General features: G+C 59.6%; 50 protein-coding genes and 2 pseudogenes (1 of these 52 running past the window's edge). 34 read left to right on the forward strand and 18 right to left on the reverse strand.

All coding sequences use genetic code 11. The features are described from left to right. The 4 genes from AB4P92_RS14035 to AB4P92_RS14050 form a co-directional block, all read left to right on the forward strand. Positions 1–737: the 3' portion of a LysR family transcriptional regulator gene (locus AB4P92_RS14035; RefSeq protein ID WP_042557153.1), read on the forward strand. It extends 151 nt beyond the left edge of the window; the window shows 737 of its 888 coding nt (coding positions 152–888); its start codon lies off the left edge, out of view; it ends in the stop codon at positions 735–737. 92 nt (positions 738–829) lie between these two features. Then, positions 830–1,669 (forward strand): formate dehydrogenase accessory sulfurtransferase FdhD, encoded by an 840-nt coding sequence (gene fdhD / locus AB4P92_RS14040; RefSeq protein ID WP_395599596.1) that lies wholly within the window; start codon positions 830–832, stop codon positions 1,667–1,669. Further along, on the forward strand, positions 1,666–4,014 hold the full coding sequence (locus tag AB4P92_RS14045; protein ID WP_395599597.1) for an FdhF/YdeP family oxidoreductase: 2,349 nt from the start codon (positions 1,666–1,668) through the stop codon (positions 4,012–4,014). The genes fdhD and AB4P92_RS14045 overlap by 4 nt, the downstream gene beginning before the upstream one ends. A gap of 351 nt (positions 4,015–4,365) precedes the next feature. After that, entirely contained in the window at positions 4,366–4,845 is a 480-nt protein-coding gene (locus AB4P92_RS14050; RefSeq protein ID WP_042557150.1) for a glycine zipper domain-containing protein, read from the forward strand. A gap of 72 nt (positions 4,846–4,917) precedes the next feature. On the opposite strand, the gene AB4P92_RS14055 is transcribed toward AB4P92_RS14050, so the two are convergent. The 4 genes from AB4P92_RS14055 to AB4P92_RS14070 form a co-directional block, all read right to left on the reverse strand. Further along, a complete protein-coding gene (locus AB4P92_RS14055) occupies positions 4,918–5,349 on the reverse strand; it encodes a thioesterase family protein (protein ID WP_042557149.1) in 432 nt (143 codons plus the stop codon). A gap of 152 nt (positions 5,350–5,501) precedes the next feature. Further along, positions 5,502–6,728: a 3-hydroxyacyl-CoA dehydrogenase NAD-binding domain-containing protein gene (locus AB4P92_RS14060; protein ID WP_395599598.1), complete on the reverse strand. Its 1,227-nt coding sequence runs from the start codon at positions 6,726–6,728 to the stop codon at positions 5,502–5,504. Positions 6,729–6,956: 228 nt separating this feature from the next. After that, the gene (locus AB4P92_RS14065; RefSeq protein WP_395599599.1) at positions 6,957–8,891 is read right to left on the reverse strand and encodes an ATP-dependent DNA helicase RecQ; all 1,935 of its coding nucleotides are present in this window, start codon (positions 8,889–8,891) and stop codon (positions 6,957–6,959) included. A 182-nt stretch (positions 8,892–9,073) separates the two neighbouring features. Further along, on the reverse strand, positions 9,074–9,577 hold the full coding sequence (locus AB4P92_RS14070; protein WP_042557146.1) for a hypothetical protein: 504 nt from the start codon (positions 9,575–9,577) through the stop codon (positions 9,074–9,076). A gap of 292 nt (positions 9,578–9,869) precedes the next feature. Between AB4P92_RS14070 and AB4P92_RS14075 the strand changes: the two genes are divergently transcribed. The 4 genes and pseudogenes from AB4P92_RS14075 (at position 9,870) to AB4P92_RS14090 (ending at position 11,396) form a co-directional block, all read left to right on the forward strand. Continuing rightward, positions 9,870–10,193 carry a hypothetical protein gene (locus tag AB4P92_RS14075; RefSeq protein ID WP_042557145.1) on the forward strand — a complete coding sequence of 108 codons (324 nt, stop codon included), beginning with the start codon at positions 9,870–9,872 and terminating at the stop codon, positions 10,191–10,193. 388 nt (positions 10,194–10,581) lie between these two features. Continuing rightward, positions 10,582–10,881 carry a hypothetical protein gene (locus AB4P92_RS14080; protein WP_395599600.1) on the forward strand — a complete coding sequence of 100 codons (300 nt, stop codon included), beginning with the start codon at positions 10,582–10,584 and terminating at the stop codon, positions 10,879–10,881. Between the two features lie 39 nt (positions 10,882–10,920). Beyond that, positions 10,921–11,112: pseudogene (locus tag AB4P92_RS14085) on the forward strand (type II toxin-antitoxin system RelE/ParE family toxin); the annotation flags it as partial. Further along, the gene (locus AB4P92_RS14090) at positions 11,109–11,396 is read left to right on the forward strand and encodes a transcriptional regulator (protein ID WP_395599601.1); all 288 of its coding nucleotides are present in this window, start codon (positions 11,109–11,111) and stop codon (positions 11,394–11,396) included. The pseudogene AB4P92_RS14085 and the gene AB4P92_RS14090, both read left to right, overlap by 4 nt. Before the next feature lie 251 nt (positions 11,397–11,647). Here AB4P92_RS14090 and AB4P92_RS14095 read toward each other — a convergent pair whose 3' ends face one another. Both AB4P92_RS14095 and hslO read right to left on the reverse strand, forming a co-directional pair. Then, entirely contained in the window at positions 11,648–13,189 is a 1,542-nt protein-coding gene (locus AB4P92_RS14095) for a phosphoenolpyruvate carboxykinase (protein WP_047299301.1), read from the reverse strand. A gap of 181 nt (positions 13,190–13,370) precedes the next feature. Further along, positions 13,371–14,273, reverse strand: a complete 903-nt coding sequence (hslO, locus tag AB4P92_RS14100) for an Hsp33 family molecular chaperone HslO (protein WP_042557140.1) — start codon at positions 14,271–14,273, stop codon at positions 13,371–13,373. A gap of 103 nt (positions 14,274–14,376) precedes the next feature. Here hslO and AB4P92_RS14105 point away from each other — a divergent pair, with 103 nt between their 5' ends. Next, a complete protein-coding gene (locus AB4P92_RS14105; protein ID WP_261736182.1) occupies positions 14,377–15,177 on the forward strand; it encodes a phosphatase PAP2 family protein in 801 nt (266 codons plus the stop codon). Positions 15,178–15,312: 135 nt separating this feature from the next. On the opposite strand, the gene AB4P92_RS14110 is transcribed toward AB4P92_RS14105, so the two are convergent. Then, positions 15,313–15,720, reverse strand: a complete 408-nt coding sequence (locus AB4P92_RS14110) for an RNA-binding S4 domain-containing protein (protein ID WP_047299299.1) — start codon at positions 15,718–15,720, stop codon at positions 15,313–15,315. A 116-nt stretch (positions 15,721–15,836) separates the two neighbouring features. Here AB4P92_RS14110 and AB4P92_RS14115 point away from each other — a divergent pair, with 116 nt between their 5' ends. From AB4P92_RS14115 to rimK, 3 genes are read left to right on the forward strand one after another with little or no spacing between them, the layout of a single operon-like run. Then, positions 15,837–16,616, forward strand: a complete 780-nt coding sequence (locus tag AB4P92_RS14115) for an EAL domain-containing protein (protein ID WP_395599602.1) — start codon at positions 15,837–15,839, stop codon at positions 16,614–16,616. A gap of 34 nt (positions 16,617–16,650) precedes the next feature. Beyond that, on the forward strand, positions 16,651–17,112 hold the full coding sequence (locus tag AB4P92_RS14120) for an ATP-dependent zinc protease (protein ID WP_172604528.1): 462 nt from the start codon (positions 16,651–16,653) through the stop codon (positions 17,110–17,112). Beyond that, entirely contained in the window at positions 17,109–18,014 is a 906-nt protein-coding gene (rimK, locus tag AB4P92_RS14125; RefSeq protein WP_007952690.1) for a 30S ribosomal protein S6--L-glutamate ligase, read from the forward strand. The genes AB4P92_RS14120 and rimK overlap by 4 nt, the downstream gene beginning before the upstream one ends. Positions 18,015–18,096: 82 nt before the next feature. Here rimK and AB4P92_RS14130 read toward each other — a convergent pair whose 3' ends face one another. Together AB4P92_RS14130 and ompR are read right to left on the reverse strand one after the other, a co-directional pair. Next, a complete protein-coding gene (locus AB4P92_RS14130; protein ID WP_042557135.1) occupies positions 18,097–19,410 on the reverse strand; it encodes an ATP-binding protein in 1,314 nt (437 codons plus the stop codon). 114 nt (positions 19,411–19,524) lie between these two features. Then, the gene (ompR, locus tag AB4P92_RS14135; protein ID WP_042557134.1) at positions 19,525–20,265 is read right to left on the reverse strand and encodes a two-component system response regulator OmpR; all 741 of its coding nucleotides are present in this window, start codon (positions 20,263–20,265) and stop codon (positions 19,525–19,527) included. A gap of 357 nt (positions 20,266–20,622) precedes the next feature. On the opposite strand from ompR, the gene AB4P92_RS14140 reads away from it, so the two are divergent. The 7 genes from AB4P92_RS14140 (at position 20,623) to tauD (ending at position 28,995) form a co-directional block, all read left to right on the forward strand. Beyond that, entirely contained in the window at positions 20,623–22,947 is a 2,325-nt protein-coding gene (locus tag AB4P92_RS14140; protein ID WP_042557133.1) for a Tex family protein, read from the forward strand. Continuing rightward, the gene (locus AB4P92_RS14145) at positions 22,947–23,330 is read left to right on the forward strand and encodes a PaaI family thioesterase (RefSeq protein WP_115146048.1); all 384 of its coding nucleotides are present in this window, start codon (positions 22,947–22,949) and stop codon (positions 23,328–23,330) included. Before AB4P92_RS14140 ends, AB4P92_RS14145 begins: the two co-directional genes overlap by 1 nt. Positions 23,331–23,599: 269 nt before the next feature. Beyond that, entirely contained in the window at positions 23,600–25,183 is a 1,584-nt protein-coding gene (gene gshA, locus AB4P92_RS14150; RefSeq protein WP_395599603.1) for a glutamate--cysteine ligase, read from the forward strand. A gap of 207 nt (positions 25,184–25,390) precedes the next feature. Next, positions 25,391–26,368 carry a taurine ABC transporter substrate-binding protein gene (tauA, locus tag AB4P92_RS14155; protein WP_395599604.1) on the forward strand — a complete coding sequence of 326 codons (978 nt, stop codon included), beginning with the start codon at positions 25,391–25,393 and terminating at the stop codon, positions 26,366–26,368. Between the two features lie 16 nt (positions 26,369–26,384). Further along, a complete protein-coding gene (gene tauB, locus AB4P92_RS14160; RefSeq protein WP_042557130.1) occupies positions 26,385–27,179 on the forward strand; it encodes a taurine ABC transporter ATP-binding subunit in 795 nt (264 codons plus the stop codon). Further along, complete coding sequence (gene tauC / locus AB4P92_RS14165; RefSeq protein WP_395599605.1) at positions 27,176–28,009, forward strand: taurine ABC transporter permease TauC; 834 nt, start codon at positions 27,176–27,178, stop codon at positions 28,007–28,009. The genes tauB and tauC overlap by 4 nt, the downstream gene beginning before the upstream one ends. Positions 28,010–28,152: 143 nt before the next feature. Beyond that, on the forward strand, positions 28,153–28,995 hold the full coding sequence (gene tauD / locus AB4P92_RS14170) for a taurine dioxygenase (RefSeq protein WP_395599606.1): 843 nt from the start codon (positions 28,153–28,155) through the stop codon (positions 28,993–28,995). Positions 28,996–29,155: 160 nt separating this feature from the next. Here tauD and mgrA read toward each other — a convergent pair whose 3' ends face one another. Next, positions 29,156–30,193 carry an L-glyceraldehyde 3-phosphate reductase gene (gene mgrA, locus AB4P92_RS14175; RefSeq protein WP_042557127.1) on the reverse strand — a complete coding sequence of 346 codons (1,038 nt, stop codon included), beginning with the start codon at positions 30,191–30,193 and terminating at the stop codon, positions 29,156–29,158. Positions 30,194–30,266: 73 nt separating this feature from the next. Then, positions 30,267–30,368, reverse strand: a pseudogene (locus AB4P92_RS14180) (type II toxin-antitoxin system HicB family antitoxin); the annotation flags it as partial. Positions 30,369–30,487: 119 nt separating this feature from the next. Here AB4P92_RS14180 and AB4P92_RS14185 point away from each other — a divergent pair. Further along, the gene (locus tag AB4P92_RS14185) at positions 30,488–30,748 is read left to right on the forward strand and encodes a hypothetical protein (RefSeq protein ID WP_395599607.1); all 261 of its coding nucleotides are present in this window, start codon (positions 30,488–30,490) and stop codon (positions 30,746–30,748) included. Positions 30,749–30,772: 24 nt separating this feature from the next. On the opposite strand, the gene betT is transcribed toward AB4P92_RS14185, so the two are convergent. Then, positions 30,773–32,734, reverse strand: coding sequence for a choline transporter BetT (gene betT, locus AB4P92_RS14190; protein WP_164488118.1), 1,962 nt, complete (start codon positions 32,732–32,734; stop codon positions 30,773–30,775). Between the two features lie 399 nt (positions 32,735–33,133). Continuing rightward, positions 33,134–34,060 (reverse strand): serine O-acetyltransferase EpsC, encoded by a 927-nt coding sequence (gene epsC, locus AB4P92_RS14195; protein ID WP_150687667.1) that lies wholly within the window; start codon positions 34,058–34,060, stop codon positions 33,134–33,136. A gap of 190 nt (positions 34,061–34,250) precedes the next feature. On the opposite strand from epsC, the gene AB4P92_RS14200 reads away from it, so the two are divergent. The 11 genes from AB4P92_RS14200 to AB4P92_RS14250 all read left to right on the forward strand — a co-directional run bounded on the left by AB4P92_RS14200 (position 34,251) and on the right by AB4P92_RS14250 (position 45,783). Further along, the gene (locus AB4P92_RS14200) at positions 34,251–35,243 is read left to right on the forward strand and encodes a D-cysteine desulfhydrase (RefSeq protein WP_395599608.1); all 993 of its coding nucleotides are present in this window, start codon (positions 34,251–34,253) and stop codon (positions 35,241–35,243) included. 266 nt (positions 35,244–35,509) lie between these two features. Beyond that, positions 35,510–36,310 (forward strand): cystine ABC transporter substrate-binding protein, encoded by an 801-nt coding sequence (gene tcyJ, locus AB4P92_RS14205; protein WP_395599609.1) that lies wholly within the window; start codon positions 35,510–35,512, stop codon positions 36,308–36,310. Continuing rightward, complete coding sequence (gene tcyL, locus AB4P92_RS14210; protein WP_042557122.1) at positions 36,310–36,975, forward strand: cystine ABC transporter permease; 666 nt, start codon at positions 36,310–36,312, stop codon at positions 36,973–36,975. The genes tcyJ and tcyL overlap by 1 nt, the downstream gene beginning before the upstream one ends. Before the next feature lie 4 nt (positions 36,976–36,979). Further along, the gene (gene tcyN, locus AB4P92_RS14215) at positions 36,980–37,729 is read left to right on the forward strand and encodes an L-cystine ABC transporter ATP-binding protein TcyN (protein WP_273876804.1); all 750 of its coding nucleotides are present in this window, start codon (positions 36,980–36,982) and stop codon (positions 37,727–37,729) included. 473 nt (positions 37,730–38,202) lie between these two features. Beyond that, positions 38,203–38,967 carry a hypothetical protein gene (locus AB4P92_RS14220; protein WP_395599610.1) on the forward strand — a complete coding sequence of 255 codons (765 nt, stop codon included), beginning with the start codon at positions 38,203–38,205 and terminating at the stop codon, positions 38,965–38,967. Positions 38,968–39,267: 300 nt separating this feature from the next. Next, on the forward strand, positions 39,268–40,509 hold the full coding sequence (locus AB4P92_RS14225; protein WP_261736174.1) for an SfnB family sulfur acquisition oxidoreductase: 1,242 nt from the start codon (positions 39,268–39,270) through the stop codon (positions 40,507–40,509). A gap of 35 nt (positions 40,510–40,544) precedes the next feature. Next, positions 40,545–41,738: an SfnB family sulfur acquisition oxidoreductase gene (locus AB4P92_RS14230; protein ID WP_042557118.1), complete on the forward strand. Its 1,194-nt coding sequence runs from the start codon at positions 40,545–40,547 to the stop codon at positions 41,736–41,738. Further along, entirely contained in the window at positions 41,738–43,090 is a 1,353-nt protein-coding gene (locus tag AB4P92_RS14235) for an LLM class flavin-dependent oxidoreductase (protein WP_395599611.1), read from the forward strand. The genes AB4P92_RS14230 and AB4P92_RS14235 overlap by 1 nt, the downstream gene beginning before the upstream one ends. 125 nt (positions 43,091–43,215) lie before the next feature. After that, complete coding sequence (locus AB4P92_RS14240; RefSeq protein WP_395599612.1) at positions 43,216–44,025, forward strand: MetQ/NlpA family ABC transporter substrate-binding protein; 810 nt, start codon at positions 43,216–43,218, stop codon at positions 44,023–44,025. A 2-nt stretch (positions 44,026–44,027) separates the two neighbouring features. Next, positions 44,028–45,149 carry a methionine ABC transporter ATP-binding protein gene (locus tag AB4P92_RS14245; RefSeq protein ID WP_395599613.1) on the forward strand — a complete coding sequence of 374 codons (1,122 nt, stop codon included), beginning with the start codon at positions 44,028–44,030 and terminating at the stop codon, positions 45,147–45,149. Further along, on the forward strand, positions 45,139–45,783 hold the full coding sequence (locus AB4P92_RS14250) for a methionine ABC transporter permease (protein WP_042557114.1): 645 nt from the start codon (positions 45,139–45,141) through the stop codon (positions 45,781–45,783). Before AB4P92_RS14245 ends, AB4P92_RS14250 begins: the two co-directional genes overlap by 11 nt. An 88-nt stretch (positions 45,784–45,871) precedes the next feature. Here AB4P92_RS14250 and AB4P92_RS14255 read toward each other — a convergent pair whose 3' ends face one another. Continuing rightward, a complete protein-coding gene (locus AB4P92_RS14255; RefSeq protein WP_395599614.1) occupies positions 45,872–47,332 on the reverse strand; it encodes a hypothetical protein in 1,461 nt (486 codons plus the stop codon). A 152-nt stretch (positions 47,333–47,484) separates the two neighbouring features. Here AB4P92_RS14255 and AB4P92_RS14260 point away from each other — a divergent pair, with 152 nt between their 5' ends. Then, positions 47,485–48,111, forward strand: coding sequence for a class I SAM-dependent methyltransferase (locus AB4P92_RS14260; RefSeq protein ID WP_395599615.1), 627 nt, complete (start codon positions 47,485–47,487; stop codon positions 48,109–48,111). Position 48,112: 1 nt separating this feature from the next. Here the strand turns inward: AB4P92_RS14260 and AB4P92_RS14265 are convergent, their stop codons facing one another. From AB4P92_RS14265 to AB4P92_RS14280, 4 genes are all read right to left on the reverse strand, one after another. Continuing rightward, the gene (locus AB4P92_RS14265; protein ID WP_395599616.1) at positions 48,113–50,365 is read right to left on the reverse strand and encodes a glycoside hydrolase; all 2,253 of its coding nucleotides are present in this window, start codon (positions 50,363–50,365) and stop codon (positions 48,113–48,115) included. Between the two features lie 89 nt (positions 50,366–50,454). Next, the gene (locus AB4P92_RS14270) at positions 50,455–53,520 is read right to left on the reverse strand and encodes an efflux RND transporter permease subunit (RefSeq protein WP_042557110.1); all 3,066 of its coding nucleotides are present in this window, start codon (positions 53,518–53,520) and stop codon (positions 50,455–50,457) included. Then, a complete protein-coding gene (locus AB4P92_RS14275) occupies positions 53,517–54,584 on the reverse strand; it encodes an efflux RND transporter periplasmic adaptor subunit (protein ID WP_261736166.1) in 1,068 nt (355 codons plus the stop codon). Before AB4P92_RS14275 ends, AB4P92_RS14270 begins: the two co-directional genes overlap by 4 nt. Then, entirely contained in the window at positions 54,581–55,684 is a 1,104-nt protein-coding gene (locus AB4P92_RS14280; RefSeq protein ID WP_042557108.1) for an efflux RND transporter periplasmic adaptor subunit, read from the reverse strand. Before AB4P92_RS14280 ends, AB4P92_RS14275 begins: the two co-directional genes overlap by 4 nt. A 44-nt stretch (positions 55,685–55,728) precedes the next feature. Between AB4P92_RS14280 and AB4P92_RS14285 the strand changes: the two genes are divergently transcribed. Together AB4P92_RS14285 and AB4P92_RS14290 are read left to right on the forward strand one after the other, a co-directional pair. Further along, positions 55,729–55,872 (forward strand): hypothetical protein, encoded by a 144-nt coding sequence (locus AB4P92_RS14285; protein ID WP_395599617.1) that lies wholly within the window; start codon positions 55,729–55,731, stop codon positions 55,870–55,872. Positions 55,873–55,909: 37 nt separating this feature from the next. Further along, positions 55,910–57,070, forward strand: a complete 1,161-nt coding sequence (locus AB4P92_RS14290; protein ID WP_395599618.1) for an AAA family ATPase — start codon at positions 55,910–55,912, stop codon at positions 57,068–57,070. Positions 57,071–57,535 lie beyond the last annotated feature (465 nt).

The following is a 57,535-nucleotide window of genomic DNA, read 5'->3' on the forward strand; positions in this document are numbered from 1 at the left end:
GTCAGCGGTTCGAAGGGTTCACCGCCCCGGGCGAACGGGTGCTGGCGTGGGCACGCACAGTGTTGGCGGCGTATGACGGCTTGCAGGCAGAAGCGGCAGCGTGCCGCGGCAATCTGGTCGGTACGTTGCGTCTGGGCGTGGTGCCGCTGTCGAGTTTCGATGCGTTGCCGCTGATGCAGCGTCTGCACGGGCAGCACCCGAACCTGCGCTTTGAATTGTCGGCGCTGAGTTCCGAACAGATCCTCGAACAACTGGCGAACAACCGCATCGATATCGGCGTGTCCTATCTTGATCGGCTGGACAGTGAGCGCTTCGAATCCTTGGCCTTCAGCGAAACCCGCATGGGATTGCTGTATGACCAGCGTTTCTTCTCCTTCGGCGAAGCACCGTTGACCTGGGAATCGCTGATCGAACTGCCACTGGGCATGCTCACCAGCGGCATGCACTTTCGCCAGTCGATCGACCACAATTTCCACAGCCGTGGCCTGACGCCACAGACACTGCTGCAAACCGATGCCGTGCATCAATTATTACAAGCTGTGCATGGCGGGTTCTGTTGCGCGGTGATGCCGTTGGACGGCGGACTGGAAAACCTCACCGATGATCTGCGTCTGCAGCCCATTGAAAGTGCCCAAACCCTCGCCCGGCTGGGGTTCATCATGCGCCGGGGTGCCCCGCGTTCAGCGCTGGCCGAAGCCTGTTTTGCGCTGTATCAAAAATCGCCAGGCGAGTCTTGATCGACGGCATCTATCGGTAGATCAACATTAGCGATTAGACGCGACATCTTGCCGCGCCTAGTCTTAACGTTGATCAAACCGTTGGTGATGCCATGAACGCCAAGCGCCCAGCCTGCGCGGCGCCTGCACGCGAAACGCCCGCGCCTGCTGCCAGCCAGACATACAGTTACAGCGATCTGCCTCTCGAAGAGTCGGCCAGCACCGCGCTGGCCGAGGAAGTTGCGTTGGCGATCGCCTACAACGGCATCAGCCAGGCCGTCATGCTGGTGACCCCGACCGACCTCGAAGACTTCATCGTCGGTTTCAGCCTCGGCAGCGGCATCATCGAAGACGCCAATGATATCTATGACCTGCAACTGACTGGCGCAGGTTCGGCGCAATACGCGCAAGTGACCATCGCCAACCGTGCGTTCTGGAATCTCAAGACCCAGCGTCGGCAACTGGCCGGCACTAGCGGGTGCGGACTGTGCGGCGTTGAAGCGGTGGAGCAGGCGCTACCCGATCTCAAGGTGTTGCCCGGTGCGCCGTTGCCACCCAGTGTATGGCTCGACGGTCTGCGCCAACGCATCGGCGCCTTCCAGCCACTGGGCCAGCATTGCGGTGCGGTACACGCGGCGATTTTCATGAATGCCAGCGGCGAATTGCTGCTCGGGCGCGAAGACATAGGCCGCCACAACGCTCTCGACAAACTGATCGGCGGGCTGATCCGCCAGAAAATATCCACGGATGGCGGCCTCGCGATTGTCACCAGCCGTTGCAGTCTCGAATTGATCCAGAAAGTTTTGCGCGCCGGCATCCAGACCCTGGTCAGCCTGTCCGCGCCTACGGGCCTTGCCGTGCAATGGGCCCGTCGGCACAACCTCAATCTCATCCACCTGCCGCAGAAAAATGCGCCGCGGGTGTATAGCCCCGCGATGGAGAATCAAGCGTGAGCCAACATCATCAAGCCGACCAGAAACCTGTCCCGCGCTACAAGCCCTACAAAGGCGCAGCCGGCGGTTGGGGTGCCCTGATCAGCGTGGCCCAGGCCTGGTTGACCAGTGACAACGCGCTGAAAAACCTGCGCATGATGCTCAAGACCAACCAGAACGGCGGCTTCGACTGCCCGGGTTGCGCGTGGGGCGATTCCCCGGAAAGCGGCATGGTCAAGTTCTGCGAGAACGGCGCCAAAGCGGTGAATTGGGAAGCGACCAAGCGTCGGGTGGATGCAAAATTCTTCGCCAAACACAGCGTTACCGCGTTGCTGGAGCAGAGCGACTACTGGCTTGAATATCAGGGTCGTCTGACCGAGCCAATGGCCTACGACGCCGAGACCGACCGCTACAAACCGATTGCCTGGGACGATGCCTACGCGCTGATCGCCAAACACCTGCAAGGCTTGTCGAGCCCGGATCAAGCCGAGTTCTACACCTCGGGTCGCGCCAGCAACGAAGCGGCGTATCTGTATCAGCTGTTCGTGCGCGCCTTCGGTACCAACAACTTTCCCGATTGCTCGAACATGTGCCACGAGGCCAGCGGCGTGGCGTTGGCGCAGAGTGTCGGTGTCGGCAAAGGCACCGTGACGTTCGATGACTTCGAACACGCCGACGCGATTTTCGTCTGGGGCCAGAACCCCGGCACCAACCATCCGCGGATGCTCGAACCCCTGCGTGAAGCCGTGAAACGTGGCGCTCAGGTGGTGTGCGTCAACCCGCTCAAAGAGCGTGGTCTGGAACGTTTCCAGCACCCGCAGCACCCGATCGAAATGCTCACCAACGGCGACAAACCGACCAACACCGCGTACTTCCGCCCGGCATTGGGTGGCGACATGGCGCTGCTGCGTGGCATGGCCAAGTTCCTTCTGCAATGGGAACGCGACGCGCAGAAGGCTGGTGAGCCAGCGGTGTTCGATCACGACTTCCTCAATGCACACAGTGCCAATGTGCTGGAGTATCTCGGTGTCGTCGACGACACGCCGTGGGAGCAGATCGTCGAGCAATCCGGCCTGCCCCTGGTCGAGATCGAACAAGCGGCGCGCATGTACGCCAAAGGCAAAAACGTGATCATGTGCTGGGCGATGGGCATCACCCAGCATCGCCATTCGGTGCCGACCATCCAGGAAATCGCCAACCTGATGCTGCTGCGCGGCAACATCGGCAAACCTGGCGCCGGTCTGTGCCCGGTGCGCGGTCACAGTAACGTGCAGGGCGACCGCACGATGGGTATCAACGAGCGTCCACCCGTGGCGTTCCTTGATTCGCTGGAGCGTCGCTTCCAGTTCAAGGTGCCACGCCACAACGGGCACAACGTGGTCGAGGCGATCCACGCCATGGCCGAGGGCCGCGCCAAGGTGTTTATCGGTCTGGGCGGCAACTTCGCCCAAGCCACACCGGACAGCCCGCGCACGTTCGAGGCTCTGAGCAATTGTGACCTGACCGTGCAGATCAGCACCAAACTCAACCGTAGCCACCTGGCTCACGGTAAAGACGCCTTGATCCTGCCGTGCTTCGGTCGCACCGACATCGACATCCAGACTGAAGGCCCGCAAGCGGTCACCGTGGAAGACTCGTTCAGCATGGTTCACGCCTCCAACGGTCAGTTGCAGCCGCTTTCTAACCAGATGCGTTCAGAGCCGTCGATCATCGCTGGCATCGCTGCCGCGACCCTTGGCAGCAAACCGGTGGACTGGAACTGGCTGGTGGCCGATTACGGGCGTATCCGCGAGCTGATCGCCGACACCATCCCGGGTTTCAAGGAATTCAACGAAAAGATCAAGAATCCGGGTGGTTTCTACCTCGGCAACAGCGCCGGTGCACGCAAGTGGAACACGCCGTCGGGCCGCGCCAATTTCCGCGCGAACCTGCTGCCCAAAGACCTGGTCCACGAACGTACCCGCGCCACCGGTCAGTTGCCGGATCTGATCCTGCAATCGATGCGTTCGCACGATCAGTACAACACCACGATTTATGGCCTCGACGACCGTTATCGCGGGGTGAAGGGCCAGCGCGATGTGCTGTTCGCCAACGAGGCCGACATTATTCGCCTGGGCTTCCGTCCGGGGCAGAAGGCTGACATCGTTTCGATCTGGGACGATGGGCGCGAGCGTCGGGTGAAGGGCTTCACACTGCTGGCGTTTGATATCCCTGCCGGCCAGGCCGCTGCGTATTACCCGGAAGTGAATCCACTGGTGCCGCTGGAAAGCACTGGCGACGGCAGCCATACGCCGACCTCGAAGTTCATCGCGATTCGGCTGGAAGCGGCGAGTGAGACCGGGTTGATCATGGCCAAGTCTGCTTAAACTTAAAGAGTGACTGGACTGGCCCCTTCGCGGGCAAGTTCGCTCCCACAGTTGAGCGCATTCCTGCATAAGAAACGCGGTCCAATGTGGGAGCGAGCCTGCTCGCGAAAGCGGTCGAACATTTAACGCACTTCTACGCCGCTACACATTTCCATCGCCCACAAAAAAGGCCGCTTTTTCACAAAAGCGGCCTGTCCGAAGTAGTTAAAGACCGGCGAAAATCGCTTAAGTTCCGTAGTTAAAACAGTAACTTGCGTAATTGTATACAAGTCGTGTTATTCGTCGGATTTCGATTGTCACGCGTGTTGCACAGCCTCAGGATCGGCGCCGTCATCCCTTTGAGGCTCCTCTATGAAGTTCTCCTCGATTCTCTTGTTGTCCCTTGGCCTGGTCAGTGGTTTTGCGTCCGCAGGCGGCACCACCGAAGCAGGTGTGGGCGGCGCATTGGGCGGGGTTCTTGGCTCGGTCGTCGGTCAGTCTTTAGGCGGCAATACAGGTTCCACCATCGGCGCAGCCTTGGGCGGCGCGGGTGGTAGCGCGGTCGGCGCAGACAAACGCAGCCGTGGCGAAGCCGCTATCGGCGGTGCGTTGGGCGCAGCCGGCGGTAACGTGGTTGGCCGCAGCATGGGCGGCACTACCGGCAGCCTGATCGGTTCCGCAGCAGGTGGCGGCGCCGGCGGCGCGCTGGGTAACTACATGGGCAACAAGAGCGATGACGATGATCGTCGCTATGATCGCCGTCACGACGACCGTCGCTACTATCGCGACCGTCACCCAGGACGCGGCCACGCCTACGGTCACCGCAAGCATCACAAGTATTACCGCGACTGAGGCGCCTGAAGCACCTCGTTAGCCGGTAAAGCAAAAATCGCAGCCCTCGGGCTGCGATTTTTTTTGCCTTTTTCACACCACCAATCTTTCCAGCGCAGCGCGCAACCCGGCAGGAATGGGCACTGGCTGATTACTCGCCCGATCGACGAAGACATGGACGAAACGCCCCGCCGCACACGCTTCGCTCTCGCCGACCTTGAACACCGCCAATTCGTACTGCACCGAACTGTTGCCCAACTTGCCGACCCGCAAGCCGATCTCGATCAAGTCCGGGAAAGCAATCGAGGCGAAGTAATCGCACGCCGAACTGACCACGAACCCCACCACCTCACCGTCATGGATATCCAGACCACCGACCTGGATCAGGTAGGTGTTCACCGCGGTGTCAAAGAAGCTGTAATAAGTGACGTTATTGACGTGGCCGTAGGCATCGTTGTCATGCCAGCGCGTGGTAATGGGCTGGAAATGCGGGTAGTCGGTGCGTTGAGGGGTCGGGTTGGACATCAATTTTCGATTCCTGAAGGTAAGTGGCCAGTCTGATTTAAAAGCGTCTCGCTCCCACAAGGTTCTTCAGTGAGGTCGGGATCTGCGAACCAAACAAACCCACTGTGGGAGCGAGCCTGCTCGCGAAGGCGCCAGCACAGGCGCCACGTCATTCAACGGTCAGCAAACCCCTTCCCTTGCGCCGCCAACTCACCAATCAGCCTTGCCGGTTTCCACTGATCACCCTGCCGCGTCTCCAGCGCCAGCAGCCGCTGATGAATATCTGCAAGCCCCTGCTGATCCGCCCAGGCCATCGGCCCGCCCTTGTCGGCGGGAAAGCCATAACCGTTCAGGTACACCAGATCGATGTCATGCGCCGACTCGGCAATGCCTTCCTGCAGAATCTTCGCGCCTTCGTTGACCAGTGCCAGCAGGCAGCGCTCCAGAATCTCCTCCGGACCGATTTCACGGCGCTGGAAACCCAAACCCTCACTGACACGCAACACCAGCGCATCGACTTCCGGGTCATGCTCTGCCTGACGACTGCCCGGCTCGTAGTGGTAATAACCATTACCAGACTTCTGACCGAACCGGCCCATTTCGCACAGGCGGTTATCAACCTGAATCTCCGGGGCATCCTGGCCCTTGCCGGCCAGCTCACGAGCGCGCCATTCCAGATCGATGCCGACCACGTCGTACATACGGAACGGCCCCATGGCGAAACCGAATGCCTGTAGCGCCGCATCGACCTGCTGTGGATAAGCGCCTTCAAGCAGTATCTTGCGGGCCTCCAGGACATACGGATGCAGCATGCGGTTACCGATGAAACCGTGGCAGTTGCCCGATACCACACTGACCTTGCCCATGCGCTTGCCCAGTATCAGCGCAGCATCCAGTGCTGCCTGCGAGGTCTGTGCACCGCGAACGATTTCCAGCAGTTTCATGATGTGCGCGGGGCTGAAGAAATGCAGACCCAACACTTGCTCAGGCCGCTTGGTCGCCGCAGCTATTGCATCGATATCCAGTGCCGACGTGTTACTCGCCAACAGCGCTTGCGGCTTGAGCAAGCCATCCAGTTCACGAAAGATCTTCTGCTTGAGTTCGAGGTTTTCGTACACCGCCTCGATCACCAGATCGGCATTGCGGATCTCTGCGTAATCCGCCGCAGCGCTGACCCGGGCCAAACGCGCATCAGCCTCGGCCCGATCAATCCGGCCCTGACGTACGTTATGTGCATAAGTCTCGGCCACGGTTGCGAGCGCCTGTTCGAGCATCTGTGGATTGGTGTCCACCCATTGCACCGACACACCGGCATTGGCCAGACACATGACAATGCCACGCCCCATGGTGCCCGCACCGATCACCGCTGCCTGCTGAATATCGAAAGATGTCTGGCTCATGTTGTTCTCTTGTTGGCGATCCAAAGACTGGTCTCACCATAGTCAGCCAACGACGCTTTTTGAAGTTTATTACCGTGATGATCGACATTCAGCGGATGGATGCAGCTCTCATAGATCACCGCAATCCCTGTGGGAGCGAACCTGCTCGCGAAAGCGGTGTGCCATGCAACGCGATTCCGAATGACCTGACCCTTTCGCGAGCAGGTTCGCTCCCACAGGATTCCCGGTTCAGTCGAGCAAATGGTTGTCAGCCCAATGGCGCACCTCGGCGTAGGGATAGTCTTCCAACGCCGCATACCCGGAAATCGTCCGCGCCTTGAGCTTGGTAAACAGCGGCACGCTGATCCCGCACAGAAACCGCGTCAGTCGTTCCGCCGTGGGTACGTTGCCGGTGTGCTGCTCGTGCTTGTGGATAAAGTCGCCGCACAGCGCTGCAAAGTTTTTATCCACAAGCGGCGGCAATTGCGGGGGTTCCGGCAACCGCGCGACATGCCCATGACACACCGAACAATGCCCACAGCGCTCTGGCGCATTGCGGTCGCCGAAATACTCGGCCAGGCGATAACCCAGGCAGCGCTCAGTGGCGAACACATCGAGCATGGCGTGAATCCGCGCGACTTCGGCCTGCTCGTGGCGGGTGAAGTATTCATGCAGTTCAGCGCTCAACACGCCGCTGTCAAAGTCGCTCTGCAGCACGCTGTAGACCTCGGTCATCTGCTTGCTCTCAAGCTCGACCCAGCCCTTCTCCTGGAAATAATCCAGCGCCTTCACCACCCGATTTCGCTCTGCCGAATATTGCGTGTACATCGCCTCGAAGCTCACGGTCGCCCAGGTTCGCGCACGGTTCGACGTCTGGATGATCGCCGCGACAAACTCCCTGCGTTCGCCCTCGAAACGTTCGAGCAGCGCGTCCGGCTCCAGCAAGTATTTGAAACGGTATTCGGCGTAGTACGCGTAGCGCGGCGCGATAAGGCCGCGCAACTCCAATTGCACCAGCAATGTCTTGAGCGGCAATGCGCGGATATTGCTTTGATCCGCGAGCGGACCGAGCAGAAATTCCCACTGCCCTTCCGGCACCGAGGCTTTCAACTCGTCGAGCACATAGCGAATACCCTCGCGCTCCGGTGTGTCGCCGTAAACGAAATTTTCCAGCACGTTGAGGCTGTCGCGATTGGCCAGCACCAGACAATCCGACGGCTGCCCGTCACGCCCCGCGCGGCCTATTTCCTGGCTGTAGTTTTCGATGGATTTGGGCAGGTCGAAGTGCACCACATTGCGGATGTCGCTCTTGTCGATGCCCATGCCGAAAGCGATGGTCGCGACGATGCAATTGGACTGCCCGGCCATGAAGCGTTTCTGAATCGCCTCGCGCTTATCGTGGGGTAAACCGGCGTGGTAAGCCTCAGCCTGGATGCCGTTACGCTCCAGGTGCTCGGCAATGTGTTCGGCGGTTTTCTGCAAGGTGACGTAGACAATGCTCGGCTGACCCGGACGCTCAGCCATCCACTCCACCAGGCGCCGACGCTTGTCCTGGCCGCGCACCGGTTCCACCAGCAGATTGAGGTTGGGCCGATAGAAACCGGTGGTCACCACGTCTTCGGCGGCGATGGCAAATTTAGCCTGCATGTCGGTGATGACTTTGGGCGTTGCCGTGGCAGTCAGCAGCAAGGTTTGCGGGATGTTGAACTGCCGTTGGTAGTCCGGCAGCTTGAGGTAGTCCGGACGGAAATTGTGTCCCCACTCGGAGATGCAATGCGCCTCATCCACGACCAGCAGCGAGATCGGCACCTGCTGCAAAAAGTTGCGGAAGCGTTCGTTTTTCAGCCGCTCTACGGAGATCATCAGGATCTTCAATTCACCTGATCGGGCGCGGGCCATCACGTCATTGGCATCATCGCGGCTTTGCGCCGAATCAATACTGCCCGCCACAATGCCATGGCGTTGCAGGAACGCCAATTGATCCTGCATCAACGCCAGCAGCGGCGAGACCACCAGCGTCAGATTCGGCAGCATCAGTGCCGACAATTGATAGCAAAGGGACTTGCCGGAACCTGTGGGAAAAATCGCCGCTGCCGAGCGTCCGGCCAACACCGCGCTGATCGCGGCCTCTTGTCCGGGTCGGAACTGTGGATAACCAAAAACCTGTTCCAGGGTGTTGTGCATTCGCTGTCACTCCTTTGACTGCTGCCATGCCAACAGCCTAGCGGGCGATCGCAGCGAGTCGAGAAAAGGTCGGGGGCCAAATCGATACGGAATGATACAGCGATTCACCTAAACGCCACGGTCCCTGTGGGAGCGGGCTTGCCCGCGAAGAGGCCGGCACTGACTACACAAAATCTAAACGTTCATGGCCGCAACACTGCCACCCGCAGTTGCTCATTCAACATCTGCTCGTGCACACCCAGGCTCTTGCTCGCCCACAACGCATGGGCCGGGCTGATGTCGCCGGTGAACGCTGCCGCCAATTGACGCAGATCGGCAACACTGCGTACCTGTGGACAAAACGGTTGTTCAGCACAGTCCTGACTGGCGTTGCGATAAGTGCTCAGCAAGTGATCCCACAAACCATCACGCAGTTGTCTGATCGACTTCAACTGCACTTTCGGCACACCCAGCTTCTGCTTCAAACCCGACTCGTCCAACGCTTCGCTGGCGAGCAAGGCTTTGCCGAACATCAACACCTCGGCGCGCGACGCCGTGTCGACATTCGCTTGGCTGGTGAGCGCGTCCGGCCATCCGGTGCGATTCAAATGATCGAGTACCAGCGGATTGCCAACGTCGGCGGACATTGCCAAACGACAACCACTGGTCCACAGCAATACGATCGAGGCCATTCGTAGCCACTGCATACCTAATTCCCTTTAAGCGCGTATCGGACGTTTGGAAACGTCCCACAGATTCTGGCGCGCACGATACAGCGGTTTACCGCGAAACGCCTGACAAACCTGTAGGAAAAATCCTATCTAAGGGTTTTGCCCTGAAAAGCCCTGGAAAACATGTAGGGCAAATACCCGAACCCCGGTAAACCCCCTACAAACGCTGTCCATCCTGGCTGTCTTGTCCCACGGAGCAGCGCCCTCTTATAGTGGCCGACGCGACTGAATCCCGCCGTAGCGATCTCTCAAAGGACAGGCTTGATCCATGAACCCACCTCAATCCCCCCTCAACCGCTACCGCCGTTTGAAAACCTGCTACAGCGACAAGCCGGTGCTGGTCATCGATACAGAAGCCTGTCATCAAGATTTGCTGAATGCCGCTCAACAAAGATTGGGCGCCGCCAACAATCTTTTGGAAACTCTGTACTGTCTGTGTTTCAAACAAGCAGACGTCAAAGACATCCCGAACATCATCAATGCGCTGTACTTATTGACTCAGGATGGCTGCGAACTGCTGGAAGTTGCCAAGTTTAAAATCGAACACCCACAAGCAACCAACAACCCTCTTGAAAACAACCCGGCACTCTGAATCCCGCTGTTCACATCCGCCGACAGATAAGCGCGCCCGTTTAAAACTGTTGATGGAACAGCAGCAATGACCTATCAAATCTCCGTCCCGTTCCTACAAGGGCAGACTCCTTGTCTTCTATCGCCGCCCTGTAGCTCGTCTTTATAGTCGTGACTGTCGCTGCCAAATCAGCGGCTCGGGCTTGGTCACCCGATTGGATCGTGTATACGCACGCGCTGTATGCTGCCGGCACTCACTTGCCTGCAGTTTATGGTGACTGTGTTTGGGACACCCTCGGGTGTGCCGGGTATGTGCACGATCCTCACCGGTTGACCAACCCGAACACAGTCGCCTCCTGTCGCTTGGTCACGATGCGGTGGCTTCTTTCGAAGCAATTGAGGATTAAAAAATGACAACTTGGAATCAATTCACTACCGATCGCTACCGCCCACTCGAATCCAACCTCACCGACACCAAGCCCCTGATCATCGACACAGAGGCCAACCCGCAAGACACTCTCGAATGCGCCGTCCAGCGCCTTCGCGCCTCCGCCGACCTGCTAAAAACCCTCTACTGCCTCAGCTTCAGACAAGCCGACGTCGAAGACATCCCCCACATCACCCACGCACTCTATCTGCTGACGCAGGATGGTTGTGACCTGCTGCAAGTCGCGCAGCAGCAGATGCTCAATTGGAAGGCTCCAGCCTAAGGCTGAGTGGGCAGATCGCTCTCACTTTTCGTGGGAGCGGGGGTTCGTAAAGCTCAAGTTGCCTCTAAGGGCCACGGTAAACGCGGTGGAGCCCGAGTGATCTACTACCACTTCGTTTCGGCGTCACAGATCGCTTTGTTGATGATTTACCCAAAAAATGAACAACACGACCTGATCCATGATGAACGGAAAGCATTGAAAGCCATGATCGGAAACTGGAGACAACCATGAGCAGGTTTTTTGATGAGCTGATGGAAAGCGTGCAGGAGATGGATGAAATTCTGCGGGGTGAACGGAAACCCTCCCGCGAATTTTATGTTGATGCATTACTGGTCAAAGAAATTCGTAAAGCCACCGGCATGACGCAAGCAAAATTTGCAGCGTTGATCGACGTCCAGCTTGGAACGCTGCGTAATTGGAAGCAAAGTCGTCGGGTACCAACTGGGCCGGCTAAAGCGCTACTCAAAGCTATACACAACGACCCTGTTCATCTGCTGAATGCTTTGGCTGATTGAGCAATTGCACAAAACGAAGTACTAGTGCCATGAAAGGTTGCTCTGCAACGTTTGCAGACGGACGCAAAACTCTCAATCAGCATCACAGCTGTGCTGAAGCGGGGTAAGCGAAGCTGATAAGTGGCAGTATTCTGCTAGTTAAAGCTCTTTCCTGCGGGAATAATGGCAGTTAAGTTTGTGGAATGCTTTCCAATCGCCCACAAAAAAGCCGCCCCTAAAGGGCGGCTTTTTCATTCACTACAAACCGATGCTTACAACTTCGGCCCAGCAGCCTTGATCGCGTCGCTCACTTCGAACTTCTTGAAGTTCTCGATGAACAGACCGGCCAGTGCTTTTGCGGCTTCGTCGTATGCAGCCTTGTCAGCCCAGGTGTTGCGTGGGTTCAACAGGCCGGTTTCAACGCCCGGTACGGCCAGTGGCACGTCGAGGTTGATGGTGTCCAGGTGTTCGGTTTCGGTGCCGATCAGGGCGCCGCTCTGGATCGCTGCGATCACTGCGCGGGTGGTCGGGATGTTGAAGCGTTTGCCGACGCCGTAGCCACCGCCGGTCCAGCCGGTGTTGACCAGGTAGACCTTGGAGCCGAAGCCGCGGATGCGCTTGATCAGCAGCTCTGCGTATTCGCCGGCCGGGCGCGGGAAGAACGGTGCGCCGAAGCAGGTGGAGAAGGTCGACTTGATGCCGCTGCCCGAACCCATTTCAGTCGAGCCCACCAGTGCGGTGTAACCAGACAGGAAGTGGTAGGCCGCTTGTTCTTCGTTGAGGATCGACACTGGCGGCAGGACGCCGGTCAGGTCGCAAGTCAGGAAGATCACAGCGTTCGGTTCGCCACCGAGGTTGTGCTCGGAACGCTTGGCAACGTGTTCCAGCGGGTACGCAGCACGGCTGTTCTGGGTCAGGCTGACATCGGCATAGTCAGCGTGCTTGGCATCGTCGATGACGACGTTTTCCAGCACAGCGCCGTGTTTGATGGCTTTCCAGATGACCGGCTCGTTCTTCTCGGACAAGTCGATGCACTTGGCGTAGCAGCCGCCTTCGATGTTGAAGACAACGCCTTCGCCCCAGCCGTGTTCGTCGTCACCGATCAGGTAACGGCTTTCGTCAGCCGACAGGGTGGTCTTGCCGGTGCCGGACAGACCGAAGAACAGGGTTACGTCGCCTTCTTCGCCGATGTTGGCAGCGCAGTGCATTGGCAGCACGTCAGCGGCCGGCAGCAGGAAGTTCTGCACGGAGAACATGGCTTTCTTCATCTCGCCGGCGTAACGCATGCCAGCGATCAGCACTTTTTTCTGTGCGAAGTTGATGATCACGCAACCGTCGGAGTTGGTGCCGTCACGCTCAGGCACGCACTCGAAATTGGCGACGTTGAGCACTTGCCACTCATCGCGGCCAGCCGGATTGTACTGGGCCGGGTTGATGAACAGGCAACGACCGAACAGATTCTGCCAGGCAGTCTGGGTAGTCATTTTCACGGCCAGGTAGTGATCTTCAGCCGCGCCTACATGCACGTGGGAAACGAAGTGCTCTTGCGCGTTGTTGAAGGCTTCTACTCGAGCCCACAAGGCATCGAACTTGTCGGCCGGGAACTTGCGGTTGATCGGGCCCCAGGCGATAGCGGCCTGAGTGGAAGGCTCTTCAACGATGAAACGGTCGACTGGCGAACGGCCGGTGCGATGACCGGTGCGAACAACCAGAGCGCCGGTATCGGCAAGCTCGCCTTCACCGCGGTTCAGGGCTTCTTTTACCAGATCATCAACACTCAGATCGGTGTACACGGCGTTATTGGCTTGCGTCATGAGGTTCCCCGTCGGCCAGTGGCCGAGTGTGCTCCAAACGTTTTGTAGTAGAAAGTCGTGCACTACTACCGCGAAAAAAGTGGGCCGGATTATGCCAGAAAAGCCCAAAAATAGTAGGGCCCTCCCGTCGTAACGGCGTAATTCCGTCGTTGAGCAGTGAATTTACCTGCGCTGAACCGTTTTAGTGCCGGGTATCTGACGGCGTGTCGACGCCCGCACCTGCGAACAATTGAGCGATATCGGCCGCATCAAACAGGTAGCGCTCGTTGCAGAACTGGCAATCGATCTCGACTGTACCGCCCTGCTCGGCCACCAGTGCCTGCGCATCTTCCAGACCCAGACTGACCAGCGCATTGCCCGAGCGTTCACGCGAGCAGCTGCAGTGGAATCGCAGATGTTGCACATCGAACAGGCGCACTTGCTCTTCATGATAAAGGCGATGCAGCACGGTTTCGTTGTCCAGGCTCAACAGTTCATCGGCGCTCAGGGTGCTGGCCAACGCGGTGATGTGCTGCCAGCTGGCGGCGCGATCTTCTTCGTCTTTCAGGCGATCGGCCGGCAGTTGTTGCAACAACATGCCACGGGCACGACGACCGTCGGCGAACAGCTTGAAGCGGGTACCCACCTGCTGCGACATGACGAAATAGTTGGTGAAGCAATCGGACAGGGTTTCGCCATCGAGGTCGACGATGCCCTGATAGCGCTGGCCAACGGTCGGGTCGACGGTCAGGGCCAGGACGCCGTTGGGCATCAAGTCGCTGAGGGTCGCATCCGCCGAGACCTGATCGGCGTGATAACGCGCCAGACCACGAATCTCACGGTCGCTGGAGCACTCGATCATCAACATCGGGATCGGGCCTTCGGAACGCGCCTGCAGAATCAGCAAACCGTCGAACTTCAGAGTGCCCACCAGCAACGAGGCCGCCGCCATCAATTCGCCCAGCAGTTGCGCAACCGGTTCCGGGTACGGGTGCTTGGCGAGGACTTCGGCGTAGCTGCGCTCAAGCGCTACCAGTTCGCCGCGAGTATCGCTGTCATCGAAGATGAAGCGTTGGGTGTAATCGGTATCCGGGAGATCGGTCATAGGTTTGGGTATCTGAATTGATGACAAATTGGTTACAAAATATGAAAATGCCGCGCTTCTTTGCACCTGTTTGGTGCGATCGTTCAGCCACGGGAGGCATTTTATGAACAATCCGGGTTTGTTCCAATCAAGGTGGAACCTCGGCCGGCTGGTTCTGTGCAACGTCGTGCCATTGGCGTTGCTGGCTTTCTGGTTATGGCCTACGGGCAACATGCTGTGTGTGATTTTCGACGAGTGGCTGTTTCGCTCGCTCAATGCACCGCTGGCCAGCAACCCGATATGGCTCCACATCTGGGCAATTGCAAGTCTGCGCCCGTTCGACATCGTCGTCGGACTGATTCTGCTGATGCTGTTGATCAAGGGCGACTGGGTGTTCAAGGCGATTGACGTGCGTCGCGCGTTTTTCGGTTTTTTCTCGATCCTGCTGTTGATGGTGGTGATTCGCGCACTGTTTTCCAAGTTCGCCGACCACATGGGCTGGCAGCACAGCAGTCCGTCGATGGTGCTGGAAGGCGCGGTGCACCTCAGCGACTACTTCCCGCATCTGGAAAAGGCCTGGGAGCTGAAGGATCGCTCGGGCCAGAGCTTCCCCGGTGACCATGCGTCGGTGCTGCTGATCTGGGCCCTGTTCATGGGTGTGTTCAGCCGTACGGTCGGGCAGTTCGTGACGATCTGGAGCCTGACGCTGCTGTTCATGCTGCCGCGACTGGTGGCTGGCGCGCACTGGGGTCAAGACGATTACATCGGCGGTATGTTGCTGGCGGTGTGGGCATTGGGCTGGGGTTACTACACGCCGTTTGCCTATCACGCGGCGAATTTCTGGTTGAAGGTGACGGCGCCGTTTTTCAATCTGCTGGGCAAGCTGCCGCTGGTTTCGCGGATGAGCGTTGTGCGTAGCGCCTGATACCGCGTCGACCCCGGCGAGTGCTGCGCACTCGAATCGCCAGTAGGCTGGCCCCCACAGTCGGATTGCATTTCAAACTGTGGGAGCCAGCCTGCGGGCGATGAGGTCGGCACAGACAACACTGAAACATCAGCCTTAGTCGTCGTTACTGTTCCCACGAAATTTAAACAGATCCCGCCGCTGCTTCTTGCTCGGTTTGCCGTCGGTGCTCATGCCCAACGCGCCAGCTTTGCGCATTGCTGCGGCCGCTTCGCGCTTGGCAATACTCGCGTCGGTTTCCGCGTACAAAGCCTGCGCCTCGGGGGCCCCACGACGCACGATCGACAAGGCTTCGACCCTCACGATGCGCACCTCGAAGCCGGTACGTATCTCAAACTCATCGCCGACGCGTGGCTCTTTGCCGGGCTTGCAGCGTTCGCCTCGACAATGCACCTTGCCACTCTCGATGGCGGCTTTGGCCAAGGCACGGGTTTTATAAAAGCGCGCCGCCCACAACCATTTATCGAGACGGACCTTGTCGTCCTCTTCCTGTTTTTGTGCCATATGAATTCCTCGCTCAGCCAGTAGTCGGAACTGTACTACCGTTTCTGTCGGGCGCAAGAACTCGGCCCTCCAGATAGACTGTGATCTTGACCGTTTCAGCGGCAAGGAGTGATCGAGTGACTAGATTCCCGTCTTCATTGACCTCGCCCAAAACGGGTTGCCAGGGCTGCCAGCAAAGCGAGCCGCTGGACTTCGATTTTGCCTTCGCCTACCAACCTATCGTCGATCTGCGCGACCAGTCGGTTTTTGCTCATGAAGCGCTGGTCCGCGGTGTAGCCGGCGAAGGGGCATTGACGGTGTTAGATCAGGTTACAGAAGAAAACCGCTACCGTTTCGACCAGCTCTGTCGGATGCGCGCCATCGAAGGCGCGGCCAATCTTAATATGCAGACACACTTGTCGATCAACTTCATGCCCAACGCTGTCTATCGTCCAGAGTTATGTATTCGCAGCACCCTGGAGGCGGCAAAAAAACACAATTTCCCGGTCGACCGGCTGATTTTTGAAACACTGGAAAGCCAGCACGTAGATAACTATCGCCATTTGACCAATATTCTGCGTGAATACCGCGAATTCGGCTTCAAGACCGCCATCGACGATTTCGGTGCCGGTTATTCGGGGCTCAATCTGCTGGCTGATTTCCAACCGGACCTGATCAAACTCGACATGGCGTTGATCCGCGATGTCGATCAAGACCGTGTCCGTCAGGCAATCGTGCGGGGGATTGTCACAATCTGTGCGGAGTTGGACGTTACAGTCATTGCCGAAGGCATCGAGAGCGCCGGAGAACGGGATTTCCTGGCGGACTGTGGAATATTTCTGATGCAGGGATACTGGTTCGCCAAACCTGCGTTCAAAGCCTTGGCTCAGATTTCACCTGACGCCTGGGCGCGTTAATCGTTGGTTTTTTATATTGAAGACATTTGACCATTTGACCGTTGTCGGTCTGCGCGAGTGGGTGGCGCTCCCGGATTTGGGAGTTGCGGGCCTGCGCGCAAAAATCGACACCGGTGCCAGTACCTCCAGCCTGCATGCCACCGACATCGAACCGTTCGAACGTGACGGCGAGAAATGGGTGCGTTTTACCGCGCACCTGGGCACGGTGGTGCAGTTGCGTCACCGGCGTTGCGAAGCACCACTGGTGACACGCAAAACCATCAAGAGCTCCAACGGCCATGCCCAGGAGCGCTACGTGATCAGCACCACCCTCGCTCTGGGTGATCGGGTCTGGCCAATCGAGTTCACCCTGGCCTGCCGCAAGTCCATGCGCTATCGCCTGTTACTTGGCTCCAAAGCCCTGATTGATGGCCAGCTGGTGGTCAATCCGGGCATCAAATATGTACAAGACAAGCCGGTGTTCCCGGTATCTACCTCCTCCACAGGTGTTGCATGAAGATCGCTGTGCTGTCGCGGAACCCGCGTCTGTATTCCACCCGTCGTCTGGTTGAGGCCGGCACTGAACGCGGGCATGAAATGGTAGTGATCGACACCTTGCGCGCCTACATGAACATCGCCAGCCACAAGCCGCAGATCCACTATCGCGGCAAACCGCTGGAAGGCTTCGACGCGGTGATCCCGCGGATCGGCGCGTCGGTGACGTTCTATGGCTGCGCGGTGTTGCGCCAGTTCGAAATGATGGGCGTGTTCCCCCTCAATGAGTCGGTGGCCATTGCCCGTTCGCGGGACAAATTGCGCTCGCTGCAACTGCTGTCGCGCCGTGGCATTGGTTTGCCGGTGACCGGGTTTGCTCACTCGCCGGACGATATTCCCGACCTGATCGACATGGTCAACGGTGCGCCACTGGTGATCAAAGTGCTGGAAGGCACCCAGGGCATCGGCGTGGTGTTGTGCGAAACCGCGACCGCTGCCGAGTCGGTGATCGAGGCGTTCATGGGCCTGAAGCAGAACATCATGGTTCAGGAATACATCAAGGAGGCTGGCGGTGCAGACATCCGCTGCTTCGTGGTCGGCGACAAGGTAATCGCGGCAATGAAGCGTCAGGCCAAACCGGGTGAATTCCGCTCAAACCTGCATCGCGGCGGCAGCGCCAGCCTGATCAAGATCACCCCGGAAGAACGCATGACGGCGCTGCGTGCAGCCAAGGTCATGGGCCTGTCGGTGGCGGGCGTGGATATTCTGCGCTCCAATCACGGGCCGCTGGTGATGGAAGTGAATTCGTCGCCGGGGCTGGAAGGGATCGAGACCACCACCGGGAAGAACGTGGCGGGGATCATCATTGAGCATCTTGAGAAGAATGGCGGGCCGAATATGACCCGGACCAAAGGCAAAGGCTAAAGCCAGCTTCAAGCGGCAAGCCCCAAGCGACAAGTAAAGTCGCTCTTGCTTGCCGCTTGCCGCTTGAAACTTTCAGCTGCTTCTATACCGCATCCCGCGGCAGCATCAACCCCAACGGCAACCGAACCCGCGCCTCCAGCCCACCCCCGGACCGGTTACGCAGTTCAACATTGCCGCCATGCATCGAAGCAATCCGCTTCACGATCGCCAACCCCAACCCCGTACCCTTGCCACCGCGCGCACGGTCGCCACGGGTGAACGGGTTGAAAATCGCCTCAAGCTCCGACGGATCAATCCCCGCACCACGGTCCATCACACTCAGCACCACATACGGCGCACTGGTGTCGCCGGACACATAAGCCGCCACTTCAACGCCGCTGCCAGCATGGTTCAAGGCGTTGCCGATCAGGTTGTTGAGCAGACGTTTCATCGATACCCGACGCAACGGGAACGGCTGGATCGGCTCCAGACGCAGACGAACTTTCTCTTCAGTCTGGTTGTACGGCGCCGCTACTTCACGCACCAGATCGCTGAGGTCGACCTCCTCCACCGACTCGTCACGACCATCGCGAATGAACGCGAGGAACTGGTCGAGAATCGCGTCCATGTCTTCGATGTCGCGCACCATGTCGTCGGTCAGGTCGTTGTGGTCGCCCATCAACTCCAGCGACAGACGCAAGCGCGTCAACGGCGTACGCAAGTCATGGGAGACGCCGGCCAGCATCAGCTCACGCTCACGTCCGGCCTGTTCGACGTCTTCGGCCATCTGATTGAAGGCGCGATAGACCTCGGTCATCTCGCTCGGCGTGTCGCTGATCGGCAGACGCACGCTTCGACCCTGGCCGAGTTGCCGGGCGGCGTACACCAAACGCTTCAAGGGTTGGTTGAGCTGGCTGACAAAAATCCACGCCGAGGCCGTCGACAGCAAACCGATCGCGAGGAACCAGCCCAGCACGTTCCAGATTTTCTGGCCACGCAACGGATGCGGATACAACGGCACTTTCAGCCAGCCATCGCCCAGGCTCGGGGCGCGAACCCACAGGGCCGGCGGCGAATGCATGCGTAATCGCACTTCGGTGTCGGCGCCGAGTTCTGCCTGCATCTGTCGTTGATAGATCTCGCTGTACGGCCAGTGCTGTTCGCCTTCCGGCACACCGGCACCCACCACCCGGATCAGGGTCGCGGCATCGGCGATCTTCGCGCGATTTTCTTCGTCAGCGGCCCAATAGGCGCGCAGCGTCAGGGCGACGCCGTGGCTGTATTGACGATCCACCAGCACGTCCTCGTTCATCAACAGATAAACCAGGGTCAGCGCCTTGGAAAACAGGACGACGATGAGCACCAGCCAGAGGGTGCGGGAGAAAAAACTTTGGGGGAACCAGACGGGCGTCTTCATCAATAACCGCTACACACTTGCAGGAGCGAGCAATGCTCGCATATTGCGGATTGCGAGTCTGTGGGAATGGTCGTTTGACCAACCCCCAACAGACCCGCTCCTACAAATCGCCGATCACTTGGTGGCGGCGCCATCCGGTACGAACACGTAGCCAACGCCCCAGACAGTCTGGATGTAGCGCGGTTTCGACGGATCAGGCTCGATCATCCGGCGCAGACGGGAGATCTGCACGTCGATGGAACGCTCCAGGGCATCCCACTCGCGGCCACGGGCCAGGTTCATGAGTTTGTCGCGGGTCAGCGGCTGACGCGCGTTCATCACCAAGGCCTTGAGTACCGCAAACTCACCGGTAGTGAGCATGTGCACTTCGTCGCCACGTTTCAGTTCGCGAGTGGCCAGCGACAACACGTAATCACCGAAGGTGACATTTTCGTCTTCACTGCCCGGCGCGCCCGGCACTGGTGCGGCCTGGCGACGCAACACCGCTTTGACCCGGGCCATCAGCTCGTCCGGGTTGAACGGCTTGGCCAGGTAATCGTCAGCGCCCAGTTCCAGGCCCTTGATGCGGCTCATCTCATCGCCCTTGGCGGTGAGCATGATGATCGGAATCTGGTTGTTCGCGGCCCGCAGGCGGCGGCAAGCGGTCAGACCGTCTTCGCCGGGCAGCATCAAGTCGAGAACGACCAGATTGAATACTTCACGCGCCAGCAGACGGTCCATCTGCTCGGTATTCGGTACGGTGCGGGCACGGTAGCCCTTGCTGACGAAGAAACGTTCCAGCAGGCTGCTCAGCCCCGGATCGTCATCAACGATAAGAATTTTTTCGCCTTCAGCAGTTTGTGCAGTGCTGCTCATTGGATGCTCCTTTTAGCTCGGCGCGCATTATGGCGTAGCTGCCGTTATACGCACCGTGTGCATTGTTAGCAGATTTTTCCTTCACTGCCAGAAAACCGGGGTTTAAGCCTACAGACTGTGAGGCCCCCGAATGACAGAACGCTGGTTATAATGCGCGGCGTTTTGTGCCAGGCAACGTCTGAATCGTTACCGCAAGTGGCCGTCTTTTTTCCCGGCCAGCGCAGTAATAGTTCGATTTCACGGGTCAATGGGCTGCCTTTTGACCCAGGCAGCGGCAATCTTCAAGCCGCTCAACCAGACTCCGGGCCTTTATTTCCGTGCCTGCGAGCCTGCTTTCACAATATGTCAGGTGGTTTTATGGACAGCATCAACAGCCGCATCGCCGAGGAACTCGGCGTACGCCCACAACAGGTCGAAGCGGCCGTCGCGCTACTCGATGAAGGCTCTACCGTACCCTTCATTGCCCGCTACCGGAAAGAAGTCACCGGCAGCCTCGATGACACCCAGTTGCGTCATCTGGAAGAGCGTCTGCGCTACCTGCGAGAACTCGACGAACGGCGCATCAGCATCCTGGCCAGTATCGAGGAGCAAGGCAAACTCACTCCTGCTCTTGAGCGCGATATCAAACTCGCCGACACCAAGACCCGCCTCGAAGACTTGTACCTGCCGTACAAGCAAAAGCGCCGCACCAAGGGCCAGATTGCCCTGGAAGCCGGCCTCGGCGACCTGGCCGACGGCCTGTTCAACGACCCGAACCTTACACCGGAAACCGAAGCCGCACGCTTCGTCGATGCCGAAAAAGGCGTGGCCGACGTGAAGGCTGCGCTGGAAGGCGCCAAGTACATCCTGATGGAGCGTTTTGCCGAAGACGCCAGCCTGCTGGAAAAACTGCGTACCTATCTCAAGCAGGAAGCCATCCTCAGTGCCCGCGTCATCGCCGGCAAAGAAGAGGAAGGCGCCAAGTTCCGCGACTACTTCGAACACGACGAACCGCTGAAAAGCATGCCGTCGCACCGCGCATTGGCAATTTTCCGTGGCCGCAACGAAGGCATTCTCAGCTCTGCGCTGAAAGTCGGCGACGAACTGCCAGGCACCATGCACCCGTGCGAAGGCATGATCGGCCAGCAATTCAATATCCAGAACCAGAACCGTCCGGCCGACAAATGGCTCGGTGAAGTGGTGCGCTGGACCTGGAAGGTCAAGCTCTACACCCACCTCGAAACCGACCTGCTGGGCGAGCTGCGCGACGGCGCCGAAACCGAGGCGATCAACGTTTTCGCCCACAACCTGCATGACCTGTTGCTGGCCGCACCGGCCGGCCCACGCGCAACCCTGGGCCTCGACCCGGGCCTGCGTACCGGTTGCAAGGTTGCCGTGGTCGATTCGACCGGCAAGATGCTCGATCACGCAACGGTTTACCCGCACGTGCCGCACAACAAGTGGGATCAGACCATCGCCATTCTGGCCGCCCTGTGCGCCAAGCACTCGGTTGACCTGATCGCCATCGGCAACGGCACCGCCAGCCGCGAAACCGACAAACTGGCCATCGAACTGATCAAAAAATATCCGGCGATGAAGATGACCAAGGTCATGGTTTCGGAGGCCGGTGCATCGGTGTACTCGGCGTCGGAACTGGCAGCCAAGGAATTCCCCGATCTGGACGTGTCGATCCGTGGCGCGGTGTCCATCGCTCGCCGTCTGCAGGATCCGCTGGCAGAGCTGGTGAAGATCGATCCGAAATCCATCGGCGTTGGCCAGTACCAGCACGACGTCTCGCAGCTGAAACTGGCGCGCGGTCTGGATGCCGTGGTCGAGGACTGCGTGAACGCCGTCGGCGTTGATGTGAACACTGCTTCGGTGGCGCTGCTGGCGCGGATCTCCGGCCTCAACGCCACGCTGGCGCAGAATATCGTTGCTCACCGCGACGAACACGGCGCGTTCAAGACCCGTGCGGCGCTGAAGAAAGTCGCACGTCTGGGCGAAAAAACCTTCGAACAGGCTGCCGGTTTCTTGCGTGTGATGAACGGCGACAACCCGCTGGATTCCTCGGCCGTTCACCCGGAAGCCTATCCGCTGGTGCAACGCATTGCCGCTGAAACCGACCGCGACATCCGCTCGCTGATCGGCGACGCCAGTTTCCTCAAGCGTCTGGATCCGAAGAAATTCACCGACGAGACCTTCGGTCTGCCGACGGTGACCGACATCCTCCAGGAACTGGAAAAACCCGGCCGCGACCCGCGTCCTGAGTTCAAGACTGCCGAGTTCCAGGAAGGCGTAGAAGACCTCAAGGACCTGCAACTGGGGATGATCCTTGAAGGTGTCGTCACCAACGTGACCGCGTTCGGCGCATTCGTCGACATCGGCGTGCATCAGGATGGTCTGGTGCACATCTCGGCGCTGTCGGAGAAGTTCATCAAGGACCCACGCGAAGCGGTGAAGGCCGGTGATGTCGTGAAAGTGAAGGTCATGGAAGTCGACATCCCGCGCAAACGCGTCGGCCTGTCGATGCGCATGGGCGACACCCCGGGCGAGAAAATCGACGGTGCCCGCGGCTCGCGTCCGGGCTCGGCGCAGCGTCAGCCGTCGAACAACGCGCCGCGCAAGGAAACCGCGACCGCAGCGCCAGTAAACAATGCAATGGCCTCGCTGTTCGCCAACGCCAAACAGCTGAAGAAACGCTGATGGAAATTCCGGCCGGGCTCGTCGAGAGCGCGTTTTTCAAGCTGTTGGGCTGCCGCCTGCACAGCCTTGAAACCGGGGTGGCGCAAGTCGCCCTGGGGCTGGAACCGGAACTGCGCAATCGCGGCGGAAAATTGCACGGCGGCGCGCTGTTCAGTCTGGTCGATATCGCCATGGGGCTGGCCTGTTCCAGCACCCACGGCTTCGATCAGCAGAGCGCGACCATCGAGTGCAAGATCAACTATATCCGCGCCGTCTCGGACGGCGAGGTGCTGTGCACGGCCCGGGTGATTCACCCGGGCCGGCGCACGCTGGTGGTCGAGGCCGAGGTGATGCAGGGCGACAAACTGGTCGCAAAAGCGCAAGGCACGTTCGCTGTCCTGTAGATGTTGATCATCATTTTGAGTTAATTTCGGCGCAATGAATCCTGTGGGAGCGAGCCTGCTCGCGAAGCCGGTGTGTCAGTCGGCGATGATGTCGGCTGGAAAACCTTCTTCGCGAGCAGGCTCGCTCCCACAGGGATTGTGCAGTTCTTGACCGACCGGCAAATGGCCTGCCGCAAAAAACCAGGCGAAAACGCCAGTTTCAACTTCACCCTTGTAGACCGTCCTGCCCACCCCCATATTGGGGCGACTGACGCGTGAAGGAATCCAAATTGAGCGAACTTCTCAACCGCCGCCTGGCTCTGCTCGGCGAGCGCGCCAACCTCTCTCTGCTCGAACAGTGCCTCCACGGTATCGAACGTGAATGCCTGCGCGTGACCAGCGAAGGTCGACTGGCGCAAACGCCGCACCCGGAAGCCTTGGGTTCCGCGCTGACCAATGAAAAAATCACCACCGACTATTCCGAGTCGTTGCTGGAATTCATCACGCCCGCCCTGCCCGACCCGGTAGACACCCTGGCGAGCCTGGACAAGATTCATCGCTTTGCCTACAGCAAACTCGGCAACGAGTACCTGTGGAGTCCATCGATGCCGTGCCCGTTGCCGGCCGAGGAAGACATCCCGATCGCCTATTACGGCACCTCCAACATCGGTCAGCTCAAGTACGTCTATCGCAAAGGCCTGGCCCTGCGTTACGGCAAGACCATGCAGTGCATCGCCGGGATTCACTACAACTTCTCCCTGCCGGAAAAACTCTGGCCGCTGCTCAAGGAAGCGGAAGGTTTTGTCGGTACCGACCGGGATTTCCAGTCAGTCTCCTACATTGCGCTGATCCGCAATTTCCGCCGCTACAGCTGGCTGCTGATGTACCTTTTCGGTGCGTCGCCGGCGCTGGATGCCGGTTTCCTGCGCGGTCGTTCGCATCAGCTGGAACAACTGGACCCGGACACGCTGTACCTGCCGTACGCGACCAGCCTGCGCATGAGCGACCTTGGTTATCAGAGCAACGCCCAGGCCGGCCTGACGCCGTGCTACAACGATCTGGCGAGCTACACCGACAGCCTGCGCAAAGCCGTTGCTACGCCTTACGCGCCGTACGTTGAAGTCGGCACGCACCAGGATGGCGAATGGGTGCAACTGAACACCAACATCCTGCAGATCGAAAACGAGTACTACTCCAACATCCGCCCGAAACGCGTGACCTACACCGGCGAGCGGCCGATCCAGGCGCTGGTCGCCCGTGGCATTCAGTATGTCGAAGTGCGCTGCCTGGACATCAACCCGTTTCTGCCGATGGGCATCGACCTTACGGAGTCGCGCTTCCTCGACGCCTTCCTGCTGTATTGCGCGCTGAACGACAGCCCGCTGCTGACCAACACCTCGTGCAGCAATGCCACCTCGAACTTCCTCAGCGTGGTCAAGGAAGGTCGCCGTCCGGGCCTGCAATTGCAGCGTGACGGCCAGCCGGTCGACATGAAGTCCTGGGCAGCCGAATTGCTGGAACAGATTGCTCCGCTGGCGGCGCTGCTGGATCAGAGCCATGGCTTTGATGCGCACAGCACCGCGCTGGATGCGCAACTGGCCAAGGTCAAGGATTCGTCCCTGACGCCGTCGGCACAGGTGCTGGCCGCGATGGCCGAACACAAGGAAAGCTTCGCGCAGTTCTCTCTGCGCCAGAGTCAGGCACATGCCGAGTTCTTCCGCAGCGAGCCGTTGGCGGCTGATGAGCAAGCGAAGTTTGAGGAACTGGCGCGAACTTCGCTGGCGGCGCAGGCTGAGCTGGAGCAGAACGAGGTGGGCGATTTCGACGTGTTTGTCGGGTCGTACCAGGCGAGTATTCTGGCGATCAGTAACTAAGCGTTGTCGATAAAAAAGATCGCAGCCTTCGGCAGCTCCAACAGGGTGTACGCCTGTCACATGTAGGAGCTGCCGAAGGCTGCGATCTTTTGATCCTTAGATTTTTCCGCTCATAAGCTCATTCGAAAAAGTTATTTATTTCTCGATTCTTAGATCATTTAGTCTCCTTTCACGCCGACACTCGGTCGCCTGATATGGAGCTTTTCAATGAAACTGAATTTCCCGCTTCGCCTGCTGGCCGTGGCCTCTTTGGCTGCCGCGAGTTTTCTGGCTCAGGCCACCGACCTCACCGTCGCCTACCAAACCACTGTTGACCCGGCGAAAGTCGCTCAGGCCGACGGCGCCTACGAGAAAGCCACCAAAGCCGATATCAGCTGGCGCAAGTTCGACAATGGAGCCGACATCATCGCCGCCATCGCTTCCGGCGACGTGCAGATCGGCTACCTCGGTTCAAGCCCGCTGACCGCTGCGATCACCCGCAAAGTCCCGGTAGAAACTTTCCTCATCGCCACCCAGATCGGCGCCGCTGAAGCGCTGGTCGCCCGCGACGGTTCCGGGATCAAGACGCCACAGGATCTGATCGGCAAGAAAATTGCCGTGCCGTTCGTGTCCACGGGTCACTACAGCCTGCTCGCCGCGCTGAAGCACTGGAACATCGATCCTTCCAAAGTCACCGTCCTCAACCTCGCCCCACCAGCGATTATCGCGGCGTGGAAACGCGGTGACATCGACGCCACCTACGTTTGGGACCCAGCCCTCGGAGTAGCCAAGGAAAACGGCAAAGTGCTGATCACTTCCGGTGAGCTGGCCAAGTTCGGCGCGCCGACGTTCGATGCCTGGATCGTGCGCAAGGACTTCGCCGAGAAACACCCGGAAATCGTCACCGCGTTCGCCAAGATCACCCTCGACGCCTACGCCGATTACCGCAAGGACCCGAAAGCCTGGCTCGCCGATCAATCCAACGTCGACAAACTTGTGAAGTTGTCGGGTGCCAAGGCCAGCGACATTCCGCTGCTGCTGCAAGGCAACGTCTATCCGCTGGCGGCGGACCAGGTCAGCGACCTCGGGGCGCCGACCACCAAAGCCATTACCGACACCGCCGCGTTCCTCAAGGAACAAGGCAAGGTCGAAGCCGTTCTGCCGGACTACGCGCCGTACGTCAGCGCCAAATACATCACTAACTGATCGGGAGTTAACCGCGATGGCCTTGCTACAGCTGGAGCGCATCAGCGCACAGTACCCGGGCAGCCCGGAACCGGTGCTGGCGGATATTTCTCTGACCCTGGGGCCGCAGCAATTGCTGGTCGCCCTCGGCCCGTCCGGCAGTGGCAAGACTTCGCTGTTGAACCTGATTGCCGGTTTCGTTGAACCGAGCGCCGGGCGCATCACCCTCGACGGCGTGCCGGTCAAAGGCCCGAGCGCTGAACGCGGCGTGGTGTTCCAGGACGACGCATTGCTGCCTTGGCAGGACGTGTTGGCCAACGTCGCATTCGGTCTTGAACTGGCCGGCCTCGCCAAAGACAAACGCGAAAAAATCGCCCGCGAAATGCTCGCGCTGGTCGATCTTTGCGGTTTCGAAAGCCGACGCATCTGGCAACTCTCTGGTGGACAAAAGCAACGCGTCGGCCTCGCCCGTGCCCTCGCTGCCGACCCGCGCGTTCTGCTGATGGACGAACCCTTCGGCGCCCTCGACGCCTTTACTCGCGAGCAGATGCAGGAGCTGTTGCTGCAAGTCTGGCAGCGCACGGCCAAGCCGGTGTTCCTGATTACCCACGACATCGAAGAAGCGGTGTTCCTCGCCACTGACCTGATTCTGCTGGCGCCGAATCCGGGGCAGATCGTTGAGCGTTTGCACCTGGATTTCGGTCAGCGCTACGCCGCGGGTGAATCAGCACGAGCAATCAAATCCGACCCGCGTTTTATCGAAACCCGCGAGCACGTGCTGAGCAAAGTGTTCTCGCAACGCAGCGCCGTTCAACGGCAGGAGCGCGCATGAGCAGTTACGACGTTTCCGCTGCGGCAGTAAAAACCCCTTCGGTCGTAATTCCAGTGCGCCGCAGCCTCAGCACTCGCTGGATCAGCCTCCTGACGTTGTTCGCTTTGTTGGCAGTCTGGTGGGCAGTAACCGCCAATGGCTTGATCGAACCACTGTTTCTGCCGCCACCGTCTGCCGTTCTGCAAAAAGGCTGGTTGCTGGCGACCAGCGGCTACATGGATTCGACGCTGTGGCAGCACCTCGGCGCGAGCCTGAGCCGCATAGGCCTGGGCCTCGGTTTCGCGATTCTGACCGCCGTGCCAGTGGGTATCGCCATCGGTGCCAACCGCATCGCCCGTGGCGTGCTTGATCCGCTGATCGAGTTCTACCGGCCGATTCCGCCACTGGCTTATCTGCCGCTGATCGTGATCTGGTGCGGCATCGGCGAGTTGTCGAAAGTGCTGCTGATCTACCTGGCGATTTTCGCGCCGATCGCTATCGCCACAGCTACCGGCGTGCGCACCGTAGACCCGGCGAAATTGCGTGCCGCGCAATCGCTCGGCGCCACTCGCGCGCAATTGATTCGCCACGTGATTCTGCCCAGCGCCCTGCCGGACATTCTTACCGGTGTGCGCATTGGTCTGGGGGTCGGTTGGTCGACGCTGGTCGCCGCCGAACTGATCGCCGCCACCAGCGGTTTGGGCTTCATGGTGCAATCGGCCGCGCAGTTTCTGGTGACTGATGTGGTGGTGCTGGGGATTTTGGTCATCGCCCTGATCGCCTTCGCCATGGAGATGGGCCTGCGCGCCCTGCAACGCAAACTGGTGCCGTGGCACGGCCAGGCCCACTGAATAATTGCTATGTAAAGAACCCTGTGGGAGCGAGCCTGCTCGCGAATGCTGACTTTCTGTCGACATTTTTGCTGCCTGACACTCCGCTTTCGCGAGCAGGCTCGCTCCCACAAAAGCTAAATCCCGAATTCTAGAGAACCACCATGAGCAGCCTGCACATCACCCCGTTAAGCTCGGCCCTCGGCGCACAGATCAGCGGCGTCGATATCAGCCAGCCGTTGAGCCTGGAATACCGCAATGCCATCGAGCAGGCGCTGCTCAAGTTTCAAGTGCTGTTCTTCCGCAACCAGCCGATCGAGCCGCCGCAACAGGCGCGTTTCGCCGCGTATTTTGGCGACCTGCACATTCACCCGATCTACCCGAACGTGCCGGAACAACCGGAAGTGCTGATCCTCGACACCGCCGTCACCGACGTGCGCGACAACGCGATCTGGCACACCGACGTGACCTTCCTGCCGACGCCGGCGATGGGCGCGGTACTCAGCGCCAAGCTGCTGCCGGAGTTTGGTGGCGACACGTTATGGGCCAGCGGGATTGCCGCGTACGAAGCGCTGTCGACGCCGATGAAAACCCTGCTCGAAGGGCTGACTGCGACTCACGATTTCACCCGTTCGTTTCCGCTGGAGCGTTACGGCAATACGCCCGAAGCGCTGGCGCAGTGGGAAGAGGCACGGCGCAAGAATCCACCTCTGTCGCACCCAGTGATTCGCACGCATCCGGTCAGCGGGCGGCGCTCACTGTTCGTCAACGAAGGCTTTACGTCGAAGATCAATGAGCTGTCGGAAACCGAGAGCGAGGCGATTCTGAAGTTTCTGTTTGCCCATGCAACGCGGCCGGAGTTCACCATTCGCTGGCGTTGGCAGCAGGACGACATTGCGTTCTGGGACAACCGCGTGACGCAGCATTACGCGGTGGATGATTACCGCCCGGCGCGGCGGGTGATGCAGCGGGCTACGGTGTTGGGGGATGTGCCGTTCTTCAGATAAGACTCGATTTCCTCGTTGTCTGAACTGGCCCCTTCGCGGGCAAGCCCGCTCCCACAGGTACAGCGCCATTCACAGATTTTGTGTACGACTGGAACCCTGTGGGAGCGGGCTTGCCCGCGAAAGCATCAGAGCAGGCGCCGAATAATTCGGCGCCAGTCACTTATTCCGCCGTCGACGGCTTCTCCCAAAGATTGATCCCGCCCTCCTGGGCAAACCGGTCAATCTCCGCCAACTCTTCAGCACTGAAGCTCAGATTCTTCAACGCCCCGACGTTCTCGATAATCTGCTCCGGTCGGCTCGCGCCGATCAGTGCCGAGGTCACTCGCGGATCACGCAGGGTCCACGCCAGCGCCAGTTGCGCCAGGCTCTGGCCGCGACGCTTGGCGATCTCATTCAACGCACGCACATGCGCGATGTTCGCCTCGGACAAGTGCGAAGCCTGCAACGAACCACCACCCGGACGATTGACCCGCGCATCTTCCGGCACGCCGTTAAGGTATTTGTCGGTCAGCAGACCTTGCGCCAATGGCGTGAAAGCGATGACGCCCGTGCCGAGTTCTTCGGTGGTGTCGAGCAGGTCTTTTTCCACCCAGCGATTGAGCAGGTTGTAGGCCGGTTGATGAATCAGCAGCGGCACTTTCCACTCTTTGAGCAGCGCGGCCATCTCACGGGTCTTCACGCCCGAATACGACGAGATGCCGATGTACAACGCTTTGCCCTGTTGCACGGCAGTGGCGAGGGCGCTGGCGGTTTCTTCCAGCGGGGTGTCCGGGTCGAAGCGGTGCGAGTAGAAGATATCCACATAGTCCAGACCGAGGCGTTGCAGGCTCTGGTCGAGGCTGGCCAGCACGTATTTGCGCGAACCGCCGCCCTGCCCGTACGGGCCTGGCCACATGTCCCAACCGGCCTTGCTGGAGATGATCAGTTCATCGCGGTACTGCTTGAAGTCTTCACGCAGCAGGCGACCGAAATTGATTTCGGCACTGCCATACGGCGGGCCGTAGTTGTTGGCCAGGTCGAAGTGGTTGATGCCCAGATCGAACGCGGTGCGCAGCAAGGCGCGCTGGGTGTCGATCGGCGTGCTGTCGCCAAAGTTGTGCCACAGGCCCAGTGACAGCGCCGGCAGCACCAGACCGCTGCGGCCGACGCGGCGGTAAGGAATGGAGTCGTAGCGGTTTTCGGCAGCGGTGTAAGTCATCGAATCCTCTCTTGTTTGTCTTGAAACAGGTGTCGACTGCTTGGCGAGCAAGCTCGCTCCCACAGGATCTCAGTCAGGCCGATAGTTCGCGCAAAGCTGCGGCGGCCAGAAACTCCGGGTGGGAACTGTAGCGCTGATCAACCCGGACCGTCTGGTCAATACGCTCCAGCGCAGTGGTCGTCAGACGAGTCAACGGACGAATGCAGAATAGTGGGTCTGGTTTGACTATGCTCCAACAAGTAGTACCGAGGAGGCGATCTTTCGGGCAATGCACATCCACAGGCAGGCACACCCATGCACACCGCCATCATCATTTTCTTCGGCCTGGTCCTTCTGGCCCTGATGCTCTACATCGGCGAGCGTATCGGCTTCAGCCGGCAGACATTGGCCTACGGCTTCGCCGCGCTGTGGCTGGCGTTGACGGTGATCAATGGCGCGGTGGGGGTGGTGCATGCCGGCCAGTCCGTGGGGTCGGAGCTGGGGATCGGCAGTGTGGTGTTCGGCGTGCCGGTGGCGGCGATGGTGTTGTTCATGGCGCTGAGCGCCGAGTCCTGAACAGACCCGGCGCCCAGCTCATGATTAACGCACCAGGTGCAGGAACTGCATGTGGCGTTCGTACTGGTCGAGGATGTCGTTGATGATCTGTTCCTTGGTGTAACCCACCAGATCGTAATCCTGACTGCCCTCGCTCAGGTGCACTTCAGCGCGGTAGTAACGGCGATTGTTGAGCTGTTTGGAGCCCATGCCGCCACGTGCGAACGACGGCGTGAAGTAGCCGCGCATCTGCACCTGATAGATGAACGGATGCTGCTCGCCATGGCCGATTTCCAGGCTAACGTTGTCGTGCGCAGGATCGGGCTGAGTGACCACATTCAAGCCTTTCTCGACGAACACCGCCGTCACTTCTTCGATCGCCGGGCGCACGGTGCTGTCCATGAAACGGTACACCTCATCACGCGACGGGAAGTGCACAGCCTGGCTCAGGCGTTGTCGCCAACCACCCGTGCCACGCCGCGAACCGGACACCGGCGCCAGCGAATGCAGTTGCGCGATCTGCTTCTGCGATTCGAGATAGAACGCCTTGTGCAGGCCCCACATCATCAGCAACAGAATCAACGAGAACGGCAACGAGGTCAGCACCACCGCTGACTTGAGTGCATCAATGCTGCCGGAGAACAGCAGCGCACTGGTGATCAACGCTGTCATCGCGCCCCAGAACACCCGCAGCCATTTAGGCCCGTCTTCGTCAGGGTTGCCGCCCTTGGCGGACAGGGTCGAGAGCACCACCGTGCCTGAGTCAGCAGAGGTGACGAAGAATACGAAGCTGATAAACACCGTCACGGCGATGACAGTTTTGCTCCACGGGTAGGTTTCCAGCAGCAGGTAGAGGGTCATCGACGGATTCTCGATCGCCGACATGCCCATCGCCGACATTCCGTGATTGAGCACCTGATCGATGGCGCTGTTGCCGAAGATCGACATCCACGCCAAGGTGAAACCGAGCGGAATCAACAGCACGCCGAAAACGAATTCACGGATGGTGCGACCACGGGAAATCCGCGCAATGAACAGGCCCACGAACGGCGACCATGCAATCCACCAGGCCCAGTAGAACACCGTCCAGCCGCCGAGCCAGTCGCTCGGTTTGTCATAGGCGTAGAGGTCGAAACTCTTCATCGGCAAAGCGCCGAGGTAGTCGCCGATGTTCTGGATCAAGGTGTTGAGCAGGTGCTGAGTCGGGCCGGCGAACAACACGAACAGCAGCAGCGCACAGGCCAGCAGCATGTTGATGTCGGACATCACCCGCACGCCTTTATCGACCCCGGCCACGGCGACGAGGATCGCCGCGCCCATCATCAGCGTGATCAGGCCGACCTGAATCCACTGTGTGTGGGCAATGCCGAACAGGTAGTCGAGACCCGAGTTGAGGTGCAGCACACCGAAGCCCATGTCGGCGCCGAGACCGAACACCGTGGCGATGATGCCGAAGCCATCCACCGCGTAACCAATCGGGCCGTTGATGCGTTTGCCGATCAGCGGATACAGCGCCGAGCGCAGGGCCAGCGGCAGGTTATGCCGATAGGCGAAGTACGCCAGGGCCATGCCGACGAAGGCGAAAACGCCCCAGCCATGCAGGCCCCAGTGCAGAAACAGCACCTGCATGGCCTGACGCGCCGCATCCGCGGTGCCGGCCTCGCCTTGCGGCGGCTGCAGCATGTGAGTCAGCGGCTCTGAAACGCAGAAAAAGAACAGCGTAATGCTGATCCCGGCGGCGAACAGCATGCCGGCCCAGGACAGATAACTGAACTCGGGTTCGTCGTGGTCGGCACCGAGTTTTATCTTGCCGTAGCCGGATAGCGCGGTGACCACCACGAAGACCAGATACAGCGTCATCGCGAGCATGTAATACCAGCCGACGGTGTTGGCCGCCCAATTTTGTGCTTCAAGCAGCCAGGCACCGGCCTGTTGCGGCATGGCGATGACAACGAGACCAAACAGCAGAATAAACGTCGCGGCGAAGTAGAACACCGGCGGATTCATCCGAACCAGACCGCTGGCGGGGGTAGACGATGCACTCATGAAACGTGCACCTCTAGGGGTTGAAACATGGCTGAAATGATCGGACTCAGCAAAGGCAAGCCTCCTGTTGTGAGCGGGCAGCGAACCACCGGTTTAACTTGAATGAACGTTCAAGTTAAACATGGATAGGGCGCTAAGGACTAATCGCACGGCTAAGCGGTAGCTTTCCTACGCTAGCTCAAGGAGGGGTATGACGTTGGTTTTGGGCGAATCGTTCACTGAAGAATTGGCGGAAGGCCATTATCTCGATACAACCTTAAAACATTCGCGAGCAGGCTCGCTCCCACTTTGGAGTGCGTTCCACTGTGGGAGCGAGCCTGCTCGCGATGAGGCCCGAAGCAGCAACGCAGATTCAGAAACCTACTTCTGCGTCCCGTCATCATGCTGCAAATTGGCCTGAGTCAAATTGCACCCGGCCGGCACACTGCGCGTCAGCCATACATTGCCGCCAATGGTCGAGCCCTTTCCAATGGTGATCCGTCCAAGAATCGTCGCCCCGGCATAAATCACCACGTCATCTTCAACAATCGGATGACGCGGATGGCCCTTCTGCAACTGCCCGTCTTCATCTGCCGGGAAGCGCTTGGCGCCCAAAGTCACTGCCTGATAAATCCGCACCCGCTCACCAATTATCGCGGTCTCGCCGATCACCACACCCGTACCATGGTCGATGAAGAAACTGCGGCCGATCTGCGCGCCCGGGTGGATATCGATGCCCGTCGCCGAGTGAGCGATTTCCGCGCTGATCCGCGCCAGCAACGGCAACCCGGCGCGATACAAATGGTGCGCCAGACGATGGTGAATTACCGCCAGAATCCCGGGGTAGCACAGCAGCACTTCATCAACGCTGCGCGCTGCTGGATCGCCGTGATAGGCCGCCAGCACGTCGGTGTCGAGCAGCGTGCGCAACCCCGGTAAGGCAAGGGCGAAATCCTGGACGATCTGGATCGCCCGGGCCTCGACTTCGGTGTCGACCTGCGCGCTGTGCCGGGCAACATAACGCAGCTCAAGTCGCGTCTGCGCCAGCAAGGCATTCAACGCGACGTCGAGGGTGTGCCCCACATAAAAATCTTCACTTTCTTCGCGCAGATCGACCGGCCCCAGGCGCATCGGGAACAACGCACCACATAAAGCCTCGAGAATCTCCGCCATCGCCGCCCGCGACGGCAACTCGCGGCCACCCTGCTCGCCGGTGGCCCGGCCATTCTGTGCGCGCCACTGATCCCGCGCGGTGCGCAGTTGGCTGACGATGGTCTGCAATTGCCAATGGCTGGAACGCTCGCTCACGATAAAGACTCCTCACGGGCGGCCGGACTGTCTGGCCGCGTCAACGGCGACCACTTTACGGCATGCTTGCGAGGGCGAATTAAGAACCGATAGTGCTGGCCTCAGTCCATTTGGCTATAAGCGATTCGCGGTTGCCCCTGCAAAATCGACTGCCTATAGTCCTTTCATCTTTCTCCGCCAGTACGGACTCATGATTAAACAACAGCTGGACCGTTTTAACCGTCTCGACCTGCTCGGCCAACCAACCCCACTGGAAAAACTTGAGCGCCTCTCTGCCTGGCTCGGCCGCGACGTTTACATCAAACGCGATGATCTGACGCCGCTGGCCATGGGTGGCAACAAATTACGCAAACTCGAATACCTCGCCGCCGATGCGCTCGCGCAGGGCGCCGACACGCTGATCACCGCCGGCGCACTGCAATCGAACCATGTTCGCCAGACCGCAGCACTGGCCGCCAAACTGGGCCTGAGTTGTGTCGCGCTGCTGGAAAATCCGTTGGGCACTGACGACAGCAATTACACCGGCAACGGCAATCGACTGCTGCTGGATCTGTTCGACACCAAAGTCGAGCTGGTCGAAAACCTCGACAACGCCGACGAGCAACTGGCCGCACTCGCCGCGCGTTTGCGCAGCAACGGCAAGAAGCCGTATCTGGTGCCGATCGGTGGCTCCAATGCGCTCGGTGCGTTGGGCTATGTGCGTGCTGGTCTGGAACTGGCCGAGCAGATCAAAGACACCGGCCTCGACTTTGCCGCCGTGGTGTTGGCGTCGGGCAGCGCCGGCACGCACAGCGGTCTGGCGCTGGCCCTGAGCGAAACGTTGCCCGAATTGCCGGTGATCGGCGTAACCGTTTCGCGTAGCGAAGAAGACCAGCGCCCGAAGGTGCAGGGTCTGGCCGAACGCACGGCGGAGCTGCTCGGTGTAGCGCTGCCGGCAAGCTTCAAAGTCGAATTGTGGGACGAATACTTCGGCCCGCGCTACGGCGAACCGAATGCCGGGACACTGGCGGCGGTAAAGTTGTTAGCCAGTCAGGAAGGTCTGCTACTCGACCCGGTGTATACCGGCAAGGCCATGGCGGGGTTGCTCGATGGCATTGGCCGTTCGCGCTTCGATCAGGGTCCGATTATTTTCCTGCACACCGGTGGGGCCCCGGCGTTGTTTGCCTATAAGGATTTTCTGTAGCCGACAGATCAAAAAATCGCAGCCTTCGGCAGCTCCTGCGAGGAGCAGGGCTGCGATTTTTTCGAATTCGCCACATATTCTAAAAATGAATATCAAATTAAATAATTAGTATTTTCAAGTCTAAGACAGAAGCCATATAGTCTCGCCGCAGGCGAATTTCGCGAGAGACGCATAAGCTGCTTTAAGGCAGGATAGCGCTGTCGTTCAAATCACCCATTTGCCTATATTCCTTAAGCGTCTTCCATAAGAAAACACAGGGGCTTGTCATGAATTTTTCCGCACTACGTCGCAATCTGCTGGTTGGTTCGCTGGGCCTGGCGCTGAGCGCCGGCCTGATCGGCCAGGCAGTAGCCGGTGAGCAGCTGCAACAGATCAAGGACAAAGGCGTTATCAACGTCGGCCTGGAAGGCACTTACCCACCGTTCAGCTTCGTCGATGCCGACGGCAAACTGTCCGGTTTCGAAGTCGAGCTCTCCGAAGCCCTGGCGCAAAAAATCGGTGTCAAAGCCAAGATCCAGCCAACCAAATGGGATGGCATCCTCGCTGCGCTGGAATCCAAGCGCCTGGACGTCGTGGTCAATCAGGTGACCATCTCCGAGGAGCGCAAGAAGAAGTACGACTTCTCCGAACCGTACACCGTCTCCGGTATCCAGGCGTTGGTGCTGAAGAGCAAGGAATCCGCGCTGAACATCAAGACCGCCGCTGACCTGGCCGGCAAGAAAGTCGGTGTAGGTCTGGGCACCAACTACGAGCAGTGGGTCCGCGCCAACGTGCCGGGTGCAGACGTGCGTACCTACGATGATGATCCGACCAAGTTCGCCGACCTGAACAATGGCCGCACCGACGCTATCCTGATCGACCGTCTGGCCGCCCTTGAGTACGCCAAAAAAGCTCCGAAAACTGTCGCTGCCGGTGAAGCCTTTTCCCGTCAGGAGTCCGGCATTGCCTTGCGCAAAAACGAGCCCGAACTGCTGGCCGCCCTGAACAAGGCCCTCGACGAACTGCGTGCAGACGGCACCCTGAAGAAGCTGTCGGAAAAATACTTCAACGCAGACGTCACTAAATAATGGAAGAAGCTTTCCAACTCGCACTTGATTCCGCGCCCTTCCTGCTCAAGGGCGCGTATTACACGGTTGTCCTCAGCCTCGGCGGGATGTTCTTCGGCCTGCTGCTGGGCTTTGGCCTGGCGTTGATGCGCCTGTCGCGCTTCAAGTCGGTCAGCTGGCTGGCCCGCATCTACGTGTCGTTCTTTCGCGGCACGCCGTTGCTGGTGCAGCTGTTCGTGATCTATTACGGCTTGCCGCAAATGGGCCTGGAGCTTGATCCGCTGCCAGCGGCGCTGATCGGCTTCTCGCTGAACATGGCCGCCTACGCCTGTGAAATCCTGCGCTCCGCGATCGGCTCGATCGAACGCGGCCAGTGGGAGGCCGCTGCGAGCATCGGCATGACCCGCGCGCAAACCTTGCGTCGGGCCATCCTGCCGCAAGCGATGCGCACGGCATTGCCGCCGCTGGGCAACAGCTTCATTTCACTGGTCAAGGACACTGCACTGGCCGCAACCATTCAGGTGCCGGAACTATTCCGTCAGGCGCAGCTGATTACCGCCCGGACTTTCGAAGTCTTCACCATGTATCTTGCCGCCGCGCTGATCTACTGGATTCTGGCCACGGTGCTGTCGCACTTGCAGAACAAGTTGGAAGAGCGGGTCAATCGGCACGACCAGGAGTCCTGACCCCATGATTGTCGTGGAAAAACTGACAAAGCAGTTCAAGGGTCAAGTGGTGCTCAACGGCATTGACCTCGAGGTAAAGGAAGGCGAGGTCGTCGCGATCATCGGCCCTAGCGGCTCGGGCAAGACGACGTTCCTGCGCTGCCTGAATTTCCTTGAAGAACCCACCAGCGGCCGGATCAAGGTCGGCGATATCGAAATCGATACCCGCCGCCCACTGAACCAGCAGCAAGGTCTGGTGCGCAATCTGCGCCAGCACGTGGGCTTCGTGTTCCAGAACTTCAACCTGTTCCCGCATCGCACCGCTCTGGAAAACGTCATCGAAGGACCGATCGTGGTCAAGAAGATGCCGCGCGAACAAGCGGTTGCCTTGGGCAGGAAGCTACTGACCAAGGTCGGTCTCGCCGGCAAGGAAGATGCTTATCCGCGTCGACTTTCCGGGGGGCAGCAACAGCGCGTCGCGATTGCCCGTGCGTTGGCGATGGAGCCGGAAGTGATCCTGTTCGACGAGCCGACTTCGGCCCTCGACCCAGAACTGGTCGGCGAAGTGCTGGCGACCATCCGCGGTCTCGCTGAAGAAAAACGCACCATGGTGATCGTCACCCACGAAATGGGCTTCGCCCGTGACGTGGCCAACCGTGTGGTGTTTTTCGACAAGGGCGTGATCGTTGAACAAGGTGAAGCCAAAGCTTTGTTTGCCAACCCGAAAGAAGAACGCACTCAACAGTTTCTCAGCAAGTTCCTGAATCACGCCTGAGAATGTTTAACGCACCCTCTCAAACTTCCATGGATGGAAGTTATCTTCACCCAGCTCAATCCCCTCCCGACTATATACACAGCAGACACACTCAATGCACTACATGTATATATGTTCTGCAACAGATAAAACTCGTCTGAAACTTATCGAATGTCACTGGCGTGAGTATGAATAACTCTGCGTCAAAACGGCTAAAAAAGCCTGTGAAATGTAGCCATATTCACCTTTACGCCTAGGAGTTCGACTTCAGAAATGTAGGAAACTTCTGATAGAACCTCAATTCCCAGATTAACTACCGCCGACTATTGACACCCCTCCCCGCACCCTCTTATCTAGTCGCCAACCGGCACTACTTAGTTTAATCAACTCACTCTCAAGTTGAACAAAATGTTCATTGCTTTATTGCCAGTTGATTCATGCCATTTGTTCTTCCAGAAACGGACTTCGCTGCAAGGCTTCAAGGAGAGAAATCGATGACTCGCACTTCGCATACCCCCGAACTGGCAGCACCGACACTGTCGCCAGCGCAAAAAACCGGCATCAACCTGACCGCCGCCGCACATCTGCTGGTCGCCGTTTCGCCCTATCCCGACATGGACTGCGGCGACCTGATCGAACTGTTCTGGAACAAGTGCTACGTCGCATCAAAGGTGCTGACCGCCGAGGACGTTGGCGAGTCGATCAGCATGCGTGTGCCGGAGAGTTTCATTGCCAACGGCACCGCGCGTATCCACTACCGGGTGATGCAAGTCGGTCACGGAGCGGCACTGTCGGCGGCAACGCGCGTTCGGGTCAAACTCGATTGTCCTGGCGGCCAGCCAGCCGCCGTGTGCGGTGACGAAAACCAGCAACTGGCGCCGGTGATAGTTCCCGATGCCATTCGCCGTCAGGGGGTGAATCCGAATCAGATCAAACGCGGCGTGCCACTGACCATAGAGCCCTACCTGAACATGGCGGAAGACGACGCCATCACTTTGCGCTGGGGCGATGTCCGTATGGATCTCGCGCCGATCACGGCTGCCGATATCGGGCTGCCGATTCAGGTCTGGGTGCCGCCGGCGGTCATCGTCGAAGCCGGCGAGGATATGCGCCTGGACGTGACCTACTGCATCCTCGACCGGGTCGGCAACAACTCGCGCTGGGCACCGCCACGGACATTGAAGATCGGTTGTGTGAATCCTTATCTGAAGGTGCCATTGAGGCAAACACTCAAGGCGGCCGAAACGCGCAAGCCTTAGCAGTGAATCCAACGGGTGAGGGAACGTTCGCCTCACCATCGTTCACGTTCACCGCAAGTGTTTTGCCAACCTTGGAAATCTTGACCAACTCGACCATCAACCCTTCTATACATATTCCTAAAAGTTAGTTTATTTAATATTTATACACGTTTAGGGTATATGAACCGGACCACCGGACATTCTTTCTTTCGCTGCACTGTGCGGCGTTTTCATGAGATGTGAGGTAGGTAGTATGGTCCGGAACACAATCACCCCAGTGCAGATCGCCAGGGCATTGCGTGCAGCCAAGGAGCGGCACTGATGTCCAGTCTGGCAGATGCAATCGTCCAGTCTGATCTGGACATCGCCCCGCTGTTGTTGCCCGCGCAAGTCTTGCGCAACGACGCCCAAGCCCTAGAGGCCGCCCTTGAGCTGGCGCAAGTCGCCCGCGTGCAGGCCGCCAGGCGCGACCGCCAACGCAAATTGCCGTGGTCGGAAATCGAACAGTTCACCCGCAGTGGTCTGGGCAGCATTGCCATCCCGCGCGAATACGGTGGTCCGCAGGTTTCGTTCGTCACGCTGGCCGAGGTGTTCGCGATTATTTCCGCCGCCGATCCGGCGCTGGGACAGATCCCGCAGAACCAGTTCGGCATCATCAACCTGGTGCTTGGCTGCGCTACCGAAGCGCAGAAAAAGCAGCTGTTCCAAAGTGTTCTGGAAGGCTGGCGTATCGGCAATGCTGGCCCTGAACGCGGCACCAAAAACACCCTGGAGCTGAAAGCGCGCATCACCGCTGACGGCGATGAGTACGTGATCAACGGCCAGAAGTTTTATTCCACCGGCGCGCTGTTTGCGCACTGGGTCGCGGTCAAAGCGCTCAACGATGACGGCAAGCAAGTGCTGGCCTTCGTCCGCCGCGGCACACCGGGTTTGCACATTGTTGATGATTGGTCGGGTTTCGGTCAGCGCACCACCGCCAGCGGCACGATCCTGCTGCACAACGTGCGCGTCGAAGCGAGCCTTGTCGTCGACAACTGGAAGATCAACGAAACCCCGAACGTTCAAGGCGCGGTGTCACAACTGATTCAAGCAGCGATCGACGCCGGCATCGCCCGTGGCGCCATCGAAGACGCCATCGAGTTTGTCAAAACCCGCGCGCGGCCATGGATTGACGCCAAGGTCGAGCGCGCCAGCGATGACCTCTATGTCATAGCTGACATCGGCAAGCTGAAAATCGAACTGCATGCCGCCGAAGCGCTGCTGCGCAAGGCCGGGCAAGTGCTCGATCAGGTACATGCCGCGCCACTTACCGCCGAGTCCGCCGCCCGCGCCTCGATTGCCGTGGCTGAAGCCAAAGTGCTGACCACCGAGATCTCGCTGCTGGCCAGCGAAAAGCTTTTCGAACTGGCCGGCAGCCGCGCCACCCTCGCCGAATTCAACCTCGACCGTCACTGGCGCAACGCCCGCGTGCACACGCTGCACGACCCGGTGCGCTGGAAATATCACGCGGTCGGCGCCTACCGCCTGAACGGCACGTTGCCGGCTCGCCATTCCTGGATTTGACCAGAACACTTTTGACCAGATCTCTGGAGAAGCACATGACTTTTTCCCATCCCGTCGCGGTCATTACCAGCGATGAGCAAGCCCTGATCGTCGCCAGCGACCTGGCCGAGGATTTCAAACGCGACAGCGCCCTGCGCGACCGTGAACGACGCCTGCCGCTGCCCGAACTCGACGTGTTTTCCCGCTCCGGCCTGTGGGGCATCACTGTCCCCAAGGAATACGGCGGCGCTGCTGTGTCCAACGTCACGCTGGCCAAAGTCATCGCCCTGATCGCTCAGGCTGACGGCTCTCTTGGGCAGATTCCGCAGAACCATTTCTATGCCCTCGAAGTCCTCAGGGTCAACGGCAGCCACGCGCAGAAACAACGGTTGTACGCCGAGGTGCTGGCCGGCCAGCGCTTTGGCAATGCACTGGCGGAACTGGGCACCAGAACCGCCCACGACCGCGTTACCAGCCTCAAACGTGATGGCGACGGCTATCGCATCAACGGCCGCAAGTTCTACGCAACCGGGGCGATTTACGCGCAGCGCATTCCTACCTCCGTGGTCGATGAAAACGGCGTGCAGCAACTGGCCTTCGTCCCGCGTGACAGCAAAGGCCTGAGCGTGATCGACGACTGGAGCGGCTTCGGCCAGCGCACCACTGGCAGCGGTTCGGTGGTGTTCGAAGACGTGTATGTCGCAGCGCAAGACGTGCTGCCGTTTCAAAGCGCCTTCGAACGCCCGACCACCGTCGGCCCGCTTGCGCAGATCCTTCACGCCGCCATCGACACCGGTATCGCCCGCGCCGCTTATGAAGATGCGCTGCACTTTGTGCGCAGCAAAACCCGGCCATGGATCGACTCGGGTAATGACAATGCCACTGAAGATCCGCTGACACTGAAAAGCTTCGGCCACTTGAGTATTCGCCTGCACGCGACCGAGGCTTTGCTTGAACGCGCCGGCGAATTCCTAGATGTCGCGCAAGCCGAAACCAACGCGGACACCGTCGCCGCGGCATCGATTGCCGTCGCCGAAGCACGCGCCATCAGTACTGAAATTTCGCTGGCCGCCGGCAGCACGCTGTTCGAACTGGCCGGCAGCCAGGCCACGCTGATCGAACACGGCCTCGACCGCCACTGGCGCAACGCCCGGGTGCACACCCTGCACGACCCGGTGCGCTGGAAGTATCACGCTGTTGGCAATTACTACCTCAACGATGAAAACCCGCCACTGCGGGGCACCATCTGATGAGCAAGAAAAAAATCCTGCTCAACGCGTTCAACATGAACTGCATCGGCCATATCAACCATGGCTTGTGGACGCACCCGCGCGACACGTCGACCCAATTCAATAGAATCGAATACTGGACCGAATTGGCGCAGTTGCTGGAGCGAGGGCTGTTCGACGGGCTGTTCATCGCCGACATCGTCGGCGTGTACGACGTCTATCAGAACTCGGTAGATGTCACGCTGAAGGAGTCGATCCAGTTGCCGGTCAACGATCCGTTGTTGCTGGTTTCGGCGATGGCTGCCGTGACCCAAAACCTTGGTTTCGGCCTGACTGCCAACCTCACCTACGAGCCGCCGTATCTGTTCGCCCGGCGCATGTCGACACTCGATCATCTGAGCCGTGGTCGCGTGGGCTGGAACATCGTCACCGGCTACCTCGACAGCGCCGCCAAAGCCATGGGCCTGAGCGAGCAAGTCGAGCATGACCGGCGCTACGACCAGGCCGACGAATACCTTGAAGTGCTCTACAAACTCTGGGAAGGCAGCTGGGAAAACGGTGCGGTCCTCAACGACCGCGAACAGCGCATCTACGCCCAACCGGAAAAAGTGCACAAGGTCGAGCACAAGGGCGAGTTCTATCAGGTCGAGGGTTATCACCTCTGCGAGCCATCGCCACAGCGCACGCCAGTGCTGTTTCAGGCCGGCAGTTCCGATCGCGGCTTGCTGTTTGCCGGGCGCCACGCCGAGTGCGTGTTCATCAGCGGCCAGAACAAATCGTCGACCAAGGTTCAGGTCGACAAGGTCCGCGCCAGCGCTATAGAGGCCGGGCGCAATCCCGAGGACATCAAGGTGTTCATGGGCCTCAACGTGATCGTCGGCGTGACCGAGCAAGCCGCGTGGGCCAAGCATGCCGAGTACCTGAGCTACGCCAGTGCCGAGGCCGGCGTGGCGCATTTCTCGGCATCCACCGGCATCGACTTTTCCCAGTACGAGATCGACGAACCGATCCAGTACGTGAAGAGCAACGCCATTCAGTCCGCCACCAAAAACCTGCAAAACAACGACTGGACCCGACGCAAGTTGCTAGACCAGCACGCCCTCGGTGGCCGCTACATCACCGTGGTCGGTTCGCCTGAGCAAGTGGCGGATGAACTGGAATCGTGGATCGCCGAAACCGGTCTGGACGGTTTTAACCTGACCCGCATCGTCACGCCTGAAAGCTACGTGGATTTCATTGATTTGGTGATTCCGGAGTTGCAGCGGCGTGGGTCGTACAAGACCGCTTATGACACGGGCAGCCTGCGGGAAAAACTGTTTCACCGGGAGGCGCACTTGCCCGAGCAACACACGGGTTCCGCGTTTCGCCGCTAAAAGCATCGCTGGCAAGCCAGCTCCCACAAGGGTCTGTGGCGTTCACAAAACCTGTGGGAGCTGGCTTGCCAGCGATGAGGCCGCAACAGACACCACAAATTTATGCACTGACTGGAAAACTCATCATGACCAAGAAAATCCTGTCTCACCCAGTCAAAGCACTGGCCCTGGCCCTCGGCCTGTTCAGCTCGGCGGTCTTCGCCGCCGACGCCCCGCTGAAAATCGGCACCACCGCAGCCTTCGCCATCCCGCTGGAAGCCGCCGTCGAAGAGGCCAGCAAACAAGGCCTGAAAGTCGAGCTGGTGGAGTTCACCGACTGGATCGCACCGAACGTCAGCCTCGCCGCCGGCGACATCGACGTGAACTACTTTCAGCACATCCCGTTCCTCGAAAATGCCAAAGCCGCCGCGGGTTTTGACCTGGTGCCGTTCGCCCCGGGGATCATCAACAACGTCGGCCTCTACTCAAAGAAATACACAAGTTTCGACGAGTTGCCGGAAGGCGCCAGCGTTGCCATCGCCAACGACCCGATCAACAGCGGTCGCGGTCTGCAACTGCTGGCCAAGGCCGGTCTGATCACGCTCAAACCGGGCGTCGGCTATAAAGCCACCGAAGACGACATCGTCGCCAATCCGAAGAAAATCAAAATCCTCCAGGTCGAAGCCGTGCAACTGGTGCGCGCCTATGACGACGCTGATCTGGTCCAGGGCTACCCGGCCTATATTCGCCTGGCGAAGACCTTCGATGCCGGCTCCGCGCTGCTGTTCGATGGCCTCGATCACAAGGAGTACGTGATCCAGTTCGTGATTCAGCCAAAGAGCAAAACCGACCCGCGCCTGATCAAATTCGTCGATATCTACCAGCATTCCCCAGCCGTTCGCGCGGCACTGGATAAGGCCCACGGCAAGCTGTACCAGGCCGGTTGGGAAAGCTGAGCATGACGGCCGCGACCCAACAGCGACTGGAGATTCCAGAGCCAAAGAATGCTGAACGCACAGAACTGCGACCGGAACTGAACCGCGCCCACGTGCGCTTCATCAACCTCGGCAAAACCTACAACGGCCGACAAGGCCCGGTCGCTGCGCTGCAAGGCATCGACCTGGCGATCCAGCGCGGTGAAGTGTTCGGGATTATCGGCAGAAGCGGCGCCGGCAAGTCGTCGCTGATTCGTACGATCAATCGACTGGAACAACCGACTTCAGGGCGGGTGCTGATCGATCAAGTGGACATTGGCGAGTTCGATGAAAACCGTTTGGTCGCTCTGCGTCGGCGAATCGGCATGATTTTCCAGCACTTCAATCTGATGTCGGCCAAGACCGTTTGGCAGAACGTCGAGTTGCCGCTGAAAGTCGCCGGTGTGCCCAAAGAACAACGCGAGAACAAGGTCCGCGAACTGCTGGAACTGGTGGGCCTGCAAGGCAAGCACAAGGCTTATCCGGCGCAGCTCTCCGGCGGGCAGAAACAGCGTGTCGGCATCGCCCGCGCACTAGTGCATGACCCGGATATTCTGCTGTGTGACGAAGCGACTTCGGCGCTCGATCCGGAGACCACGCAATCGATCCTCGGTTTGCTGCGCGAGATCAACCAGCGTCTGGGCCTGACCATCGTATTGATCACCCACGAAATGGCAGTGATTCGCGAAATCTGCGACCGCGTGGTGGTGCTGGAACACGGACAAATCGTCGAGCAAGGTCCGGTCTGGGAAGTGTTCGGCAACCCGCAACACGAGGTCAGCCAAACACTGCTTGCGCCGCTGCAACATGCGTTGCCGCAAGAGTTGCAAAGCCGTCTGCACGCGCATTCGCCCTCCAGCGAAGCGGCTGTGGTTCTGCGTTTGCAGTTCACTGGCAGCGCCAGCGACGAGCCCGATCTGGCCGCGTTATTCGCGGCCCTCGGTGGGCGGGTGAAGTTGTTGCAGGGCGGCGTCGAACGGATTCAGGGCCACGCGCTGGGGCAGTTGCTGTTGGCGGTCAGTGGTGCTTCGCTGGACGCCGAAACATTGCGCCAACGCGCCGGGCAATGGGCGCAACGGGTGGAGGTGCTGGGTTATGTGGTTTGATCGCTTGCTGCAGGGTTTCATCGACACGTTTTTGATGGTCGGCGTGTCGTCGTTGATCGCGCTGCTGGTGGGCATTCCCATGGCGGTGATTCTGGTCACCAGCGACAAGGGCGGGATCTACGCAGCACCGGTGCTGAACCGCGCCCTGGGCGCATTCGTGAACCTGTTCCGTTCGATCCCGTTTCTGATTCTGATGGTCGCGCTGATCCCATTTACGCGGCTGATCGTCGGCACCACCTACGGAGTGTGGGCGGCGGTGGTGCCGCTGACCATTGCTGCCACGCCGTTCTTTGCACGGATCGCCGAGGTGAGCTTGCGTGAAGTTGACCACGGCTTGATCGAAGCCGCGCAGGCGATGGGTTGCCGGCGCTGGCACATCGTCTGGCATGTGCTGCTGCCCGAGGCGCTGCCGGGGATCGTCGGCGGGTTCACCATCACCCTGGTGACGATGATCAACTCCTCGGCCATGGCCGGCGCGATTGGCGCTGGCGGCCTGGGGGATATCGCTTACCGCTACGGCTATCAGCGTTTCGACAGCCAGATCATGCTGACGGTGATTGTGTTGCTGGTGGCGCTGGTGGCGGTGATTCAGTTGGGCGGTGATCGCTTGGCGCGGGGCTTGAACAAGCGCTGAAGCATGATGAAAAGATCGCAGCCTGCGGCTATGCAAGGGGATTGGTGAATACCGCCGGCTGCGAACTACTTATTTGCGTTCGTCCGAATCAATCGTGGATCAGGCTGTCGAGCCATGCATATTCGGTCTTGGCGCGGTGCAGCACCTGCATGCTTTTTGCTGCGTAAATAATGCTGTCGGCATTGTTCGACGCCATGTGCGCACGCATCAGCGGATTGGCATTGAACAGTTTTACCGCCGTCTTCAGGTCCAGATCGTCGCCAATGCCCAAGTAATCGCTGATACCGAACAGGAAGCTGTCGTGGTAATCCGAAAAGGCGTTCAGATAATCGACGGTCAAACCACCGCGCATGATCACCTCGGAAACGCCGCGCTCGGCAACGTCGTAACGGGTTGGCGAGTCCCCGCCCAGCAGGCTGCGCATATCGCCGTCCAGATAGAAAAAATCTGCCGCGTTTGGGCCAATCGAATGGAAACGGTCGATTCTGTTGGTGTGCAACATTTCATGACCCAAAGACATGCTCAACTCCCCCTGCCGCATGTACTTGCGATTGAGGAAGAACCGGCCATGAAAATCGCCCTTGTACATCCAGGCTTCGCTGTTGGTATCGGTATCAACCCCGAGGAATTTTTCCTCCCCCCAACGCCCTTGATACTCCCTGGAAAGCGCCAGACCTCGCGCGACTGATTCAGCAACCTGCGAGGCAACGGCGCGATGCTCGCTGCCAAAGAAACTTTCATGAACGGCCGCGGTTTCTGTGTCATTCAGACCTGCGACGTGAGCGGCATCCGCGAAAATGCCTTCAACCACGCGCAGTTCCGAACGAATCAAGGCTGCCTCCTCCGACGCAAACTGCTTCAACCCGCGCGCAACCAGTTGGGCGTCGCTTGCGGTCTTGCGTTCAAACGCATCATTGAGTCCGGTGTGAACCCGCTGCTTTTTTGCCGAATGATTTCTTACTTGGTGAATGAGCGCATCAATATCGATATCAATGACAGTGCCACGGTTACCGAGGCGCTGAGCACGCCCAGGCTTCCACGTTGCGCTTTGCGGATCGAAGAACAGTTCCGGCCCCGACGCCTTCAGTTCAGAGACCAGTGTCGCGCGATACTCACCAGTGGGTGCGCTCTGCCGAACCTGGACAATCTCGCCGGCACCGATATCGGCGTAAGTGCGCCCCTTGATGATCCTGAGACCCGAGTCGTTGGCCGCAGGCAGGGTCGCCGGCGCTCTCAAACGATAGCGCTCAAGTGTGGTGACCGCCGGGTGGATAGGCACCACCTCGGTAGGCAGCAACGATTCAACGGTGACGGCAGCGAATGGCGTGTCAGTTGGCCGAACCACTTCTACTCCCGCATGCTCGACGTCTGGACGAAAGTTCTTCACCGCAGGTGGGTGGTCGGGCAGTCCACTGCCTGACGTTTTACGTGATGGCCGCGCATCCGCCGGGCTACGGCTGTATGGCGAGGTGGCGGATTGACGAACAATGCCCATGAAAAAAAATCCTTTTTTTAAGTGAATCCTCCCGAATATAAACAGGACAGACATCGCGACAGTGGTCTATCGCGTGGGCGTCAGTACATCCGATGGCAGCACTTGGAGTGCGGTACATATGTATTGCACATGAGTGGCGGTTTTGTGCTTGGTTCGCAACCTTTCACGCTATAGTCGGCCTCTATCCGTCCAGTCACGAAACGATCATGAAGCAGACCCCTACCGACCTCGAACAGATCACTGCCACCACCCTCGGCCACTACAATTCGGTGGCCGAGGACTTTCGCGAGGGCACCCGCGATCACGATGTCAGCCAGAACATCGACGCGCTGTTGCGACACATTCAGGGCACGGCACCGTTCACGATTCTTGATTTCGGCTGTGGGCCGGGGCGGGATCTGCAGACGTTCACGCGCATGGGCCATGTTGCTGTCGGCCTCGACGGCTCGGAAAAATTTGCGCAGATGGCGCGTGAGGACAGTGGTTGCGAAGTGCTGCAGCAAGATTTCCTGAAGCTGGATTTGCCCGCAGCGCGCTTCGACGGCGTTTTCGCCAACGCGGTGCTGTTCCATGTGCCGTTGCAGGAACTGCCGCGGGTTTTGCAGCAACTGCACGGCAGCCTGAAAGCGGGTGGCGTGCTGTTCAGTTCCAATCCACGCGGCAATAACAGCGAGGGCTGGAACGGCCCGCGTTATGGCTCTTATCACGATCTGGAGGCGTGGCGCGGGTTGCTCACGGCGGCCGGTTTCGTCGAGCTGGAACACTACTTCCGGCCAGCGGGGCTGCCGCGAGAGCAACAGCCGTGGCTGGCGAGTGTTTGGCGCAAGGCCTGACTCAGGGAGCGTTCTGCACCCGGTAGTGGCTCACCGTACCGTCGGGCAGCAACACCGTGAGGCTCTCGCCCGGCAGGGTCTGGCCGCGCACTTCACGCGCGGCTTGATCGAAGTTGGCCTGCAATCGAGTACCGTCCGCAAAGGTTGTCTGCTGCACGCGCCGATCATCGCTTAGCCATTCGAATCCGGTCATCTCCTGCTTCGCCAGACGTTCATGCAACGGGCGGAAAAAAACGTCCTGCCGCGCCATCAGCGGCAGCCGCTGCGCAAGCGTCGCCGCGCTCAGGTGATACAGCGGCGGCACGTTGTAGAGCAACTGCGTAAGCTCATTCGCCGCCCGCACGTTGCTCAGCTTCAGGCTGTCGTACAACCAGTGATGCGTGGTGATGACCGAACCGTGGAACACTGCCTGATACAGCGGCAAACGGCTGGCCGGATCAAAGTGGATGCGGCGGTACGGTTCTTTGATCGGCACAGGCTTGAAGAACACCGCCGGTTGCTCCGGCGGATACCATTTGCCGACGAAGTATTCAGAGGCAGGATTTTTGCTCATGTCGACATCGCCCCAGCCGATCACGGGCGTCTGCATGCCATGGGCAAACAGCACGCCTTGCGCTGTGGTCGCGTTGCCATCCTCGGAGCCGGTGGGCAGTTGCAAGACCTGATTGATCCAGCGTGAAGCCTCGACGTTACTTTCGGCATTTTGCGCTTGCGTCATCGTGGCGCCGGGACGGTAACTGTCGAGCACCATGCCCGTGGCGTAGGCGTCGAGAAACCAACTGTTGAAACCGGCAGCGGCGCTGATGGCGGTGACGCGTCTCTCCAGCAACGGCCGTACGCAACGCGGATCGGTGTAGTGTCCGGACTGCTGGAATCCGGTTTTCAGCGTGCGGTTTTCCAGCACGATGGCGCATTCGGTGTTCGCCATGTCGCCCAGGTGCGCGGTGATCCAGTCCGGGTTTTCGTCCCGGCTCAGGGCGGTCTGGTAGGAGTCATACGGCGCGATCAGATACCCCGCCTTCACCGCTGCGCGAACCACCTCCGGATGCCAGAGTCCGCCCTCCCAACCCTCGCCAAGCCCCAGCCACAAACGCGTCAGCCCTGCACTGTGCAAGCGTTCAAGGGTATCGAGCGACAAGGTGCTGCCCCAGCGCTTGGGATCGGCGGTCAAGGCGCCCGCGAATTCGCCGGCCAGTTGCCCGCGAAGGGCGCCATAACCACTGACCAGTGCCTGCATGTCCGGCACCGCGCGCGCTTGCCAGGTTTTGCGCGCCAGGGTGTCGAGCGCGCGATTGAGACTGCGCAGCAGCACCGTTTTCTGGTAGCGATTGAGCACGGTTTCGCCGGCGAGCATCTGCAAGGCTTCGTGATCCATAGCGCCGCGCAGCGCACTGGCCAGCGGCGTCTGACTGCGCAGTTTGCCGAGCAGCGCCGGCCAGTTGCGCACATCTTTCGCTCCCAACAGATCGTTGCCCCACAGGTAGACATGGCTGGCCCCCAGCAGCTTGCTGGCCTGCGGGTTTTTCTCAAGCTTGCTGCTCAGCGTTTCATATTGGCCGTTATCGATCAGCCATTGCCGGTAGCGTTTGGCCCCCGCCAACGGTTCGGCGTCGCCCAGAAACAGGCTGAACGTCAGCGGCGTCGACGGTTGCAATGAGGTGAATTGATGCCGCGCTGACAACGCCAGGGTCTGACCATCAGCGCTGAACAGCAGATGATTGTTGTACGGATTGCTCAGCAGCCAATTGAGGCTGAACCCGTCGTGCACGACGCCCCACAGCGGCAAGCCGAGATCCTGGGTGGTATTGAATGCGCCCTCACCGAGCAGAAATTTCTGCCAGACCTGATCCCCACGCGGCACGTAATGCCCTTCGGCCAGCGGCCAGATCAAGCCTTTGCCCATGGCGCTGCCGGGTTGGCGCAGGAACTCGAAGTCACCTGGCTTGCGCGCGGTAATAGAGAACGAAAGGTCGCGCTGATCGAGTTCAGCACTGAGGGTCCAGGCGCCATCATCCCATTGCCAGTCGAGGCGATTGCCGCTTCTGACCAATTGACTGACCTTGTGCGCTTCAACCCCCGTCGATGCCTGCACGCTGGCGCGGTCGGCCGGGGTGACCTGCACGGCGAGGGTCGCGGGGTCGATCTGCACCTGCCACAGCGCGTTGGCCAATAGCGTTGCGGCCAGCGTCGAGGGCGACAGGCACAGCCCGAGCATCAGCAGCAGCTGACGCGGCCAGCAAGCAATCGTAGACATCAGGCGTCCCCCTCCAAATGGAGGAGGGACGGTAACGCAATGGACGACGCTTGTAAGTCAGACCGTTCCCAAAGGTGTAACAAGACCGATCAATGTGCCGACGGCGATGAGTCTTTCTTCGGCTCGCGAATCTTGTACCAGGCCACGTACAGCGCTGGCAGAAACAGCAGCGTCAGCAAGGTGGCGATGATGATCCCGCCGATCATCGCGTAAGCCATCGGCCCCCAGAACACTTCGCGGGCAATCGGGATCATGCCCAGGCTCGCCGCCGCAGCGGTCAGCAGGATCGGACGGCGTCGGTGCTCAGTCGCTTTCGCCACCGCATCCCAGGGTTCCAGACCTTCTTTCTCCAGTTCGTCGATCTGCGTGACCAGAATTACCGAGTTGCGGATGATGATACCGATCAGCGCAAGAATCCCCAGGATCGCCACGAAGCCCATCGGCGTACCCGTCGGGATCAGCGCCAGCACCACGCCAATCAAGCCGAGCGGCGCGACACTCGCGACCAGGAACAGCTTCTGCACACTGTGCAACTGGATCATCAGGAACGTCGCCATCAAAAACAGCATCAGCGGCACGACCTTGGCAATCGGCCCTTGGGCCTTGCCGCTTTCCTCGACCGTACCGCCAGTGGCGACCTCGTAGCCCACCGGCAACCCGGCGGCGAATTTGTCGATGTCGGGCTTGAGCTGCTTGACCAGATCGGTCGGCTGAATCTCATCGCGCACCGCCGCTTTGATGGTGATTGTCGGCTTGCGGTCGCGACGCCACACCAGCGGCTGCTCCAGCTCATAGCGCACGGTGGCGAATGCCAGCAGTGGAATCGATGTGCCGCTCGGCGTGACGATCTGCAGGTTTTGCAGGGTCTCCGGCGTACCGCGTTCGGCATCTTCGGCACGACCGATAACGTTGATCAGGTAGATGTCGTCATCGACCTGGGTCACCGGCGAGCCGACGACGATGCTGTTCATCAGATTGGCGACGTCCTCCGAGGACAAGCCGAGTTGCCGCGCCTTGTCCTGGGCGATGTCGATGCGCAGGACTTTGCCCGGTTCGTTCCAGTCGTAAATGATTTCGCCGATGTGCGAGTTCTTGTCGAGTTCGGTGGCCAGTTCGATCGCGTGCTTGCGCACCTGATCGATGTCCTTGCCGCTGACCCGGTACTGGATCGGCCGCCCTACCGGCGGGCCCATCTCCAGTGCCTGCACGTAACTGCCAATGCCGACGAAGTCCTTTCGCAGACGTTCGCGCAGGCGCTGACTCAAGGCCTCACGCGACTCCAGCCCCTTACTCACGATGACCAGTTGCGCGTAGTACGGGTTCTGCAATTGCTGGTCGAGGGGCAGGTAGAAACGGATCGCGCCTTCGCCGATGTAGGTACTCCAGCGCGCGATGTCCGGGTCATCCTTGAACGTCGCTTCGAGCCTGTCCACAGCCTTGCGGGTTTCGGCCATCGAGGCGTTTTGCGGCAGGTTGAGGTCGACGAGGATTTCCGGGCGGTCCGAAGACGGGAAGAACTGGTTCTGTACAAACTGCATGGAGAATACCGACGCCACGAACAACGCGATGGTGATGCCGATCGCCCACCAGCGGTTGCGCATGGCCCAGAACATGCCGTAGTTGAACGCGCGGCCGATGCGACCCGGTTCAGCACTGTGCGGTTTGACGTTGGCGCTGAGAATGTGCACGCCGATTACGGGTGCAAACAGCACCGCGACAATCCACGACACCAGCATCGCCACGGCGATCACCGCAAACAGGGTGAAGGTGTACTCACCCGCCGAACTGGCGTTGAGGCCGATCGGAACGAACCCGGCGACGGTCACCAGCGTACCGGTGAGCATCGGGAACGCGGTCGAGGTGTAGGCGTAGGTCGCCGCCTGCTCCTTGGTCTCGCCCATTTCCAGGCGCGTGACCATCATCTCCACCGTGATCATCGCGTCGTCCACCAGCAGGCCGAGGGCGATGATCAATGCGCCAAGGGAGATCCGCTGCATGGTGATGCCGCTGTATTCCATGAACACGAAGACCATCGCCAGCACCAGCGGAATCGAGCACGCCACCACCAGACCGGCGCGCACGCCGAGGCTGATAAAGCTCACCACCAGCACGATAATTACCGCTTCGAACAGCGCACTGGTGAAACCGCCGACGGCTTTTTCCACGACGTCGGCCTGGTCGGAAACCGTGTGCACGCCGACGCCCACCGGCAAGTCGGCGGTCAGCGCCTCCATGCGTTGGTGCAGCGCCTTGCCGAACTCCTGAATGTTGCCGCCCTTCTTCATCGCAATCGCGAGGCCGATGGCTTTTTTACCGTCAAAACGAAACTCCGGTGTCGCCGGGTCGACGTAGCCGCGAGTGATGTTGGCGATATCGGCGAGGCGATAGAAGCGGTCATTAAGGCGCAGGTTGACGTCAGCCAGGTCTTTCTCCGAGGCAAATTGCCCGGAGGTGCGCACGGAAATCCGCTCCGGCCCGGCTTCGATAACGCCCGCAGGGGTCACCGCGTTTTGCGATTGCAGGCTCTGCACCACCTGACGCTGATCGATGCCCAGCGCCGCCAGTTTGCGCGTGGAGAAATTCAGGTAGAGCACTTCATCCTGCTCGCCAACCATCTCGACCTTGCCCAGCCCCGGCACTTCACGGATCTCGGCACGCACCTGTTCGACGTAATCGCGCAACTGGCGCATCGACAAGCCGTCGGCGGTAAACGCATACACCGAGCCGAACACATCACCGAACTCATCGTTGAACCCCGGCCCTTGCAGGCCTTGGGGGAAGTCGCCACGAATGTCGTTGATCTTCTTGCGCACCTGATACCAGATGTCCGGGATGTCCTTGGCGCTGGTGGTATCGCGCAAGTACACAAACACCGTGGATTCGCCGGGTCGCGTGTAACTTTTCACGTAGTCGAGGGAGTCGAGTTCTTCGAGTTTTTTCTCGATGCGGTCGGTGACCTGTTTGAGGGTTTCCTCTTGCGTCGCACCCGGCCAGCGGGTCTGGATGACCATGGTCTTGATGGTGAACGACGGGTCTTCCTCGCGACCCAGGTTCATGTACGAGAACACGCCCATCAGCAGCGCGACGAACATCAGGTACCAGACGAACGACTGATGTTTCAGAGCCCATTCGGATAGGTTGAAAGGCCCTTTCATCGTGGACTGTCCTCGTCGATTTTGACTTTCTGCCCCGGTTTGAGGCTGTTCACACCGGCCGTTACCACCCGCTCGCCAGCCTTGACGCCGCCGGACAGCACCACGGTGCTGTCATTGCGACTGATCAGGGTGACGTCACGTGGCGAGACGGTTTGCGCTTGCGGGTCGATGACCCAGATCCGTGTTTTGCCGTCGACTTCCTGCAACACGCTGACCGGCAATTCGAGACGCGGCTTGATTGCCGAACTGAGGGTGACGCTGATCGCTGTGCCGAGACGAAAACCGGGGGGCGTGTCGGTGAGCGTCAGGCGTGCACGCCGGGTGCGGGTGGCGCTCTGGGCCTGGGGTTCGATCTCGCGGACGGTCGCGGTGGTGTTGATACTCGGGTCGAGTTGCGCGGCGACCAGAAACACCACATCCGGTGGCAGTTGATCGACAAGGGTATCGGGCAGGTCGATCACCGCTTCCTTGATGTCCGGTTGCGCCAGCGTCACCACTTGCTGGCCGGCGGTAACCACTTGCCCGGCCTCGGCATTCCACGCGGTGACCACGGCTTTGTGATCGGTGCGCAGTTGCACATAGTCGAGCTGATCCTTGGCCTGGCTCAGCGACGCCTTGGCCTGATCCAGCGAAGCCTTGGTGGTTTTCAGGTCGGTTTGGGCGATGTCCAGTTGCGCCTGCGCACCGACGCCACGGTCGAACAATTGCTGCTGGCGACGGGCGTTGGCCTGGGCATTGATGTACTGCGCTTCAATGCGCGCCAGATCCCCTTGGGCGGCGCGCAACCGGTTCTGCTGATCGGTTGGGTCGAGTGTGGCGAGCAAGGCGCCCTTCTCGACTTCGGCGCCGACATCGACGTTACGGCTGGCGATACGCCCCGGGATACGGAAACCAACGTTGCTTTCGTAGCGTGCCTGAATGCTCCCGGCAAAACGCCCGAGGTCTTCCTGATTGAGGGTTTTCACTTCCACCGACAACACCGGACGCACCGGCTCCGGCGGCGCTTCTTTTTCCGAGCACGCGGCCAGCGCCAGCAGCACCGTGAGCAACAACAGGCGCGTCATGGCTGGGCTCCCACTTGCAGATCCTTGTAAGTGTTTTCGGCAATCTCGACTTTCATCCCCGGATGCAGCAACTGGCCGCCGGCGATGATCACTTTGTCGCCAGCCTTCAAACCGTCGCTGACGATGACTTTGCCGGTCAGGTAACGCCCAACCGTGACCGTGTGCAGTTGCGCGCGGCCCTCGCCATCAATGATCCACACCGCCGGCTCGCTGAGATTTTTGGTCAGCGCCGACCACGGCAGTTCCACGGCGGATTGGCCGGGCGTCTTGGCCGTGGCGCTGACCACCGAGCCGAGCTGCATGCCTTCCGGCAGGCTATCGAGGGTGACTTTGACCTGCACGGTGCCGGTCTGCGCGGATACCGCCGGAGTGATTTCACGCACCGTGCCGGTGGTTTTGATTTTCGGATTATCGAGCAGGCTGACTTCAATCGAGCGATCCGTCGGCGGTCCGGCCAACAGCGACTCGTAGACGTTGAACACCGCGTCGCGCTCACCGTCACGGGCCAGGCTGTAGATCGGCACGGTGGCTTGCACGACCTGGCCAACTTCGGCCTGGCGCGCGGTGATGATCCCCGGCGCTTCGGCGATCAGCGAGGTGTAGCTCAGTTGCTCGCGGGCATTGGCCAGTTGTGCCTGAGCGGCCGTCAGCGCGCTCTGGCTGCTGCGCAATTGTGCTTGCGCGGCGTCATATTCGGATTGGCTGGTGTAGCCCTTGGGCAAGAGTTTCTGCTGGCGGACGAAAGCCGCTGCGCTCTGTTTGACCCGCGCCTGCTCGGCCACCACTTGTGCTTGTGCGGAGTCGACGTTGGTCTGCAAATCTTTCGGATCGAGTTTGGCCAGCACCTGTTTGGCGGTGACGCGGTCGCCGACGTCAACCGAACGCTGGATAATCTTGCCGCCGACACGGAACGACAGATCGGTCTGGACCCGCGCCTGAACGTCGCCGGTCAGCGTCACCGAAGCCGCGTAATCGGCCGGTTTGACCTCTTGCACGAAGACCCGGGGCAGTTCTTTTTCGACCTGTTTCTTGTCGCCACAGGCGGCCAGCAATGTGAGCAGGCCGAGCACGACCACTGTTTTCAATCCGGGACTCGCCATGCAGACTCCTTCCTGTGTACGAACGTGCAAGTGACGATACGACTGTGAGCTTAGAACAGGGTTCCGCCATTGCTCGCATGATGCTGCATTTACCCCTGCAGGCGCTGCAGCCGGCGGCGATCTTTTGCTTTTTAGATCAAGATCAAAAGCTCGCCGCCGGCGGCAAAGCCTACAATGCGATCGTTTAACTGCCCCCGCGCAGGAACGATCAAGAGAAGGATTTCCATGCTCAAGACCCTCGCGGTGGCCAATTACCGCTCGATCAATAAATTGGTGATCCCGCTGGGTCGGCTGAACCTGATCACCGGCCCCAACGGCAGCGGCAAGTCTAACCTGTACCGGGCGCTGCGCCTGTTGGCGGAAACTGCGCAGGGCGGCGTGGTCAATGCGCTGGCCCGTGAAGGCGGGCTGGATTCAACGTTCTGGGCCGGGCCGGAAACCATCAGTCGCCGGATGCGCAACGGTGAGGTGGCGATCGAGCCGACGGTGCGCCAAGGCGTCAAACGCCTGCGCCTGGGGTTTGCCGGGGAGGATTTCAGTTATTCGATTGCCTTGGGCTTGCCCGAGCCGAGCCGCTCGTACTTTTCCCTCGACCCGGAAATCAAAAAAGAATGCATCTGGGCCGGGCCGCTCTATCGCCCCGCCAGCCTGCTGGTGGATCGCAACGGGTCGATGATCCGTGCTCGCGAGGGCCGCAGTTGGGATGTATTGGCACAACACACGCCGAACTTCGACAGCCTGTTCGATCAGGTCGGCAGCCTGCGCAGCTCGCCGGAAGTGTTCCAGATGCGCGAGTTCATCCGCCGCTGGCGCTTCTACGATCACTTTCGCAGCGATGCCGACGCCGCGGTGCGCAAGCCGCAACTGGGTACGCGCACGCCGGTATTGCATCACGATGGTCGCGATCTGGCAGCGGCGTTGCAGACCATCATCGAAATAGGCGATGCCGACGCGATGCGGGCCGCCATCACCGATGCATTTCCCGGCGCGCGGTTGCACATCGAATCCCTGGCCGGCGGACGCTTTGCCATCGAGTTTTTTCAGGAAGGGTTATTGCGACCATTGTCGGCGGCGGAGCTGTCGGACGGGACGTTGCGTTATCTGCTGCTGGTCGCGGCATTGCTCACGCCACGACCACCGTCGTTGATGGTGCTGAACGAACCAGAAACCAGTCTGCACCCGGACCTGCTGCCTGCGCTGGCGCGGTTGATTATCAAGGCGTCGCAAGAGTGTCAGGTGTGGGTGGTATCCCATGCGCGGCGATTGATTTCGGCGTTGCAGGAAGACCCGGAGTGCAATTGCATTGTGCTGGAGAAGACGCTGGGGCAGACCGGGATTGTCGGGCAGCGCGTGCTGGATGAGCCGGCGTGGCATTGGCCTGACTGATCCCGAAACCAAAAAGATCGTGGCCTGCGGCAGATTCTGGGCTGCCACGAAAACGGTTAAAGCCTATTGGTATCAAGCAAAAACCTGTCCTTGAATTTGCCGGGAAGGAATAAGAAAGCTATTTTCCTTTTCGCTGTAGGAAGGATCTTTTTTTAACGAAAGCCCTCCAAGGACGAACAGCTTTTGGCCAGACTCCCCCGGCCAACCCCCATAACAAGGAAGAAAACATGGACGTAAAAGTGCCGCAGCGACTGGATCCGCAGGAGATTGTGAAATTGTTGATGGCGTTGAGGAGGGCTTTGAAGGCCCGGGTGGCCTGAGAATCAAAAGCCCCTCACCCCAAGCCCTCTCACGGAGGGAGAGGGGCCGACCGAGGTGTCTGGCGTTTTACATCGACCTGAAAAATCGAGTCGATTATGGATTCAGCAGAGCTCTTTCACGTCGGCGTACTTCTAAAGCATCCCC

Origin of the sequence: Pseudomonas sp. A0308 (assembly GCF_044218815.1) — a bacterium.
In the GTDB taxonomy this organism is placed as follows: Bacteria; Pseudomonadota; Gammaproteobacteria; order Pseudomonadales; family Pseudomonadaceae; genus Aquipseudomonas; species Aquipseudomonas iridis.

Coding starts and splice junctions, on each gene's coding strand:
- AB4P92_RS14200 (WP_395599608.1), top strand. CDS start 34,251: ATGATTAAACAACAGCTGGACCGTTTTAACCGTCTCGACCTGCTCGGC.
- AB4P92_RS14260 (WP_395599615.1), top strand. CDS start 47,485: ATGAAGCAGACCCCTACCGACCTCGAACAGATCACTGCCACCACCCTC.
- AB4P92_RS14095 (WP_047299301.1), bottom strand. CDS start 13,189: ATGACGCAAGCCAATAACGCCGTGTACACCGATCTGAGTGTTGATGAT.
- tcyN (WP_273876804.1), top strand. CDS start 36,980: ATGATTGTCGTGGAAAAACTGACAAAGCAGTTCAAGGGTCAAGTGGTG.
- AB4P92_RS14225 (WP_261736174.1), top strand. CDS start 39,268: ATGTCCAGTCTGGCAGATGCAATCGTCCAGTCTGATCTGGACATCGCC.
- AB4P92_RS14245 (WP_395599613.1), top strand. CDS start 44,028: ATGACGGCCGCGACCCAACAGCGACTGGAGATTCCAGAGCCAAAGAAT.
- fdhD (WP_395599596.1), top strand. CDS start 830: ATGAACGCCAAGCGCCCAGCCTGCGCGGCGCCTGCACGCGAAACGCCC.
- AB4P92_RS14235 (WP_395599611.1), top strand. CDS start 41,738: ATGAGCAAGAAAAAAATCCTGCTCAACGCGTTCAACATGAACTGCATC.
- AB4P92_RS14280 (WP_042557108.1), bottom strand. CDS start 55,684: ATGGCGAGTCCCGGATTGAAAACAGTGGTCGTGCTCGGCCTGCTCACA.
- AB4P92_RS14075 (WP_042557145.1), top strand. CDS start 9,870: ATGAACCCACCTCAATCCCCCCTCAACCGCTACCGCCGTTTGAAAACC.
- AB4P92_RS14130 (WP_042557135.1), bottom strand. CDS start 19,410: ATGAAGACGCCCGTCTGGTTCCCCCAAAGTTTTTTCTCCCGCACCCTC.
- AB4P92_RS14185 (WP_395599607.1), top strand. CDS start 30,488: ATGCACACCGCCATCATCATTTTCTTCGGCCTGGTCCTTCTGGCCCTG.
- rimK (WP_007952690.1), top strand. CDS start 17,109: ATGAAGATCGCTGTGCTGTCGCGGAACCCGCGTCTGTATTCCACCCGT.
- hslO (WP_042557140.1), bottom strand. CDS start 14,273: ATGACCGATCTCCCGGATACCGATTACACCCAACGCTTCATCTTCGAT.
- AB4P92_RS14290 (WP_395599618.1), top strand. CDS start 55,910: ATGCTCAAGACCCTCGCGGTGGCCAATTACCGCTCGATCAATAAATTG.
- AB4P92_RS14070 (WP_042557146.1), bottom strand. CDS start 9,577: ATGCAGTGGCTACGAATGGCCTCGATCGTATTGCTGTGGACCAGTGGT.
- tcyJ (WP_395599609.1), top strand. CDS start 35,510: ATGAATTTTTCCGCACTACGTCGCAATCTGCTGGTTGGTTCGCTGGGC.
- AB4P92_RS14065 (WP_395599599.1), bottom strand. CDS start 8,891: ATGCACAACACCCTGGAACAGGTTTTTGGTTATCCACAGTTCCGACCC.
- AB4P92_RS14250 (WP_042557114.1), top strand. CDS start 45,139: ATGTGGTTTGATCGCTTGCTGCAGGGTTTCATCGACACGTTTTTGATG.
- AB4P92_RS14265 (WP_395599616.1), bottom strand. CDS start 50,365: ATGTCTACGATTGCTTGCTGGCCGCGTCAGCTGCTGCTGATGCTCGGG.
- betT (WP_164488118.1), bottom strand. CDS start 32,734: ATGAATCCGCCGGTGTTCTACTTCGCCGCGACGTTTATTCTGCTGTTT.
- AB4P92_RS14090 (WP_395599601.1), top strand. CDS start 11,109: ATGAGCAGGTTTTTTGATGAGCTGATGGAAAGCGTGCAGGAGATGGAT.
- AB4P92_RS14050 (WP_042557150.1), top strand. CDS start 4,366: ATGAAGTTCTCCTCGATTCTCTTGTTGTCCCTTGGCCTGGTCAGTGGT.
- AB4P92_RS14080 (WP_395599600.1), top strand. CDS start 10,582: ATGACAACTTGGAATCAATTCACTACCGATCGCTACCGCCCACTCGAA.
- tcyL (WP_042557122.1), top strand. CDS start 36,310: ATGGAAGAAGCTTTCCAACTCGCACTTGATTCCGCGCCCTTCCTGCTC.
- ompR (WP_042557134.1), bottom strand. CDS start 20,265: ATGAGCAGCACTGCACAAACTGCTGAAGGCGAAAAAATTCTTATCGTT.
- AB4P92_RS14110 (WP_047299299.1), bottom strand. CDS start 15,720: ATGGCACAAAAACAGGAAGAGGACGACAAGGTCCGTCTCGATAAATGG.
- AB4P92_RS14230 (WP_042557118.1), top strand. CDS start 40,545: ATGACTTTTTCCCATCCCGTCGCGGTCATTACCAGCGATGAGCAAGCC.
- AB4P92_RS14105 (WP_261736182.1), top strand. CDS start 14,377: ATGAACAATCCGGGTTTGTTCCAATCAAGGTGGAACCTCGGCCGGCTG.
- AB4P92_RS14270 (WP_042557110.1), bottom strand. CDS start 53,520: ATGAAAGGGCCTTTCAACCTATCCGAATGGGCTCTGAAACATCAGTCG.
- mgrA (WP_042557127.1), bottom strand. CDS start 30,193: ATGACTTACACCGCTGCCGAAAACCGCTACGACTCCATTCCTTACCGC.
- AB4P92_RS14140 (WP_042557133.1), top strand. CDS start 20,623: ATGGACAGCATCAACAGCCGCATCGCCGAGGAACTCGGCGTACGCCCA.
- AB4P92_RS14275 (WP_261736166.1), bottom strand. CDS start 54,584: ATGACGCGCCTGTTGTTGCTCACGGTGCTGCTGGCGCTGGCCGCGTGC.
- tauC (WP_395599605.1), top strand. CDS start 27,176: ATGAGCAGTTACGACGTTTCCGCTGCGGCAGTAAAAACCCCTTCGGTC.
- AB4P92_RS14220 (WP_395599610.1), top strand. CDS start 38,203: ATGACTCGCACTTCGCATACCCCCGAACTGGCAGCACCGACACTGTCG.
- tauD (WP_395599606.1), top strand. CDS start 28,153: ATGAGCAGCCTGCACATCACCCCGTTAAGCTCGGCCCTCGGCGCACAG.
- AB4P92_RS14055 (WP_042557149.1), bottom strand. CDS start 5,349: ATGTCCAACCCGACCCCTCAACGCACCGACTACCCGCATTTCCAGCCC.
- AB4P92_RS14145 (WP_115146048.1), top strand. CDS start 22,947: ATGGAAATTCCGGCCGGGCTCGTCGAGAGCGCGTTTTTCAAGCTGTTG.
- AB4P92_RS14240 (WP_395599612.1), top strand. CDS start 43,216: ATGACCAAGAAAATCCTGTCTCACCCAGTCAAAGCACTGGCCCTGGCC.
- AB4P92_RS14060 (WP_395599598.1), bottom strand. CDS start 6,728: ATGAGCCAGACATCTTTCGATATTCAGCAGGCAGCGGTGATCGGTGCG.
- tauB (WP_042557130.1), top strand. CDS start 26,385: ATGGCCTTGCTACAGCTGGAGCGCATCAGCGCACAGTACCCGGGCAGC.
- AB4P92_RS14255 (WP_395599614.1), bottom strand. CDS start 47,332: ATGTCTGTCCTGTTTATATTCGGGAGGATTCACTTAAAAAAAGGATTT.
- tauA (WP_395599604.1), top strand. CDS start 25,391: ATGAAACTGAATTTCCCGCTTCGCCTGCTGGCCGTGGCCTCTTTGGCT.